This window comes from Schaedlerella sp., assembly GCF_056796775.1.
In genome coordinates, this window is sequence record NZ_JBQIKP010000006.1 from 57672 (window position 1) to 115342 (window position 57671).

Annotated in this window: 44 protein-coding genes (2 of these 44 cut by a window edge); 36 read left to right on the forward strand and 8 right to left on the reverse strand. The window is 50.3% G+C overall.

Annotated elements, in window-relative coordinates:
* The 13 genes from tilS to ACTOY7_RS04850 all read left to right on the forward strand — a co-directional run.
* Positions 1–282 carry the 3' end of a tRNA lysidine(34) synthetase TilS gene (gene tilS, locus ACTOY7_RS04790; RefSeq protein WP_394683919.1) on the forward strand. It extends 1203 nt beyond the left edge of the window, so 282 of the gene's 1485 nt are visible here — the last part of the coding sequence; the start codon falls outside the window, past its left edge; it ends in the stop codon at positions 280–282.
* Between the two features lie 80 nt (positions 283–362).
* Complete coding sequence (hpt, locus tag ACTOY7_RS04795; protein WP_160281369.1) at positions 363–887, forward strand: hypoxanthine phosphoribosyltransferase; 525 nt, start codon at positions 363–365, stop codon at positions 885–887.
* A 49-nt stretch (positions 888–936) separates the two neighbouring features.
* The gene (gene ftsH / locus ACTOY7_RS04800; RefSeq protein ID WP_482670385.1) at positions 937–2808 is read left to right on the forward strand and encodes an ATP-dependent zinc metalloprotease FtsH; all 1872 of its coding nucleotides are present in this window, start codon (positions 937–939) and stop codon (positions 2806–2808) included.
* A gap of 336 nt (positions 2809–3144) precedes the next feature.
* Positions 3145–5193: a glycoside hydrolase family 13 protein gene (locus ACTOY7_RS04805; RefSeq protein WP_160281420.1), complete on the forward strand. Its 2049-nt coding sequence runs from the start codon at positions 3145–3147 to the stop codon at positions 5191–5193.
* 126 nt (positions 5194–5319) lie between these two features.
* The gene (locus ACTOY7_RS04810) at positions 5320–7266 is read left to right on the forward strand and encodes a glycoside hydrolase family 2 protein (protein WP_482670377.1); all 1947 of its coding nucleotides are present in this window, start codon (positions 5320–5322) and stop codon (positions 7264–7266) included.
* Between the two features lie 122 nt (positions 7267–7388).
* On the forward strand, positions 7389–9359 hold the full coding sequence (metG, locus tag ACTOY7_RS04815; RefSeq protein ID WP_482670378.1) for a methionine--tRNA ligase: 1971 nt from the start codon (positions 7389–7391) through the stop codon (positions 9357–9359).
* 1060 nt (positions 9360–10419) lie between these two features.
* Positions 10420–14433, forward strand: coding sequence for a hypothetical protein (locus ACTOY7_RS04820; protein ID WP_482670379.1), 4014 nt, complete (start codon positions 10420–10422; stop codon positions 14431–14433).
* A 204-nt stretch (positions 14434–14637) separates the two neighbouring features.
* The gene (ispE, locus tag ACTOY7_RS04825) at positions 14638–15513 is read left to right on the forward strand and encodes a 4-(cytidine 5'-diphospho)-2-C-methyl-D-erythritol kinase (RefSeq protein WP_160281373.1); all 876 of its coding nucleotides are present in this window, start codon (positions 14638–14640) and stop codon (positions 15511–15513) included.
* Between the two features lie 3 nt (positions 15514–15516).
* Positions 15517–16191: a GntR family transcriptional regulator gene (locus tag ACTOY7_RS04830; RefSeq protein WP_160281374.1), complete on the forward strand. Its 675-nt coding sequence runs from the start codon at positions 15517–15519 to the stop codon at positions 16189–16191.
* A gap of 141 nt (positions 16192–16332) precedes the next feature.
* Positions 16333–16956, forward strand: a complete 624-nt coding sequence (gene spoIIR, locus ACTOY7_RS04835) for a stage II sporulation protein R (protein WP_482670380.1) — start codon at positions 16333–16335, stop codon at positions 16954–16956.
* 5 nt (positions 16957–16961) lie between these two features.
* The gene (locus ACTOY7_RS04840; RefSeq protein ID WP_300884528.1) at positions 16962–17666 is read left to right on the forward strand and encodes an acyl-[acyl-carrier-protein] thioesterase; all 705 of its coding nucleotides are present in this window, start codon (positions 16962–16964) and stop codon (positions 17664–17666) included.
* A gap of 87 nt (positions 17667–17753) precedes the next feature.
* Entirely contained in the window at positions 17754–19136 is a 1383-nt protein-coding gene (locus ACTOY7_RS04845; protein ID WP_160281377.1) for an NAD(P)/FAD-dependent oxidoreductase, read from the forward strand.
* Between the two features lie 108 nt (positions 19137–19244).
* On the forward strand, positions 19245–20066 hold the full coding sequence (locus tag ACTOY7_RS04850) for a CvfB family protein (protein WP_160281378.1): 822 nt from the start codon (positions 19245–19247) through the stop codon (positions 20064–20066).
* A gap of 63 nt (positions 20067–20129) precedes the next feature.
* On the opposite strand, the gene ACTOY7_RS04855 is transcribed toward ACTOY7_RS04850, so the two are convergent.
* Positions 20130–20444, reverse strand: coding sequence for an AraC family transcriptional regulator (locus tag ACTOY7_RS04855; RefSeq protein WP_482670381.1), 315 nt, complete (start codon positions 20442–20444; stop codon positions 20130–20132).
* 22 nt (positions 20445–20466) lie between these two features.
* On the opposite strand from ACTOY7_RS04855, the gene ACTOY7_RS04860 reads away from it, so the two are divergent.
* A complete protein-coding gene (locus ACTOY7_RS04860) occupies positions 20467–22734 on the forward strand; it encodes a glycoside hydrolase family 2 protein (protein WP_482670382.1) in 2268 nt (755 codons plus the stop codon).
* A 133-nt stretch (positions 22735–22867) separates the two neighbouring features.
* On the forward strand, positions 22868–23062 hold the full coding sequence (locus ACTOY7_RS04865; RefSeq protein WP_160281381.1) for a hypothetical protein: 195 nt from the start codon (positions 22868–22870) through the stop codon (positions 23060–23062).
* 191 nt (positions 23063–23253) lie between these two features.
* Here the strand turns inward: ACTOY7_RS04865 and ACTOY7_RS04870 are convergent, their stop codons facing one another.
* From ACTOY7_RS04870 to ACTOY7_RS04880, 3 genes are all read right to left on the reverse strand, one after another.
* Positions 23254–24567, reverse strand: coding sequence for a Na+/H+ antiporter NhaC family protein (locus tag ACTOY7_RS04870; protein ID WP_160281382.1), 1314 nt, complete (start codon positions 24565–24567; stop codon positions 23254–23256).
* Between the two features lie 299 nt (positions 24568–24866).
* Positions 24867–25469: a hypothetical protein gene (locus ACTOY7_RS04875; protein WP_160281383.1), complete on the reverse strand. Its 603-nt coding sequence runs from the start codon at positions 25467–25469 to the stop codon at positions 24867–24869.
* A 102-nt stretch (positions 25470–25571) separates the two neighbouring features.
* The gene (locus tag ACTOY7_RS04880) at positions 25572–26921 is read right to left on the reverse strand and encodes a hypothetical protein (RefSeq protein ID WP_160281384.1); all 1350 of its coding nucleotides are present in this window, start codon (positions 26919–26921) and stop codon (positions 25572–25574) included.
* A gap of 245 nt (positions 26922–27166) precedes the next feature.
* On the opposite strand from ACTOY7_RS04880, the gene ACTOY7_RS04885 reads away from it, so the two are divergent.
* The 4 genes from ACTOY7_RS04885 (at position 27167) to ACTOY7_RS04900 (ending at position 30702) form a co-directional block, all read left to right on the forward strand.
* Entirely contained in the window at positions 27167–27877 is a 711-nt protein-coding gene (locus tag ACTOY7_RS04885; protein ID WP_160281385.1) for a LytR/AlgR family response regulator transcription factor, read from the forward strand.
* A complete protein-coding gene (locus ACTOY7_RS04890) occupies positions 27874–29133 on the forward strand; it encodes a sensor histidine kinase (protein ID WP_160281386.1) in 1260 nt (419 codons plus the stop codon). Before ACTOY7_RS04885 ends, ACTOY7_RS04890 begins: the two co-directional genes overlap by 4 nt.
* A gap of 98 nt (positions 29134–29231) precedes the next feature.
* The gene (locus tag ACTOY7_RS04895) at positions 29232–29696 is read left to right on the forward strand and encodes a DUF3887 domain-containing protein (RefSeq protein ID WP_160281387.1); all 465 of its coding nucleotides are present in this window, start codon (positions 29232–29234) and stop codon (positions 29694–29696) included.
* Positions 29697–29715: 19 nt separating this feature from the next.
* On the forward strand, positions 29716–30702 hold the full coding sequence (locus ACTOY7_RS04900; RefSeq protein WP_160281388.1) for a CPBP family intramembrane glutamic endopeptidase: 987 nt from the start codon (positions 29716–29718) through the stop codon (positions 30700–30702).
* 155 nt (positions 30703–30857) lie between these two features.
* Here ACTOY7_RS04900 and ACTOY7_RS04905 read toward each other — a convergent pair whose 3' ends face one another.
* The gene (locus tag ACTOY7_RS04905) at positions 30858–31109 is read right to left on the reverse strand and encodes a hypothetical protein (RefSeq protein ID WP_160281389.1); all 252 of its coding nucleotides are present in this window, start codon (positions 31107–31109) and stop codon (positions 30858–30860) included.
* A 373-nt stretch (positions 31110–31482) separates the two neighbouring features.
* On the opposite strand from ACTOY7_RS04905, the gene ACTOY7_RS04910 reads away from it, so the two are divergent.
* The 12 genes from ACTOY7_RS04910 (at position 31483) to ACTOY7_RS04965 (ending at position 46515) form a co-directional block, all read left to right on the forward strand.
* Complete coding sequence (locus tag ACTOY7_RS04910; RefSeq protein ID WP_160281390.1) at positions 31483–32559, forward strand: zinc-binding dehydrogenase; 1077 nt, start codon at positions 31483–31485, stop codon at positions 32557–32559.
* Between the two features lie 102 nt (positions 32560–32661).
* Entirely contained in the window at positions 32662–33357 is a 696-nt protein-coding gene (locus ACTOY7_RS04915; RefSeq protein WP_160281391.1) for a beta/alpha barrel domain-containing protein, read from the forward strand.
* Between the two features lie 114 nt (positions 33358–33471).
* Complete coding sequence (locus ACTOY7_RS04920) at positions 33472–34854, forward strand: MFS transporter (protein ID WP_004075148.1); 1383 nt, start codon at positions 33472–33474, stop codon at positions 34852–34854.
* A gap of 110 nt (positions 34855–34964) precedes the next feature.
* Positions 34965–36014 (forward strand): NAD(P)-dependent alcohol dehydrogenase, encoded by a 1050-nt coding sequence (locus ACTOY7_RS04925; protein ID WP_004075151.1) that lies wholly within the window; start codon positions 34965–34967, stop codon positions 36012–36014.
* 168 nt (positions 36015–36182) lie between these two features.
* Positions 36183–37019, forward strand: coding sequence for a class II fructose-bisphosphate aldolase (locus ACTOY7_RS04930; RefSeq protein WP_004075153.1), 837 nt, complete (start codon positions 36183–36185; stop codon positions 37017–37019).
* Between the two features lie 2 nt (positions 37020–37021).
* Positions 37022–37984, forward strand: a complete 963-nt coding sequence (locus ACTOY7_RS04935; protein WP_394683531.1) for a carbohydrate kinase family protein — start codon at positions 37022–37024, stop codon at positions 37982–37984.
* A gap of 23 nt (positions 37985–38007) precedes the next feature.
* Entirely contained in the window at positions 38008–38991 is a 984-nt protein-coding gene (gene ydjG, locus ACTOY7_RS04940; RefSeq protein ID WP_482670930.1) for an NADH-dependent methylglyoxal reductase, read from the forward strand.
* Positions 38992–39158: 167 nt separating this feature from the next.
* Positions 39159–40016, forward strand: coding sequence for a DeoR/GlpR family DNA-binding transcription regulator (locus tag ACTOY7_RS04945; protein ID WP_160281394.1), 858 nt, complete (start codon positions 39159–39161; stop codon positions 40014–40016).
* A gap of 553 nt (positions 40017–40569) precedes the next feature.
* Complete coding sequence (locus tag ACTOY7_RS04950) at positions 40570–41916, forward strand: dicarboxylate/amino acid:cation symporter (protein ID WP_482670931.1); 1347 nt, start codon at positions 40570–40572, stop codon at positions 41914–41916.
* A gap of 82 nt (positions 41917–41998) precedes the next feature.
* Complete coding sequence (gene eno, locus ACTOY7_RS04955; protein ID WP_160281396.1) at positions 41999–43276, forward strand: phosphopyruvate hydratase; 1278 nt, start codon at positions 41999–42001, stop codon at positions 43274–43276.
* A gap of 481 nt (positions 43277–43757) precedes the next feature.
* Positions 43758–45530 carry a hypothetical protein gene (locus ACTOY7_RS04960; RefSeq protein ID WP_482672482.1) on the forward strand — a complete coding sequence of 591 codons (1773 nt, stop codon included), beginning with the start codon at positions 43758–43760 and terminating at the stop codon, positions 45528–45530.
* 37 nt (positions 45531–45567) lie between these two features.
* On the forward strand, positions 45568–46515 hold the full coding sequence (locus ACTOY7_RS04965) for a helix-turn-helix domain-containing protein (protein ID WP_300884202.1): 948 nt from the start codon (positions 45568–45570) through the stop codon (positions 46513–46515).
* 157 nt (positions 46516–46672) lie between these two features.
* Here ACTOY7_RS04965 and lacZ read toward each other — a convergent pair whose 3' ends face one another.
* The gene (lacZ, locus tag ACTOY7_RS04970; protein WP_482670934.1) at positions 46673–49756 is read right to left on the reverse strand and encodes a beta-galactosidase, LacZ type; all 3084 of its coding nucleotides are present in this window, start codon (positions 49754–49756) and stop codon (positions 46673–46675) included.
* 216 nt (positions 49757–49972) lie between these two features.
* On the opposite strand from lacZ, the gene ACTOY7_RS04975 reads away from it, so the two are divergent.
* Entirely contained in the window at positions 49973–50824 is an 852-nt protein-coding gene (locus tag ACTOY7_RS04975) for an AraC family transcriptional regulator (RefSeq protein WP_160281400.1), read from the forward strand.
* Between the two features lie 92 nt (positions 50825–50916).
* On the forward strand, positions 50917–51429 hold the full coding sequence (locus ACTOY7_RS04980; protein WP_160281401.1) for a DUF6106 family protein: 513 nt from the start codon (positions 50917–50919) through the stop codon (positions 51427–51429).
* A 78-nt stretch (positions 51430–51507) separates the two neighbouring features.
* On the opposite strand, the gene ACTOY7_RS04985 is transcribed toward ACTOY7_RS04980, so the two are convergent.
* Both ACTOY7_RS04985 and ACTOY7_RS04990 read right to left on the reverse strand, forming a co-directional pair.
* Positions 51508–52485 (reverse strand): PucR family transcriptional regulator, encoded by a 978-nt coding sequence (locus ACTOY7_RS04985; protein ID WP_394683026.1) that lies wholly within the window; start codon positions 52483–52485, stop codon positions 51508–51510.
* The gene (locus tag ACTOY7_RS04990; protein ID WP_300884208.1) at positions 52446–52727 is read right to left on the reverse strand and encodes a hypothetical protein; all 282 of its coding nucleotides are present in this window, start codon (positions 52725–52727) and stop codon (positions 52446–52448) included. Before ACTOY7_RS04990 ends, ACTOY7_RS04985 begins: the two co-directional genes overlap by 40 nt.
* A 396-nt stretch (positions 52728–53123) precedes the next feature.
* Between ACTOY7_RS04990 and ACTOY7_RS04995 the strand changes: the two genes are divergently transcribed.
* The 3 genes from ACTOY7_RS04995 to ACTOY7_RS05005 form a co-directional block, all read left to right on the forward strand.
* Positions 53124–53879, forward strand: a complete 756-nt coding sequence (locus ACTOY7_RS04995; RefSeq protein WP_300884210.1) for an SDR family NAD(P)-dependent oxidoreductase — start codon at positions 53124–53126, stop codon at positions 53877–53879.
* Positions 53880–53900: 21 nt separating this feature from the next.
* The gene (locus ACTOY7_RS05000; RefSeq protein WP_482670935.1) at positions 53901–55841 is read left to right on the forward strand and encodes an oxidoreductase; all 1941 of its coding nucleotides are present in this window, start codon (positions 53901–53903) and stop codon (positions 55839–55841) included.
* A 480-nt stretch (positions 55842–56321) separates the two neighbouring features.
* Positions 56322–57671, forward strand: partial view of an extracellular solute-binding protein gene (locus ACTOY7_RS05005; protein WP_300884215.1) — the 5' portion only. It continues 6 nt past the right edge of the window; 1350 of the gene's 1356 nt are visible here — the first part of the coding sequence; the start codon lies at positions 56322–56324; the stop codon falls past the right edge of the window.

The following is a 57671-nucleotide window of genomic DNA, read 5'->3' on the forward strand; positions in this document are numbered from 1 at the left end:
GAGTACACGAAATGGTTTGATTATGATATAATAGAAACAGCGCTCTGTATCAGGACGAGACAGGGCGGCGATCAGATTACCATTGATCGGGCGGGACACCGCCAGAAATTAAAATCCTGGTTCATCAATGAGAAGATACCTGCGGGAGAGAGGGACACCATTCCCTGCATCGCGTCCGGCAGTCAGATCCTGTGGATCCTGGGGCACCGCATGAGCAGTGCGTACCAGGTCACGGGCCGGACAGAGCGGATCCTGCAGATCGAGGTTGTGAAAGAGGATTAAAAAGAAGTATGAGAGTAAATGAAGCTTAAGGAGTAAAAAATAAGTACTCAAAAGAGAACATGCATTACGGAGGAAAAAAGATGGCGGAGACAATTCGGGAACTGATATCAGAGCAGGACGTAGACAAGAGGATCGAAGAATTAGGCCAGGAGATCAGCAGGGATTATGCGGGCAAGAGTATTCATCTGATCTGCATATTAAAGGGCGGCGCGTTTTTCATGTGCGAGCTGGCGAAGCGGATCACGCTTCCGGTGTCGATTGATTTTATGTACGTGAGCAGCTATGGAGACGCAACTTCCTCCAGCGGCAATATTAAGATCAAAAAGGATCTGGATGAATCCGTGGAAGGCAAGGATGTGCTGATCGTAGAAGACATCATTGATTCGGGGCGGACCCTGTTTTTCCTGACGAGAGAACTGGAAAAGCGGGGAGCGAAGAGCATCCGTCTGTGCACGCTGCTGGATAAGCCGGACCGCAGGGTCGTGGAAGTCAGGACCGATTATGTCGGTTTTCAGATCCCGGACGAATTTGTTGTAGGCTACGGTCTCGATTATGCGCAGAAATACCGTACGCTGCCGTACATCGGTGTGGTAGAGGGAGTATAAAGTTGGGAAGGAGCAGAAACCATTGAATAACAATAACAAGTACAGGACAATGAGCGGTGCCAGTGTCGTCATGTTTATTGCCATCGTGTTTTTTGCGCTTTGGTTTACAGGACAGATGCAGCAGCGCGACCAGGAGATGACGTATGCGCGTTTTGAACAGGAATTGAAAGACGGCAACGTGGCGGGAGCCATTATCAACCAGAGCAGGTCCGTGCCCACCGGAACCGTGACCGTGACGCTGAACAATCCCCGGTCATCCAGGATCGTATACGTGTCGGACGTGAATGAAGTCCAAGAACTTCTGAAAAAGTATAATGTGAAGGATTATCAGATTCTGAAGGTGCAGGAGGACACCATGTTCACCACGGTCGTGGTGCCGGTTCTGATCACCATGGCAGGCGTACTTTTGATCTTTATGCTGATGAACCGGCAGGGAGGCGGGGGCGCCAACGCCAAGGCGATGAACTTCGGCAAAAGCCGCGCGCGTCTGAACAGCCCGGCGGACAAGCAGGTGACATTTGCCGAGGTGGCAGGACTGAAGGAAGAAAAGGAAGAACTGGAAGAGATCGTAGACTTTCTGAAGGCTCCGAAGAAATATATCCAGGTAGGGGCCAGGATCCCGAAGGGAGTCCTTTTGGAGGGACCTCCGGGAACCGGCAAGACGCTGCTCGCCAAGGCCATCGCCGGAGAGGCCGGAGTGCCGTTTTTCAGTATTTCCGGTTCCGATTTTGTGGAAATGTTCGTGGGCGTAGGCGCGTCCCGTGTACGCGACCTGTTCCAGGATGCTAAGAAAAACGCTCCCTGCATTATCTTTATCGATGAGATCGACGCCGTGGCAAGGCGCCGCGGGAGCGGGCTAGGCGGCGGACATGACGAGAGAGAGCAGACATTGAACCAGCTCCTGGTGGAGATGGACGGATTCGGGGTCAATGAAGGGATCATCGTGATGGCGGCGACCAACCGCAAGGATATCCTGGATCCCGCGATCCTTCGGCCGGGACGTTTCGACCGGAACGTGATCGTAGGCCGTCCGGATGTGGGCGGTCGGGAAGAGATCCTGAAGGTCCATGCGAAAAACAAGCCTCTGGGCGATGATGTGGACCTCAAGCAGATCGCGCAGACCACTGCGGGATTTACCGGGGCGGACCTGGAAAACCTGCTGAATGAAGCTGCGATACTTGCGGCCAGGGACAACCGGATCTTTCTGCAGCAGAAGGATATCCGCCATGCATTTGTAAAGGTCGGGATCGGACCGGAGAAGAAGAGCCGTATCGTATCGGAGAAGGAGAGAAGGATCACAGCCTATCATGAGGCGGGACATGCGATCTTGTTTCATGTACTGCCGGATGTAGGGCCGGTCTACAGTGTGTCAATCGTACCCACCGGGGCGGCAGGAGGCTATACGATGCCCCTTCCGGAGCGGGACGACATGTTCAATACAAAAGGGCATATGCTGCAGCAGATCACCGTATCACTGGGCGGACGCGTGGCAGAGGAAGAGATCTTCGATGACATTACCACCGGGGCATCTCAGGATATCCGCCAGGCGACAGCGATCGCAAAGTCCATGATCACCAAGTTCGGCATGTCCGAGCGCCTCGGCCTGATCAACTACGACAATGACAGCGACGAGGTATTTATCGGAAGGGACTTCGGCCATACATCCAGAGGGTATGGAGAGAAGATCGCAGGCACCATTGATGAAGAGGTGAAGAGGATCATTGATGAGTGCTATAACCGGGCAAGGGGGCTTTTGCAGGAGTATCATTCCGTATTGGACGCATGCGCGAAGCTGCTTCTTGAGAAGGAAAAGATATCACGGAAAGAATTTGAAGCGCTTTTTGACAAACCTTCCGCGGAGAATATGAACGTCCTGGATATGGACGGGATCCATTCTGACGTATATCCTGCGGGAATCTGAAAAAAGTAACAGATCAGGCTATTTGGATGTAGTTCCTAAATTTGGGGAGGGAATGACAGACATACCGGATGTGAGTGCATAGGCAACAATTGGAGAAGGCAGGCACAGTGTTATTTAAGGGGGTAGAAAATGCAATCACAGTTTTTTAAATCTTGGAAAAAAAGTATGCGATGGCCAAAGGGTGACTTCAGACAGGAAAAGCATGAAATTGGAGAGGAGCATCAGAATCAGGAAGCAGACATAGAACGAAAAGAAGAAAAGCCAGAGGCCGTTATCAAAACAGAGGAAAATACGGAAGAGGTCTGTGAATCGATCAAACAAAAAGGAGATTTCAGGATGTGCAGAGACGCATTGTTCTGTGATGGGACTTCTTCCTATGTGATACCGCCCGAACCTGCGGAAGGGCAGAGGATCAGGCTGCGTTTCCGCACGGCCCGGAATAATGTCAGTACGGTCCTTTTGGTGGCGGACTCCGGAATCTATCAGATGGAACGGGTACTCACACGCGGCGTATTTGATTATTACGAGATCAGCTGGAAGCTTGGCAGTGAAACTTTTTCTTACTATTTTGAGATCCACTGCGGAGATGAGGTCTGTTATTATGACCGTACCGGTGTATCGGACGAGATCAAGCCGCATTATTCGTTCCGGATCGTACCGGGATTTTCCACACCGAACTGGGCAAAAGGCGCCGTCATGTATCAGATTTTTGTGGACCGCTTTTATAATGGAAATCCGGAAAATGACGTCAGGGACCGGGAATATATCTATATCGGCGAGCCTGTCAGAAAGGTGGACGACTGGAACGAACTGCCCCACGCCATGGATGTGCGCAGATTTTACGGAGGCGACCTCCAGGGCGTGATGGAAAAGCTGGATTATCTGCAGGAGCTGGGTGTGGAGGTGATCTACTTCAACCCGCTGTTTGTATCGCCTTCCAACCATAAATATGATATCCAGGATTACGATTATATTGACCCGCATCTTGGACTCATCATTCAGGACGGAGGCCAGGCGCTGCCGGACGGAGCCGAGGATAATACGAACGCGGAATTGTATAAAAAGCGTGTCGGAGACCTGGAAAATCTGAAAGCAAGCAACGAACTGTTTATCCGGCTGGTAGAAGAGATCCACCGCCGGGGTATGCGGGTGATCCTTGACGGAGTATTTAACCACTGCGGTTCCTTCAATAAATGGATGGACCGGGAGAGGATCTATGAGAATCAGGAAGGCTATGAGAAGGGCGCGTTTATCAGCAAGGACAGCCCATACCGGAGCTTTTTCCATTTTCATGATAATGCAGATGACGCATGGCCGTACAATGCCAGCTACGACGGATGGTGGGGGAATGATACCCTGCCGAAGATGAACTATGAGGATTCCCGGAAGCTGGAAGATTATATTATGGCGATCGGCAGGAAATGGGTGTCTCCGCCTTATAACGTAGACGGATGGCGGCTGGATGTGGCGGCGGACTTAGGCCATACCAATGAGTATAACCATGCCTTCTGGAAACGGTTCCGCAAAGAGATCAAAGGGGTTCGGCCGGATGCGCTCATCCTGGCGGAGCATTACGGCGATCCTGCGGAATGGCTGCAGGGGGATGAGTGGGACAGCATCATGAATTATGATGCCTTTATGGAACCGCTGACCTGGTTCCTGACCGGGATGGAAAAGCACAGCGACGAATACAGGCCGGATTTATTAGGAAACGCGGATTATTTTGTTAATACGATGAATCATTTTATGTCCTGTATGCAGACGTCGTCCCTGCAGACGGCGATGAACGAGCTTTCCAATCATGACCACTCCCGTTTTCTTACACGGACCAACCAGGTGGCAGGCCGTCTGGGCAGCATGGATCACAGAGCCGCCGAGGAGGGTGTCAGCCTTGCGGTCATGTCGGAAGCGGTTGCGGTGCAGATGACCTGGATCGGAGCGCCTACGGTATATTATGGAGATGAGGCAGGTCTGTGCGGATTTACGGATCCGGACAGCAGGAGGCCGTACCCATGGGGAAAAGAGAACCGGCGGATGATAGAGTTCCATCGGGAAATGATCAAGATACATAAGAATGAGCGGCCGCTTCGTACAGGATCCTTACGGATGCTGTACTGGGAGAAGGATGTGCTGGCGTACGGAAGGTTTCAGGGTGATGAGCAGGTAGTTGTGATCCTGAACAACAGTGAGAGCCTTCGGGAGGTCACTGTCCCGGTATGGATGGCGGAAGTGCCTGTTACCGGAAGGATGAAACGGCTGATTTATTCCTATGAAGATGGTTTTACAACAAAAAAGGATGAATACATTATTCATAAAGGAGAAATCGTAGTGAATATGGGGCGCCACTCCGTACTTATTGCGAAAACAAAACGGGCAGACGGATGATCTGCCCATTTTCATATCAATGTATGCGGAAAGACTGCCGGTGGCAGGGGTTCAGTATACGAATGTATGCGGGCTGCCGGCGGCAGGCTTTCTGTATTGGCGCATTTATGGAGAGGAGGAAAGTCTATGGAGCGGTTATATACACGGTGGGGAAAGGTGCTTGACGCAAATGACATTTTACAGGAATACCCGCGCCCTCTGCTGAGACGGGACAGTTATGTCAATCTGAACGGGTATTGGGATTATGCATTTACGAAGGAATTCAAAAAACCGGAAAGATATGACGGCAGGATCCTGGTGCCGTTTTCGCCCGAAACCGTACTTTCCGGGGTGGAACGGCAGCTTAAGCCGGATGAGTATCTGTGGTACCGCCGGCAGTTTGACTGCGCAATGCAGAATGCGGGTATGCGCCTTATCCTTCACTTCGGCGCCGTGGACCAGGCATGCAGGGTATATGTAAATGGAAAAGAGGCCGCCAGGCATGCGGGAGGATATCTCCCCTTTTCCGCAGACATCACGAAGTACCTACGCTGCGGAAGGCTTCCGTCAATGCCGGAGGAAACCGCTCCAAGGACAGGAGCAGGACCGTCCGGCGTCTGCCCTGGAGCAGAGGAGACTGACAGATCTGAAATGCAGAATGAGATCGTGGTTGCGGTCAAGGATCTGAGCGATACTTCTTACCACGCAAAGGGGAAACAGAAGCTGAAAAAGGGCGGCATGTTCTATACTGCCCAGAGCGGCATCTGGCAGACCGTCTGGATGGAGTACGTGCCGGAGAACTATATAGAGGAGCTGATCACAGAGCCGGAGCTGGATCAAAAACGGGTCCGGATTTTTGTCAGGTCACAGAATACGGCGCCTGTCACGATCCGGATCCAGGCGCCGCGCATCCATGCATCGGCCGATGAGAAGGCATGGGAGCCATCCAAACGGACGGAAGAGCCGCACACGGAAGCAGCGCGTATCCGTCATCCGGAACCAATGCAGACGCAGGCATCCGGACAGCTCACGGCTTCGGACGGTCCGGAGCGGCCTTCGATGACAGCGGAAATTTCCGGCATGTCCAATGCGTATCTTGCAATTCCGATTCCGGAGGTCTGTCCGTGGACCTGCGAGGAACCCTGGCTCTACGATTTTACTGTAACCATGGGGGAGGATCAGGTACGAAGCTACTTTGCTCTCCGTACATTTACTGTGGAACCGGATGCGGAAGGGATTCCCCGCATCTGCCTGAATGGAAGGGTTCAGTTCCAGAACGGCGTTCTTGACCAGGGCTACTGGCCGGACGGGCTGTATACCGCGCCCTCGGATGATGCGCTGATCTTTGATATTCTGGAGATGAAGAAGATGGGCTTCAACATGATCCGAAAGCATATCAAGATTGAACCCCAGAGATGGTATTATCACTGCGACCGCCTGGGAATGGTGGTGTGGCAGGACATGGTGAACGGGGGAACCTACTACAGGCATTGGTTTGTGACCTACGCCGCGACGTTGATCTCCTGGAAAAAATGGAAGATGGCAGATATCTATCCCCATCTGCTGTCGCGCGCCCATAAGGAGGGCCGGCTGGAATTTGTCCGGGAGATGAAGGAGACGATCCGGATCCTGAAAGGACATCCGTCCATTGCGGTATGGGTGATCTTCAACGAAGGCTGGGGGCAGTTCCAGACAGAAGATATGACGAGGATCGCAAGGCTCTGCGACAGCACCCGGCTGATCGACCAGGCAAGCGGATGGTTTGACCAGAAGGGCGGGGACCTGCAGAGCATGCACAATTATTTCTTTAAGCTGGAATTTGCGGCAGAAAAGGAGCGCGCTACCGTATTGTCGGAATTTGGAGGATATTCCCTGCGGGTTGCGGGACACAGTGCCTGCAGCAAGCTCTATGGCTATGGAACGCATAAAACATTGGACAGCCTGAATGCCGCGTTTCAGGCGCAGATGGCAAAGGTAAAGGAGCAGATCCCAAAAGGATTGTGTGCCAGTGTTTATACACAGCTGAGCGATGTGGAAGAAGAGATGAACGGGATTTTCACCTATGACCGGGAAATACGGAAGATAATCCCTTGACATTTTTGGGACCGTATGCTAACATTTCAAAGCAGGCACTTGCGGAGGTTCTGTCTGTGAGGGCAGGGCGAATTAGAAGTGGTAACACGGCATACAGCCGTCTTCTTATGAATCATCAGAATATGATTTTTGAGAAGGCGGTTTTTACTTTTAAGAAAGAAGGAGAGATAAAAATGTCAGAGAGACCAAAGTATTACATCACAACTGCGATTGCCTATACATCTGGCAAACCGCATATCGGCAACACCTATGAGATTGTTCTTGCGGACGCGATCGCTCGGTACAAGAGGATTCAGGGATACGACGTATTTTTCCAGACCGGGACGGATGAGCACGGGCAGAAGATCGAGCTGAAAGCAGCAGAGGCAGGGGTATCGCCGAAGGAGTTTGTAGACGGTGTATCTACCGAGATCAAACGGATCTGGGATCTGATGGACACCTCTTATGACAAGTTCATCCGCACAACGGACGGATACCATGAGAAGCAGGTGCAGAAGATATTCAAGAAGCTGTACGACAAGGGGGACATTTACAAGGGATATTATGAAGGAATGTACTGTACGCCCTGCGAATCCTTCTTTACCGAGTCCCAGCTGGTGGACGGAAAATGTCCGGACTGCGGGCGCGAGGTGCAGCCGGCCAGGGAGGAGGCATATTTCTTCAAAATGAGCAAATATGCCGACAGGCTGATCAAACATATCAACACCCATCCGGAATTTATCCAGCCCGTATCCCGGAAAAACGAGATGATGAACAATTTCCTGCTTCCGGGCCTGCAGGATCTGTGCGTGTCCAGAACCTCCTTCAAATGGGGGATTCCGGTAGATTTTGATCCGAAGCATGTAGTCTATGTATGGCTGGACGCACTGACCAACTACATCACCGGGATCGGATACGAGTGCGACGGGGAAAGCACGGAACAGTTTGAGCATGACTGGCCGGCTGACCTGCATCTGATCGGAAAGGACATCATCCGTTTCCATACCATTTACTGGCCCATTTTCCTGATGGCGCTGGATCTCCCACTCCCGAAGCAGATCTTCGGCCATCCGTGGCTGCTCCAGGGGGACGGCAAGATGAGCAAATCACGGGGAAATGTACTGTATGCGGACGAACTGGTGGATTTCTTCGGCGTAGACGCAGTCCGCTACTTCGTACTCCACGAGATGCCGTTTGAAAATGACGGCGTCATTTCCTGGGAGCTGATGGTGGAACGGCTTAACTCCGATCTGGCCAACACGCTGGGCAACCTGGTCAACCGTACCGTATCCATGACCAACAAGTATTTCGGCGGCGCGGTGACGGACAAAGGCGCGGCGGAAGAGGTGGATGCCGACCTGAAGGCTGTAATGGAGCATGCGGCGAAAGCGGTAGAAGCGAAGATGAACGAGCTCCGTGTGGCGGACGCGATGACAGAGATCTTCAATCTGTTCAAGCGCTGCAACAAATATATTGATGAGACAATGCCCTGGGTGCTTGCAAAGGAGGAGGCGAAAAAGGACCGTCTGGAGACCGTGCTGTGGAATCTGATCCAGGGGATCTCCGCAGGCGGAAGGCTTCTGGAGGCATTTATGCCTTCCACCAGCCAGAAGATTCTGGCGCAGCTCAATGAAGGCCATGTGACAGACAAGCCGGAGATTCTGTTCCAGCGTCTGGATCTGGAGGAAGTGATGAAAAAGGTGGAAGAGCAGCATCCTCCGGTGGAGGAAGAGGCGGATCAGGGTTCCGCGGAGAAGGAAGAGAGCGTGATCGACATGGAGGCAAAGCCGGAGATTACGTTTGAACAGTTCGGCGCCCTGCAGTTCCAGGTGGGCGAGATCATTGCCTGCGAGGAGGTGCCGAAGTCCCGGAAGCTCCTCTGCTCCAAGGTGAAGATCGGAAGCCAGGTGAAACAGATCGTATCCGGGATCAAGGCCCATTACACCCCGGAAGAGATGGTCGGCAAAAAGGTCATGGTGCTGGTGAACTTAAAGCCAGCCAAGCTGGCAGGAGTTCTCTCGGAAGGAATGCTGCTCTGCGCGGAGGACGCGGACGGTGTTCTGTCCCTCATGGTTCCGGAAAAGGAGATGCCTGCGGGAGCGGAGATCTGTTAGGAGCCGTAGAAAAATAACGGATGCGGATTGCGCGGCGTCATGCAGTCCGTATGCTTCGAAGACAGTATAGATATATTTTGAAAGCCCTGCTTGAGCGCGGGGCTTTTGCTTTTGTTACGGATATATAAATAAGCGATCTATTTGTCAGAATCTAATTAAATTTCAGAAAATTACATTCAAAACAAACAATTATAAATTTATTGGAAAAATATTCAAAAAATGTGTTGACAAATAAGAAGCCCTGTGGTATTATAAATTCAATCCAAAAGAGATACAACCATCGAAGCAATCGACAGGATATCTCACATAGGAGCCATTTTCCGGGGGAGACATAACTTATATAATCATCAGATTCTGGTCCGGAGGGTGGTTGGAATATTAAGAAAAGGAGGTAAAGGTCCCGTGGACAGTATAGAACTCATTACAATTCAATATGTCAGTGGTACGGCAGATGTACATTCCTGTGAAGAAGAGACCTTTACTTATTTGAGATAAAGGAATCCGGTAAAATAGTATGAAAAGGATGAACAATCGGAGAGTATGAGGATGCCGGATGATAATCAAGAGACTCAGCATTTGCAGACATATTGAATACAGGTGCCACAGATAGCAGGATTTCCGGGATGTGTAAAGAAACATCGGAGAGATTCCATTTTTTATAAAAGTATTCCAGGTTATAGGAAGAATAATTTAGTAGATTGTTGGAATATTGATGAACAATACTGCAGCAGGCAAACGATTATAGATGGAATAACTAAAGGTGATACTTTAAAGAGATGAATATATGGAGAGGAGCGGAGAAAGCGAACGTACATATACCTGCTAAAGTATTTATATAAAAAGTAAAGGTCTTACAGGAGTGGGAGTCGAGAGGTTCCTCCGATTTTTAAAATAAAAAGAATGAAAAAACTAAATAAATCATAAAAAATGCATCTTCAACAAGATTTGGGGATGCATTTTTTTGACATTATTCGATAGTTATGGTACACTATGGGGAAGAATGGTTACAGGGTGCTCATAGTAACGAAAAATACACACAATAATAACGAGGTGATCGGCAGTGGACAAATATGAGTATAAGCTGAAGACAGGACAGATGCTTGAACTTATGGAGGACGGTGCATTTAATAAGGCTGCGGAGATCGCAGACAGTATTGACTGGAAAAGAGTGCGCAATACGAAGATGCTGACAGACGTCAGTGATATCTATGAAAAGAACGGGGACTATCAGAAAAGCTACGAAGTTTTGAACATTGCTTATCACCGTGCGGAGGGGAGCAGGAAGATCGTATATCGTCTCTGTACGCTTGCGCTGAAAACGAAGAATGTAGATGAAGCGATTGACTATTATGATGATTTTCAGCAGATCGCGCCGAAGGATCCCAACAAGTTCATACTCAGGTATCAGATCCTGCGTGCTCAGAGAGCGCCCATTGAGCAGCAGATCGAAGCTCTGGAGTCGTTTAAGAAAGCGGAGTATATCGAAGAGTGGGCATATGAACTGGCAAAGCGTTATCAGGAAGCGGGAATGACAGCGGAATGTCTGGAAGAATGCGATGACCTGATCCTTTGGTTCAATGAAGGAAAGTATGTCTATCAGGCTATGGAGCTGAAGATGCAGTATAAGCCGCTGACGCCGTCACAGCAGGAAAAGTATGACAATCGGTATGCCAGGATGTCCAATGAGACGATGGAGATGCCGAACGTGGTGGAATATAGCAGCCAAAAGGGTGAAGCCGCAAAGGAAGAGTCCGTAGAGGAGATGCTCGCAGAGGCAGATGGTGTACAGGCAGAGAAGGATGAGCAGCCTGCGCAGGAGACGAAGAAGCGGGAGATAACAGGAAGAAAGATCGGCAGTACCATGAAGCTTGATGAAGCACTGAAAAGCCTGCTGAATCTGGGCATGGGAGAAGAGGACAAAGTCAGGGACTCTTCCAGCGATCCGGTCAGTACAGACGTGGTATTTGAAGAAGATAAGTTCATGGGGGCCATTGAAGAAATTGAATCTGTTGCGGATCTGAAGCTGGTGGATGAGATCTCCGGCCAGAAGGGGCTGCGGGAGCTGAAGGTGGATCCGGACCTGGAGGAACTGATTCCGGATGCATTTCCGGATGACGCGCCGGAAGCAGGCGGAAGCGGCCATATTGAACCTGTTACGACCATTATGCAGCCTATACATTCCGAGACGGCGGAGCCGGCTGAGAAGCCTGAACCGGCTGTCAGCGAAGAGAAGACTCTGGAAGAGCTGTATGCGGAAGCGGGAGAGTCTCCGGATACTCTGGGGATTCATATCGTTGAGACGAAGACGGGACTCAGCGGAGATACCAGGGAATTTGGAACTGTCTTGTCCGGTGATACCAGGATATTAGATAAAGGTACTCTGGATATGATCACAGGACTTGGCGTGGAGGCCGGCGGCGCTTCTGCGGAATCCGAAGAAGCCGCGGCAGTCTCTGCGGAGCCGGAAACAGACCAGGTGACCGCCGGGACGGATGAAAAGGCCGGAGAAGTGATTGCGGAACTGGATGAGGAAGCCAGAAAGATCTTTGAAGAGCTGGATGAGGAAGCCAGAAGAACCATAGAAGAGCTGGAAGAGGAAGAAGAGCAGCCTTTTGAGAACATGAATGCGTTGACGGCAAAGGCTTCTTCTGCTGAAGGCAGAGATCAGGTGGAGGGGCAGATGAACCTTCTGGATATGATGTCTGATCTGGGGGAGGAAGCGGCGGACAGCCAGGCTAAATCGGCGGAGAGAAAGCCGGGAGAACCTATTCTGCCGCTGGATATTCAGAGAATGATCGACGAGATTGAAGGCGTCATTCCGATGGAAGAGCCGGCGGAAAGGGAAGAGCAGGAGGAAAAACCTGCCGTACAGCCGGATCAGGAGCCTGCGGAGAATATGGGAGCGGTGGCGGAAAATCTCCGTGTGGATGAGTCCTCCGAGTGGTTTGAGGATTATGACGATGTTCTGGACGAGGAAGAATATCCGGATGAGCTGCCCGCGGATGATGAAGGACCGGAGAACGAGGCATATCCGGAGGATATAGAGATCAGCTTCGGCGGAGAGGATGAGGAAGAGACAGAAGGATATGAGGAAGAAGCTGAGTACGGAGAGATCAGCGACGGAGCCGGAGAACGGTTTACGATAGAGTACCAGGAAGACGAGGAGTTCGAATATGAGGATGAATATCCGAATGAGGAACCGGAGTATGAAGAGCCGGAACTGGAAGAAATAGAACCTGCTTATAATGAAGCAGGGCAGGGATATGAAGTCTCCGAACCTGGATATGCGGAGGAAGAGACCGGATATGAGGCCTCCGAGCCGGAGTATGAAAGTATAGAACCGGGATATGAAGAAACCGAACCTGAATATGGGGAGGAAGAGACCGAATATGAAGCTTCCGGGCCGGAGTATGAGGAAGCCGAAGCGGAATACGAAGGGATAGAAACGGGGTATGAAGAAGCTCAACCTGAATATGGGGAGGAAGAGAACGGATATGAAGCTTCCGAGCCGGAGTATGAGGAAGCCGAAGCGGGATATGAAGGTATAGAAGCGGAATATGACGGCGCCGAGCCGGAATACGGGGAGATCGAGTCCGGATACGAGGATGAACCGGAATATGAAGAACTGGAACCCGGATATGAGGCTGCGGAGCCGGAGTATGAAGACACCGGAGAAGAATATGAGGACGGCGGATATGAGACCGGGGAACCCGAGTATGCTGAAATCTACGAAGACGAAGAGCCGGAATACGAAGAGGAATATGAGGAGTATGATCCGGAATATACAGCTGAATATACAGCTGAATATGAGGATGAGGAAGCTGTATATGAGGGAGAATACGAGGATGGACAGTATGACGAGGAAGCGGAATACGAGGGTGGACAGTATGACGAGGAAGCGGAATACGAGGATGACTATGAGCTAGATTACGACGAAGGGTATGCCGAAGAGGATGACTACGAAGGGAACTATGAGGAAGAGGAGTATTACGAAGAGGATGCGTATTATGAGGAAGAGGACGCAGAGTATGATGCTGCTTCCGCGGAAGTAGATCTGGAACATGAGTTCCGGCCCCAGAGATCTTTCGGGAGACGGTATGACGAGCGTGAGGTTCCGGATGAAGAAGAGGAGATTGATATCCTTTCCAAGTCTACTCCGCTCAGCCGAAAGGAGACTGCGAAGCTGATCGCCACCGGAAAGACTTCGCCTCTGCCGATGGATGAGATCTCTGATGCCCTTTCCCTGTCAGACACGGGATTTGTCGTACATGGAAGATATGACCTGAAAACGCAGAGCGGAATCGGCACAAGGGCAGGACTGACGGAAGAACAAAAGAAGCTGTTTTCCTACTTTGTACCGGTCCGGGGCATGAGCGAACAGCTCGTGGATGTGCTGGAGCAGGATAAAAACTGTACCAACCGGAGAGGAACTTCCAATACCGGCAACCTTCTGATCATTGGAAACAAAGGAAATGGAAAAACCGTACTTGCCGTGGACGTGGTAAAAGCAATTCAGAAACAGCGGAATATCCGACAGGGAAGGGTTGCGATCGTGACCGGAGATTCGCTGAATAAAAAGAAGATCAGCGACATTTTCAGCAAGCTGTACGGCGGCGCGCTGATCATTGAAAAAGCCGGCAAGATGAATGAAAAAACAGTAGCACGTGTGAACAAGGCCATGGAAAGGGACACCGGAGAGCTTTTGATCGTACTGGAGGACCAGCGAAAACCCCTTGACCGTCTGCTGACGTCCAACAGGGAGTTCCGGAGAAAGTTTACAAGCCGCCTGGAGGTTCCGATCCTGATCAATGATGAGCTTGTTACATTCGGCCAGACCTATGCGCAGGAAAATGGATACCAGATTGATGAGATGGGGATCCTTGCCCTATACAGCCGGATTGATATGCTGCAGAGGGAAGACCATGCCGTGACCATTGCGGAGGTCAAGGAAGTGATGGACGAGGCAATGGAGCATTCACAGAAAGCATCTGCGAAAAAGCTGGTGAAGCGTGTGCTGGGGAAAAACAGGGATGATTCAGATCGGATCATATTGACGGAAAAAGATTTTAATTGATCAACCTCCTGGCCAATCAGCGCGGTGATTGGCCAGGGTGTGATATGGAACTGATGACCTCCTCATTAGAATGCGGCTTCATGGCGGACTTTGCTAATGAGGAGTTTTTTTATCATTTACCTTATGAAACGGCCGAATGACCATAATGGGGATGCCCTTTGGATATTTGCGTAAAGCCGGCTGCAAAACAGAGAGGACAGAAGGATGAGACAGATGGATTTAAAGGCGCTTGCCAAAATAAACTTGGGACTGGACGTACTTGGGAGAAGGGAAAATGGATATCACGATGTACGTATGGTCATGCAGTCTGTTTATCTGTATGATAATGTAAGGCTGGAAGCCAGGGAAGAACCGGGGATTGAGCTTTCGTCCAACCTGTACTATCTCCCGGATGATTCGGGGAATATCGCATATAAGGCAGCACAGATGATGATAGAGGAATTTCATCTGGAAGGAGGGGTGCGCATTACATTGGATAAGCACATCCCTGTGGCAGCAGGCATGGCGGGAGGAAGCTCCAATGCGGCGGCGGTGCTGTTCGGAATGAACCGTCTGTTCGGGCTGGAGCTTACCCGTCAGGAGCTGATGGAGCGTGGGGTTCAGCTGGGAGCGGACGTACCCTACTGCATTCTGCGGGGAACCGTGCTGGCAGAGGGCATCGGCGAAAAGCTGACGGTTCTGCCTTCCATTCCCAAGTGCGCGGTGCTGATCGCCAAACCGCCAGTCAGCGTGTCTACGCGGGTGGTCTATGAAGCGCTGGATTCGAAAGAGATCGTGAAGCATCCGGATATTGATGGACTGATCCGGGCGCTGGAGGAGGGGAGTCTGAAACATGCGGCGGCATGCATGGGAAATGTGCTTGAGGATGTGACGATCCCCAAATATCCTGTAATCCGGGAAATTAAGCAGGAAATGATGGAGGCTGGAGCTCTGAATGCGATGATGAGCGGAAGCGGGCCGACCGTATTCGGACTGTTTGAAAATAAAATAAAGGCAAGAAATGCCCAGGAAAGGATCAGAAGAAAAGCTCTGGCAAAACAGGTCTATGTGACCAACGTACATAATGCAAGGAGGGAATGAGGGATGGAGCCTGGATTTGAAGTAAATATGAATGATTTTCTGCCTCTCCGAGACGTGGTGTTCAATACGCTGCGGCAGGCAATCCTGCGGGGCGAATTAAAGCCCGGAGAACGGCTTATGGAAATCAAGCTTGCCAATAAGCTGGGCGTCAGCCGGACTCCGATCCGCGAGGCCATCCGGAAGCTGGAGCTGGAAGGCCTGGTACTTATCATTCCCCGGCGGGGCGCAGAGGTTGCGCAGATCACGGAAAAAAGTCTCCGGGACGTGCTGGAGGTGCGGCGCTCACTGGAAGCGCTGGCAGTTCGGCTTGCATGCGAGCGGATGCAGGCACAGGGGCTGCAGGATTTGAAAAATGCGGAAGAGGATTTTGAGAAGGTCCTGGGAAACGACGATATTACGGTTGTAGCCGAAGCAGATGTCGCATTCCATGACATCATCTATATGGCAACGGACAACCAGAGGCTGATTCAGCTCCTGAGCAATTTCCGGGAGCAGATGTACCGTTATCGGGTAGAGTATCTGAAGCGGAAGGAATGTCATCCAAAGCTTTTGGAGGAGCATCAGGGGATCATCCGCGCTATTGAAAACGGCGAAGTGGAGACAGCGACGCAGATCACCTGTCAGCATATTGACAACCAGGTAGAATGGGTCAGTGATATCCTGCGCGGACAGGAATAATGACAGGGCGCGGCGTCCTTGGAATTTTTCGGCATACGGTATATTTGCGGGTAAACAGGCAATACTTTCGATATCAAAAATGTTTTCGGAATGCTTATGCAGTGAAGCATTTGGGGACAAGAGGATGGAGGAAGTATACATATGAAACAAAATCGTATGATTCTGATACTCTCATTGCTTCTCGCGGCAATGGTCACATGGTTTCTGATGTGGAGGACCGGCATGGAGGCCAGAGAGAGGATGCAGGAGCGTCTGGCCGGAGAGGTCCTGCGGTTCCATATCCTTGCCAACAGCGATAGCGAAGAAGATCAGACACTGAAAATCACAGTGAGGGACCGGATCCTGGATTATCTGAAAGAAGAGATGCCGGAGACAAAGAACGCCCAGGAGACTGCCCGCTGGATCCGCAGACATGTGGACGAGCTGGAAGAGGTGGGACGCGGGACCATGGAGGAACAGGGGTATGATTATCCGGTCAATGCCGCGGTCACGACATGCTGGTTCCCGGACCGGACCTACGGGGATATGACATTTCCGTCGGGAAATTATGAGGCGCTTCGGGTCGAGCTCGGAGACGCGGACGGGCATAACTGGTGGTGCGTGCTGTACCCCAGCCTCTGCTTCCAGGATGCGTCGAATGCAGTAGTCCCTGAGGAGGGAAAGCAGCAGCTTAAGAATGTGCTGACAGAGGAAGAATATGCCCATATGACCACAGAGGCCGATTTTCAGATCAAGTGGTATTTTTGGGAGCGGTGGAAAGGATAAGAAAAATGAGATATACATTTGACAGCAGAGTAAGATACAGCGAGGTGGATCATCAGGGGACACTGACTCTGCCGGCGCTGATGAACTACCTGCAGGACTGCAGCACCTTCCAGTCAGAGGACATCGGGGTAGGACTGTCCGTCCTGCGGGAGAGAAAACGGGCGTGGCTTCTCTCCTACTGGCAGGTGGAAGTCAGACGATACCCGAAGCTGGGAGAAAGAATCACGGTGGGTACGCTGGCTACCGGATTTAAAGGCTTTTTCGGAAACCGGAATTTTTACATAGATGACGAAAATGGAAACCGCCTGGCCTGCGCCAATTCCATATGGGTATTCATGGACGCGGAGGCAGGCAGACCCGTAAAGCCCGGGGAAGAGGAGATTGCGCCCTACGGTCTGGAAGAGCCGCTGGAAATGGATTACGAAGGCAGGAAGATCCGGCTTCCGGAGGCTGCGCAGGCGCTGGAGCCGTTCCCGGTGAGAAGGGCGCATATTGATACTAACGAACACGTGAATAACAGCCAGTATATCCAGATGGTCATGGACTTGCTTCCGGGGGACTTTCCTGTTCACAGGCTGCGGGTGGATTATAAAAAATCTGCCGTTATGGGGGACAGCATTTTCCCGAAGCTTTCCCGGGAAGAGGGAAGGACAGTCGCAGAGCTGTGTGATGACACGGGCCGCGCCTATGTGGTGGCGGAACTGAAATGAAAAGCCGGCCTGCTGCCGGGAAATCAGATGTGACAATAGGTAAAGAGAATAGGATGACAGGATAAAAAAATAAAGGAGCAAAAAAAGATGAAGTATGATGTGATCATTATCGGCGCAGGCCCGGGAGGGATCTTTTCTGCGTATGAGCTGGTGAAAGGAAACAAGGATCTGAAGATTGCTGTGTTTGAAGCCGGCAGTCCGCTGGAAAAGCGGAACTGCCCGATCGACGGGAAGAAGATTAAAAGCTGTGTGAACTGCAAGACTTGCGCGATCATGAGCGGCTTTGGCGGCGCAGGCGCATTTTCCGACGGGAAATATAATATCACCAACGATTTCGGCGGGACCCTGCATGAGCATATTGGGAAAAATGAGGCGATCTCCCTCATGGAATATGTGGATGAGATCAATATGTCCCACGGCGGCGAGGGCACAAAGATGTATACCACCGCAGGCTCCAAATTCCGCAAGCTCTGTCTGCAGAATAAGCTGAATCTTCTGAACGCGTCCGTGCGTCATCTGGGAACGGACATCAATTATGTGGTCCTTGAAAACCTGTATGCGGAACTCAAGGACAAGGTAGAGTTCCGTTTCCACCATCAGGTGGACCATATTGAACTGCTGGAACAGGGCTATCGTGTGTTCTGCGGAGAACAGTCGGACGACTGTGACAAGTGTATCGTTTCTGTGGGCAGGAGCGGCAGCAAATGGATGGAAGAGGTCTGTCAGGAACTGAATATCCCGACCAGCTCCAACCGGGTAGATATCGGCGTGCGTGTGGAGCTTCCGGCGGAGATCTTCTCTCACCTGACGGATGAGCTGTATGAAAGCAAGATCGTATACCGGACGGAAAAATTTGAGGACAATGTGCGGACCTTCTGCATGAATCCGTATGGGATCGTAGTCAATGAAAATACGAAGGGAATCGTGACTGTAAACGGGCACAGCTACGAGGATCCCAAAAAGCAGACGGAGAATACCAACTTCGCCCTTCTGGTTGCGAAGCATTTTTCGGAGCCGTTCAAGGACAGCAACGGATATGGGGAAAGTATTGCAAGATTGTCCAATATGCTGGGCGGCGGAGTGATCGTGCAGCGCTTCGGAGATCTGATCCGGGGGCGCAGAAGCAACTGGAAGCGAATTGAGGAAGGGCTGGTGCGCCCGACGCTGGCAGCGACACCGGGAGACTTAAGCCTTGTCCTGCCCAAGCGGATCTTGGACGGCCTGGTCGAGATGATCTATGCCCTGGATAAGATCGCGCAGGGGACAGCCAATGATGATACGCTTCTGTACGGCGTAGAGGTCAAATTTTATAATATGGAAGTTAATATAGACGAGAACCTGGAAACACCGTATAAGGGGCTGTATGTGATCGGAGACGGCAGCGGCGTGACCCATTCCCTGTCCCATGCGTCGGCCAGCGGTGTGCATGTAGCACGGCATATCCTGAGTGGCGCGTGTTCTGCGGATTGATGCCGTGGGCATCCGGATTGGAGAGAGCCGGGCCGTACTGCGAGTGGAAACAGGAAGAGCAGCCGTTTGCAGGTGCGGTTCGGTTATAAATATAGAAAGGAACGAGAGATGAAATTAGGAGAAAAGCAGGTACTGACCGTGGTAAAGAAAGTCTCCTTCGGCGTATATCTGGGAAATGATGAGCAGAGGGTACTTCTGCCGAAAAAGCAGGTGCCGGCGGGGATCGAACCGGGAGACCCGGTGGAAGTATTTTTGTATAAGGATTCAGATGACAGGCTGATCGCCACCACCCGGGAACCCAAGTTGACGCTGGGGAAGCTGGCGGTGCTTCGGGTGGCGGATACCAACAGGATGGGGGCATTTCTGGACTGGGGACTGGATAAGGACTTGTTTCTGCCCTTTAAGCAGCAGACCGCGAAGGTGCAGAAAGGGGATCAGTGCCTGGTGTCTCTGTATATTGACAAGAGCGAAAGACTGTGCGCCACGATGAAGGTATACCACCTTCTCCAGACAGATTCCCCTTATCAAAAGGATGATAAGGTCACAGGCATCATTTACGATACCAGTGATAATTTTGGAATCTTTGTGGCAGTGGATGACAGGTATTCCGCCCTGATCCCCAGGAAGGACGCGGTGGGCGCTCTTCGTGTGGGCGAACGTGTGGAAGCCAGGGTCACTGCAGTAAAGGAGGACGGCAAGCTGGACTTAAATCTGCGGGACAAGATCCCGGAGCAGATGGACAAGGATGCGGAAATGATCCTGGAAGTGATCCGGGGATACGGCGGGGAGCTGCCCTTTAACGACAAGGCAGATCCGGAAAGGATCCGCCAGGAATTTGGCATAAGCAAGGCAGCCTTCAAGCGCGGGGTCGGAAGACTTTTGAAGGAAAGAAAAATAGAGATTCTGGATCAGGGGATCCGGATGAAATGAAATATGCGGACAGGCGCCTGATTTTCAGGCGCCTGTCCGCATTGTTGGGGAGGTTACAGCACCTTATTGCTTTTTGCGGGCCGGAAGGTCAGAATGTACTTCATGGGGCACATTCTGGCGGAATATCTTTGGCGTTGTACCCATAATGCGCTTAAACAGTCGCGCAAAATAATAGATATCTGGAATACCGCACTTCTGGACAATGGATTTAATGGGCAGATTCGTGTATAACAATATCCAAAAATAATACAAAGAATCCAAAAAATTCTCTCTATAAATGAATAATGTAGAAAAATATAATGAAAAATAATACAAAGCAATGTAGATAAACAGAAGGATTTTTATATGAAATGCCCAAATATAACTGGATATATACATTGCGGAAAGAAGGAGGAACAATATGCGGAATATTGTCAATTTAAACAGGGACTGGAGATTTATACAGGAGGACGCGGGGCTGCCGGAGGAGTTCCCGTCGCACTGGAAGCAGATCGATCTGCCGCATACATGGAATGCGGTGGACGGCCATGACGGGAACGGGAGTTATGCCCGCGGCAGATTCTGGTATGCAAAGAGCTTCCGGAAGCCTGTCCAGCCGCTGGAGGGAGGAAGGGTCTATGTGGAGATCCCGGCGGCGGGGCAGCAGGCCGAGGTCTTTGTAAACGGAACCAGGGTGATCTATCATGAAGGCGGATATTCCACATTCCGCGCGGATATTACGGATCTGTGCAGAGAGGATGAGGACAATCTTCTGGTGATCGCATGCAGCAATGAAAATAAAAGCAGTGTGTATCCCCAGTCAGCAGACTTTACATTTTACGGCGGGCTCTACAGGGGCGTAAACCTGATTAGTGTGCCGAAGACACACTTTGAACTGGAATACTACGGAGGACCGGGTATCCAGATCACGCCAAGGCCGTGTGAGGACGGCGGAGCGGTGTTTGAGATGGAATCCTGGATAGCAGGAGGGGATGAAAATTTTACCGTAATGTATTCCGTCCTGGATGCCCGGGGAAAGGAAGTGGCTGCGGGAGTCCGGCCGGCGGATGATACAAAGCTTACACTGTATGTTCCCGACGTCCATCTGTGGGAGATCGACAGTCCTTATCTGTATACGGTGACAGCCACCCTGCAGCGGCGCAATGAGGCATATGACGAAGTAACCGCGCGTACGGGCGTGAGAAGCTTTTCCTGTGATCCGGAGAAGGGATTTATCATCAACGGCAAGGAGATCCCCTTGCGCGGCGTGAGCCGTCATCAGGATCAGCTTTATAAAGGAAATGCGCTGAACAGGGAAGACCATTATGAGGATGCCAGGCTCATCAAAGAGCTGGGTGCGAATACCATCCGGCTTGCGCATTATCAGCATTCTCAGGAGTTTTACGATGTCTGTGATGAGATGGGATTTGTCGTATGGGCGGAGATCCCGTTTATCAGTGTGATGAATCCGGATCCGGATGCGCATCAGAACTGTATCAACCAAATGAAGGAGCTGATCATCCAGAATTACAACCATCCGTCGATCTGCTTCTGGGGAATTTCTAATGAGATCCTGATTGGCGGGATCTCGAATCAGCTGGTGGAAAACCATAAAGAATTGAATGCATTATGCAAGGAACTGGATCCCACCCGCCTGACAACGATCGCGCATGTGACTATGACCCCTGTGGACAGCCCGATACATGATATTACCGATGTAGAGAGCTATAACCACTACTTCGGCTGGTACGGCGGAAGGATGGAGGATAACGGCCCCTGGATGGATCATTTCCATGAAGTACATCCGAAGATCTGTCTTGGCCTGTCCGAATACGGCTGTGAAGGGATCATTACCTACCACGGCCCGAATCCGGCCTGCAAGGATTACAGTGAGGAATACCAGGCACTGTACCATGAACATATGGCGAAGATGCTGGACGAGCGTCCCTGGATCTGGTCCAGCCATGTGTGGAATATGTTCGATTTCGGCTGCGCGGCGCGTGACGAGGGCGGGGTGGCAGGACGGAACAACAAAGGCCTGATGACCATGGACCGGAAGACAAAAAAGGACAGCTATTATATCTACCAGGCATATTGGAGCAAGGAGCCTGTGCTTCATCTCTGCGGCAGACGCTATGCGCAGAGGGCCGGCGACTCGACGGAGATCCGGGTGTACTCCAACCAGTCCTCAGTGGCCTTGTATCTGAACGGGAAGCTTTTGGAAGAGAAATCTGCGGACAAGGTATTCGTATTCCGGGCAGCCTTGGAAGAGGGACAGAATTTTGTGACGGCGGTCTCCGGAGACTTAAAGGACAGTATGACGCTGGAAAAGGTAGAGAAGGAGCCGGCAATCTATGTGCTTCCGGAAGTCAATGAGAGAGCGGAAGGCGTGGCGAACTGGTTTAAGCTGGCCGGCGATCTGGATTTGAAAGCGCCTATGGAATTTCCGGAAGGAAAGTACAGCATCAAGGATACGATGGAAGAGATAGCCAAATGTCCGGAGGCCTTTGCAATTGTGGAGGAGGCCGTAAAGCTGGCTATGAATATGAAGGTGACTCCCGGTGAGGGAATGTGGGACATGTTCAAATCCATGAACCTGGAAAAGATCGGAGAAACGGCAGGCTCCATGATGCCGGAGGGGTTTGTGGAAAGTCTGAACGGCAAGCTGAACAGATTCGATAAAGTCTGATCCTGGCGGCAAAAAAGGGGAAGCTTCAATCACTCACGGGTCTGATTCCCCGCAGCTTGCTGCGTTTTACAAAAATGCCGAGCGAAGCGAGGTCCAGGCTAATACCCCGCAGCTTGCTGCGGGGAAGTTTATTTTGGTCCGTGAACGTATCCCGGTAGAGGCAAATAACCAAAAGCTGGAAGTGGGGAAACTGATCAAGAGCCTTGTAACAAACCGCACGCTGCTCGGTATTATCGCGGCGGCAATCCTGCTCCTGCTGTTCATCTATCCGCTGAACAAAAAGCGAGTGGAGGAGAACTGTGCGGAGCTTGCGGCAAGGCGCGGATAGCGCGGTAATTTCATGTGATAGAAAAGCGGCTATCGGATGCAGCCTCTCGTTTGCGCCGGTCGGGCAATGTTGAATATGGGAATATCCTGTGTGTGAAAGCTGGTATGATAAAAAAATAAAAAGAAAGCCGGGTCTGCCTGAAAAGCTGACCGGGCTTTCTTTTGCCAAATATTGTCTGAGATTTTAAGCGGTTACTGTGCTTCCCTGGACGGTATCACAAAGATAAACAGCAGGGAGCTGATAAGGAGCATATAGGGATAGAGCAGGTTCGGGATGATATCAAAGGCTGATACCTCAAAGCCAAGCTCTGTTGCCGCCGAGATCGCTACCAGCATCTGCGCGCCGTAGGGGATCACCCCCTGAAAGACGCAGGAAAAGGTATCCAGGATCGAAGCGGTCTTCTGCGGGGAAATTTCATATTCTTCCGCCATTTCCTTTGCGATCGGATTGGCCATGACGATGGCAACCGTATTGTTGGCAGTAGCAATATCCATGGCGCCGACCAGAAGGCCGATCCCAAGCTGTCCTCCTTTTTTTCCCTTGAAGATCTGCTTGATAAATGCCAGCAGCGCGGCAAAGCCGCCGTATTCGTGGATCAGTGCGCAGATGGCGGATACCAGGATGGCCACCATGGTCGTCTCAAACATGCCGGACGCGCCGGAGCCCATATTGCCGAGCAGTTCCGTCGCCTGTGTCGCCCCGGTCACAAGCATGATAAAGGAACCAGAGACGATGCCGATCAGCAGGACGACAAATACATTGATCCCAAGGATCCCGCCGAACAGAACAAGCACATAGGGGATGATCTGGATCAGGTTGTATTCTTTTACGATGGCATCCCCCACTTCCGCATTCAATGTCTTTAAGAAAAAGATGACCAGTGTCACAAGCGCCGCCGGCAGCGCGATCCCGAAGTTCTGCCGGAACTTGTCCTTCATCTGGCAGCCCTGTCCGTTGCATGCGGCAATGGTGGTATCGGAAATAAACGAAAGGTTGTCTCCGAACATGGCTCCGCTCATGACAACGCCGATACAGAGCGCGGTCCCGAATCCGGAGCCGCTTGCCACGGATACCGCAATGGGGGTGATCAGCGTGATCGTGCCCACAGAGGTTCCCATCGCGAGGGATACAAAGCAGCTTACCACGAAAAGCACCAGAACGGAGAACCGTGCCGGGATGATGGAGAGCAGGAAATAAGCCACACTTTCCGCGCTGCTCCGACCCACTACGCCTACAAAGATACCGGCAGTCAGAAAGATCAGGATCATGGTCATGATGTTCTTGTCCCCCACGCCCTTTGCCATGACCTCCAGCTTGTCGTCAAATTTTAACTCCGGATTCTGGATACAGGCCACCAGAAGCGCAGTCAGAAACGATACCACGATCGGGATATTGTAGAATCCCATAGGGATTTTCAAAACATATTCAAATAAGATCCCCAATCCCAGATAAAGTACGAGAAATACTCCGATAGGCAGCAATGCCTTTCCATTTCTTTTTTGCATGATCATTCCTCCAAGATTTGATAATGGTTACTGTTCACACCCTTTGGGTGCCTCAGTAACAGTATCCAGCCTATTTTAAGTCGCCTTCGGCGAGAGGCTGGATCTTATGGCAAATGTTACTTTATTTTGCCGGACGCCGTGCAGCAGGGTGCACGGCGCCGTGTGAACAGTAACTGATAATGTACTACGGGAAGCTTACTGCGCTGAATGCCGTAGATTCCCGAAAAATACATGATAGAATGATTGTATCATTAAATGAAGAAAATCTCCACAAGAAAAAGAAGAATGATGAGATTAAATTACGTTTCGTTGGTGTTCACCTCTGGACCGTACATCTCTCTGAGCAGCCAGGCAGGCGTACAGCTCCAGGCATGACAGTAACTGTTGATGCATGCAGAACCGTAAGGGCTTTCTTCTTCATTTTCCGGATTATAAAGTTCCCAGAAGGTATCTGCTCCTGCACAGATCATTCCTCCCCAGTAGCATTTCAAATGCTGCATTGCTTTTTGGAGTTCACCTGATAAAAGAAGAGCCTGTACATAAAAGTGATGCATATAAGGAGTTACCATGAGGATAGGGCAATCGGATACCCTGTCCAGCAGTTCTGCGGCCTCTTGTCCCTGGATTACCTCTGCCAGGATCATCCATATCTGGCTGGAGGTGGATACCTGACGTGTCTGGCCGCTGGTAAAGACCTGCCGGCTGCTGTCCCAAAATGTTTTTTTCGCAGCAGAAAACATTCTTTCTTTTCTTTCTGAACACACTGCTTCCAGATTCTTATTGCGGATCAGCATACATAATTTTTTGCCATATTCCAGGCAGGATACAGGAGTCTCTTTTACATAATACAGGCTTGGAATCAATGCCTGAGCTTTTCGGATATAGTTTTCATTTTTGATCATTTTTGCCTGTTCTAGGGTTCAATTTGCTGCCATAAGATATCCTCATCTTTCTTCCAAAGATTATTTATGTGAAGCTGCCTACACATTTATACTTACCTGAAATTATTCAAGCATCTGCAGAAGATGTGCAATTTCCTGTTCTGTCATTGTGGGATCAGTCCGCTTCAGCGTTTCAAGTGTCATCAAAGATCCCATCGAAATTGCTTTCAGAGGATCGGCCTCCTTTGTCATTTCCAGAAAGCGGAGAGAGACTGGATGATTTTTAAATGCTTTCTCCAGCTTTTCATACATTCCTTCGATGCGGATCAGGTCTCCGATATTATGTTCTTTTCCAATATCTAAAAGGATTTCCTGCAATTCTGCAGTCTCCCGAAGCCGGATATCCTGCATGGAGCTTCCGATCGTGATCTCGTATGCTCCGCTTTCCGGCTGCCATTGCCGGGAATCGGCATGATAGCGCATAAATGCTTTCGGATCCAGGAAGATCTCATATTGCAGCATTCCCTGTTCAATGATCTTCAGATTTTTCTGCAGAAAATGATATAAAAAGCAGCCGACCAGCAGGCCTGCACCTAGAAGAAGGAGGGCGGCAGCAGCAATACGGGGGATGACCTGATCTGCCTCTTTTAAGATCACGGAATAGGGAATCATGCACAAAATGTTCCAGCCTAACCGGTGCGTTCGGACAGTGACTGTCAGATATTCCTCATTATTGATTTTACGCATGGCTGAATAAATATAGTATCTGCCGTCTTTATAAGACAGGTAGGGTTTGAGCGCCTGTTCCGTCATCTGCAGATGGTTATTCTTATAAATCTCTCCTTCCTTTCCGCAAATCATGGTATTTTGATTGGATACATAAATATTTTTATCCTCACGCAGATCAAAGAATGCATCGGCAATCACAAAGACTGCTGTTCCGACCGACCGGGAACCAGGCTTCTGTTTGGTATCAGCCACCTGGCGCACAAAATATACCCGTCCGTCCTTTTTGACCCATTTGATCGGAACAGCGGATGTCACCTGACTGCGGAGTTCGGCCATGATATCTCTGACCTGGCCGGCTGTGATTTTTTGATCGGCCGGCGCCTGGTCGTAGTAATAGATTTCTTTTTCTCCAGTTTCCAGGATTACTATGTCCGCATACTTATATAAGGCAGTCATCGACAGAAAACTGCCGGAAAGGTCTAACTGATCGCGGGAATATTTCCAGGGACTTTTTTCAGGTTCCTTTTTTCTGGTCAGCAGATTTTGGATTTCCGGTCTGCTGACAAAGGAATAGGTGCTGTCCTGAAAATCCTGGATGCTTTCTTCCACCCGCACACTCACTTGTTTCAGCAGGCTGGGGGCGGAATCTTCCGCAATATGTATCAGTGACTCGCGCATGGTCATATAGCTCATGTATCCGATGCCCCCGCTGCAGATGACTGCGACCAGGATCAGATAAACCATGAGTTTTGTACGGATTTTGGAATCTCTGCTCTTTTTCCAAAAAAAGAGCAGATAAAGAGGACACCTACTACTGATTTTTTCTATATTCTAACATACAAATCTGCATTTTGACAGCAGATGTGTAAACAGTCATTTAATACATCATTTTCGGCGATCAGGTAAACTGCATTTACAATTTTCCTTTATGTGCTAAAATTAGGATAATGATTTTGGGAGAGCGATCTCGGAAGAAGGAGGGGAAGCGAATGTTCAGAGCCGCGGTCTGCGACGACGATCCATGCGTGAGGGAGGAAGTCAGCCGTATCATAAAAGAATGGAAACCGGAGGTTCGGGTGGACTGCTTTGAGTCCGGCGAAAGCCTGGCAGAGGGATATACGCCTTATCATGCCGTCTTTCTCGACATTGACATGAAGGGGATGAACGGCATTGAGACCGGGAAATGGATTCGTGGGCGGGATAAGGAAACGAAGATCGTATACCTGACCGCATATCAGGATTATGTATCCGGGGCGTTCGGCGTCCATGCCTTCCAATATCTCTTGAAGCCGGTGAAGGAGGCTGAAATCTGCAAAGTGCTGGAGGAGATATTTTCTTATATACACACACCCGAAAACAAACCCATCCTGGATTTCCAGACTGTGAACGGACTTTTATGCCTGCCGGCGGAGAAAATCTATTATTTTGAATATGTGAACCGACGGGTGGAGATCGTGACGTCGGATGGAGTGTACGCTATGACAGAAAAAATAGGAAAGGTGGCGAAACGGATGGAAATCTATGGCTTTTCCATGCCTCATCAGAGCTTTGCGGTGAATATGCTGCATGTGCAAAATGTTTTGGCCGGCAGGATCCTTCTGGACAACGGCATGGAGATCCCGCTGGCGCAGAAGCGGCAGAAAGCATGGAAACAGGAGCTGATCGTGTATCTTTCAGGAAGAATGGGAGGGACGTCATGACAAGTATGATACAGATATTTTTCGGACTGGCCGATCTGGCGTCACTGGTGGGCTGTGCCTGGATCATAGTACGTTCCATTCCCTCCGACCGGGAAGAAAGCCGCTGGAAAAAGATTCTTGGCTGGATGGGCTATGCAGCAGTCACGGTTTTTGTCCCCATGTTCTGGCGGAATGACACGCTGACTATGGGAGCAGTCTGCCTTTACTATGTTGTGATGGCTAGGCTGCTGTATTTTCGGGGCAGGCAGGGGATCGCATATCAGATCATCTTCTGCGTTATTCTGCTGGCTACCGAGCTTACAGGCACCTTTGCGGCACGCTATGTCTGGCTGGTAATGCAGCTGGAAGGGATCGTGGTATACAGTGTCCTGGTGGTGTCACGGGTATTTCTGCTTCTTGTGGGAACTTTGATACTGCGTATGATCATACACAGAAGGCTGGCGGACGTACAGTATATCAAAATCCACGGGATGGTCATCGTCCCCGTGGCCAGTATGGTACTTTTATTCCTGTATCTAGTGGCAAGCGATATCTTTCTTGTCAGATACGGATATTACTGGATTGTGATCTATGCCGCACTTTTGCTGGTCATTAATCTGTACTGCCTGTATTTCTGGTATGATGTGGCAAAAAGCGGAGAATTGAAGCATTCGCTTTTGATGATGCAGCAGCAGAGGGAGCTGACGCTGCAGTATTATGAAGAACTGGAGGAGAATTATAACCGTTCCAGGAAGATCATCCACGATATCCGGAACCATCTGCATGTGATCGAGCAAAGCAGCAGGATCGAAGACAGACCTTATATCGAGGATGTGCATGCAATGCTTAATTCTATGGGAATGAAATTTTATACGGAAAATCGGATGCTCAATATTGTGCTGAATGATAAGCTGAAAATCTTTTCCCAGGATCAGGTACAGTGCAGCTTAGGTGGCGTGGGACTGGACTTTATCTCAGATCTGGATATCACCACGATCTTTGCCAATCTCCTGGATAATGCGGCGGAGGAAGGCAGAGGAAAACCAGAGTTCTGGCTTAGGATCCGTGCAGAACAGATTCAGGATTTTATCCTCGTTAAAATGGAAAATCCCTATGCAGAATGTCCGGCAAATGGAAGATCATCCAAACCAGGACATGAAGGGCTGGGGCTGCAGAATGTCCGGCAGGCACTGGAAAAATACCAGGGGGATATGGAGATACGGAAGGCAGAAGGTTTTTTTTCGGTGACGCTTCTGTTTGCGGTGCAGGAGGAGTAGTGCATTGCTGCATTTATATCCGGGCTGACATTGTGCGATATTTCGGAATGCAGAATGTATGGATCACTGTATTTTAGCTTATACGGGGAGGTCAAAACATGATGAGCGGTATCATAGAAAGAATGATAGATCTGGCAGGACTGCTGGAGCGGTTGGCAGGGCTGCTGACGGGTCTGTTCATGGTGATCTGTTTGCTGACAGGCTGTCAGTCTTTGGGAACGGAGCTGCCGGATTCCTTTGATAAAGAAGGGATGGAGGAGAAAGTGCTGTGCGCCATTGGCTGCTTTAACGAGAAGGATTATCAGAGCATCCTGGATATGGGCTGTACGGAATTTCAGGAGTTTCTGACGGCCGAGGAATTTGCGGAACAATGTGATCCGATGCTGGACAAACGAGGGGAGTTCCGGGAGATCGTAAAGACCGTTTCCATGGGCTGCAAGAATGAGGAGGGGGAAGCGGAATACGCAGGGTTCATACTGGTTGCGGATTATGAGGGTGGAAGGATCTGCTTCAATATTACGATCAATCAAAACATGGAACTGATGGAATTTTTAGTTCGATAGAATCGGGAGGAAAATGAGAATGAAATTATCACAGATTGAAAAGAAACAGTTAGGTATTTATGTGCTTATAGCATACGGCATCACATTTTTGATGGGGCTGCCGATGGGGTTGGGCTGCGATCGGGGACTGGATGTCAGTGTATTCCCCAATGCACAGATGCTGTATCCGGCAGCAGGAGTCATGCTGGCGTATCTGATAACGGAAAAAGGAAAAGCTGAGCTGCCGAAACGGTTTTTTGTTACATATCTTGCAGTTACGGTACTGATGCTGGCCAGTGCTGTCGGAAGTGTGTTCCTGCCGGATATCGCCTGGATGGCAGTCTGCAATCTGATCCTGGTCGGCGGAAGTGTACTGGCGTGGATCATGCTGCTTACGGAAAAGAAGGAAAAGCGGATCGCTTATGGCTTGAAGGGGAAGGATATAAAAGCATCTGTATTCTGTGTACTGTTGTTCATAGGTCTCTACCTGCTTCGGGCGATTCTTTCCTATGCGGTATCCGGGCAGATATCCGCAGTGGGAGAGATCGCGGGGAATCCCATGACCTGGATTATGGCAGGATCTCTGATCATCAATTTCTTCCTGGTATTTATCGCCTTTTTCGGGGAGGAATATGGATGGCGGTATTATCTGCAGCCGCTGCTGCAGTCCCGCTTTGGAAAGCGATGGGGCGTGATCCTTCTGGGCGTGGCTTGGGGGCTCTGGCATCTGCCGGTGAACTTCTTCTACTACAGCCCGGGAACCGGTCTGATCAGTGCGGTGGGACAGCAGATCACCTGTATTACGCTGGGGATTTTTTTCGCCTACGCCTATATGAAAACGGAAAATATCTGGGTGCCGGTGGTTCTGCATTTCCTGAATAATAACCTGGTGCCGATCATAACCGGGACGTACAGCGCAGACATCATCCAGGGACAGACCATGAACTGGACGGATCTGATACCGATGCTTGTGGTGAATGGGATTTTATTCGGCGGCTTCCTGGCGGCGAAGGAATACCGGGAGTGAAATTTGTCCAACCGCACTGCTGGGAATTTGTTTGTTTCGCAGATTTACAGATCCATATGCAATTTATGTGGAAACTGCCTTTATGATTTTGGGAAATGCTGTATGTCCGCAGTATATTGCGGGTATACAGCTATTTCCCATATGTCCGTTCTGTTTTACTTTAATAGCCATTGATATTTCCTGCACTGCTGTAAGAGTATATCATAGACTCTATGCCTGATATCCTCCGGATATATCTGCTCCTGATTCAGCAAGTCCTGGATTTCTTTTTCACCGAAGGAGAAAAAGAGGGCTTCCCCATACAATTTTTCGGCAGTATCCAATTGCTCTTCAAAAGAACTGCAAAATGTCTTTGCGGCCGCATGGGGAATCAGTTCGATGATATCCTGCCCCAAAGGATAATCCATGGCTGTATCGGCCAGCAGAGACGCTCCCTGGTCGAAAAACGGGCAATAATCATATCCGAACGGCTGGGAGATTTCCCCGTCGTTTTTTTATTCTTATCCAAAACTGTCAAAAATTTTGAAACACAGAAAATATGTGAAAAATAAACAAAAATAGATCTTGAAAGTAAAGAATACACGATTAAACACAGAAAAGAAATTGTAATATATGCTGAAAATCTTTGAAACGCAGAAAACAAATTGACAAAAACAAAGATTAGGAGTACTATATAGGTACATCAAGTAACAACGTTTCCGGCCGGAAAACGGAAGATGCGAGAAGCAAATAAAAAGCGAAAGTGGAACTTATTTTTTCAGGAAAGAAAAGGAGAAGAACATGAAAGCATTAGCAAGATTTGGAAAAGAATTTGGAGGCTATCGGATGATCGACGTACCGGAACCAACATGCGGCCCCGAGGACATTATCATTGAGATCAAGGCGGCAGCGATCTGCGGAGCCGATATGAAGCACTACAAGGTGGACAATGGCTCTGACGAATTCAATTCCATCCGCGGCCATGAATTTGCCGGAGAGATCGTAAAGGTAGGCGAGCTGGTGAAGGACTGGAAGGTAGGACAACGTGTCGTATCGGACAACAGTGCTCATGTATGCGGTGTCTGCCCGGCCTGCGAACAGGGAGATTTCCTCTGCTGCGAGAACAAGGTAAACCTTGGACTGGACAACAACACATGGGGCGGCGGTTTTTCCAAATACTGCAAGGTTCCAGGCGAGATCCTGAGAATCCACAAGCACGCAATCTGGGAAATCCCGGAAAATGTAAAATACGAGGAAGCCGCAGTGCTTGACCCGATCTGCAACTCCTACAAGGCAATCGCACAGCAGGCGCATCTCCTTCCGGGACAGGACGTAGTCGTATTTGGAACAGGCCCCTTAGGACTCTTCGCAGTACAGGTGGCAAGGATCATGGGCGCTGTGAACATCGTGATGGTCGGTCTGGAAGAAGACACAAAGGTTCGTTTCGGTGTGGCTAAGGAACTGGGCGCTACCCATGTAGTAAACGGCTCCAAGGAAGATGTGGTAAAGAGATGTACCGAGATCTGCGGAAGAGACAATCTTGGCCTGGTTGTAGAGTGCTCCGGCGCAAACATCGCCCTGAAGCAGGCCATTGAGATGCTCCGTCCGAACGGAGAAGTGGTCCGCGTAGGTATGGGCTTCAAGCCGCTGGAATTTTCCATCAACGACATTACTTCCTGGAACAAGAGCATCATCGGACATATGGCATATGATTCCACTTCCTGGAGAAACGCGATCCGCCTTCTGGAAGCCGGCCAGATCAAGGTACAGCCGATGATCACACACAGGCTCGGGCTGTCAGAGTGGGAAAAAGGATTTGAACTGATGGCAAATAAAGAAGCGATCAAGGTCATCTTCCACTATGATTTTGAAGACTGATCCCTGAGAACCGATATACATAGACATGGCCGCAGGTAAGCCGGTATTTGGCTCCCTCCTCTCAAATACTTTATCTGCGGCCGCCAAAAGAGGAATACAAAAATGGAAAAAAAGCTATTGCTGGCGCCATCCATGGGATGCTGCGACCTGTACGATTTTGAGAACCAGGTACGGTTCATTGATGAACATGCGGATTTTCTCCACATTGACATCAAGGACGGCAATTATGTAAAAACCTTCGGCGTAGGCCCGGACTTCATGACAGTCCTGAAAAAGGTCGTGAAAACGCCTATGGATGCACATCTGATGATCCGGCATCCCCAGGAATACATCGAAGCCTGTGCCGAGGCCGGCGCGGAGTATATCACACCTCATACGGACTGCATCGAGAGCGATGCCTTTGTCACACTGAACAAGATCATTTCCCTTGGATGTAAGGCAGGCATCGCCATGAATCCGGCTGCGTCCCTGGAAGGGATACGCCATTACCTGCCGCTGCTGTCCAAAGTAACGATCATGATCGTGGACGCTGGTTATGCAGGACAAAAAGTGATCACTCAGATGTACGACAAGATCCGTACCCTGGTGCAGTGGAGAGAAGAAATGGGACTGGATTTCCTGATTGAAGCGGACGGCTCCATGAATGCAGGCGTATACCGCCCCCTGTATGAGGCCGGGGCAGACGTGGTCGTGTTAGGCCCGCCGGCGCTGTGGAACAAGGACAAGGATATCCGGAAAGCGTGGGAAATCATGGAAAAGGAAGTGGAAGCGGAGCTTTCCTCCTGTACCAGATCCTGAAAAATAGAGTGCTTACGCGGAAGCTTGGGAAGCAGGCTTCGGGTATGCAGGCTGTAAAAATACCATCTGAGAATACAGTTATAAAAAGGATGAGAAAGAAAGGAAAAAAGAATTATGGCATCTAAAACAAATTCAAAGAGCGTGAATATCGGTGCAAGACTTGACCGACTTCCAAATTCAGGCTGGCATATAAAAATGTGGCTGGTATCCGCTTTTGCGCTTCTGGTATGCTGGTCAAACGGAATCGGCGGCGCGGTACAGAATATCCTTCTGAATGAGCTTCACTGGCTGGAGGAAGGCAGCGCGCTTCTGGCAATGTGGGGAACGACTTATACAGCGGGACAGTTGTTCGGCGCGCTGGTAGGCGGGCCCATCGGCGACAAGATCGGCCGGAAAAAAAGTATCTTATTATATGAGATTATACATATCATCGCCATGATCGGCGGCGCGGTCTCACCGAATGTCACCGTACTGTATGTATTCAGGCTTGTACAGGGCTTCGGGCTGGGCGCGCTTCTGGTCGTACTGTTCGCGGGATTTACAGAATATGTTCCGGGCCGGAACCGCGGGGTATGGTCCAGCCGGAACTCCTTCATCGGCAACTGGGCACACCCGGTCTGCAACGGAATCGCATTTGTGATCGCGTTGACCGGAATCAGCTATAACATGAACTGGAGAGTTCAGTATATGATCCCGTCCATCCTTTCCATCGTCGCATCCGTCCTGATCGCGAAGAAATTCCCGGAATCTCCGAGATGGCTGGAAGCACAGGGAAGACTTGACGAAGCAGACGAGATCATGACAAGGATTGAAAAAGAGATCGAAGCCTCCACAGGCAAACCGCTCCCGGCGGTAACAGAAGCTCCGAAGGAAGTAAAGCAGCTTCCATACTCCGCACTGTTCCGCGGAAAGCTGTTAAAGAGAACGATCGTCGGCTCCCTGGTACTGATCGGTATGAATACGATCCAGTATACATTGATGAACTGGATGCCTTCCCTGCTGAGATCACTGGGATATGATACCTCACAGTCACAGTTCATGACCATGTTCGGACTGTTCGGCGCACCCTTCGGAATCTTCATTGCATCCCTGATCATGGATAAGATCCCGCGCCGTGTCATGGGCGTGATCCTGCTGGCAGGCATGGCGGTGCTGGGAATCATTACAGGTCAGCAGACAGAGATGACCCCGCTGATCGTTTCCACCTTCTGCCTGAATACGATCATTTACATGTATGTATGCTATGCGTCCGCAGTGTATGTTCCGGAGATGTGGCCTACATCGGCAAAGCTTTCCGGTTCCGGATTCTGTAACGCGATGGGCCGTGTCAGCAATATCTTCTTCCCGTTCCTTGTAACATCTGTTGCAAGCTCCATGGGAAGCGGCGGAGTGTTCGTCCTGATCACCATCGTAGCTGTGATTATTGCGGTATGCGTATTCATCTTCGGTGTTGAGACAAGAGGAGAGTCCGTTGAGGATATCGGAAACGTGGAATAAAAAAGTGCGTTTCGCAGTCACATAAAAATCAACAGTCAGATGTGTCAGGAACAGATTGTGAGGAGATGACATTGACTGCGAATATCAAAAATAGAAAGGAAGTATCGGATATGAAAAATACAGAGGCAATCCTGGTTGTTCCCGGAACAATGGAAATCAAAGACGCACCCGTGCCGGTGCCGAAGGACGATGAGATCATGCTGAAAGTGGAGTACGTAGGAATCTGCGGCTCCGATGTCCACGGATTTGAGTCAGGCCCCTTCATTCCGCCGAAAGACCCAAACCAGAAGATCGGTCTAGGCCATGAATGTGCGGGAACCGTCGTACAGGTAGGCAGCAAGGTGACAAAGTTCAAACCGGGCGACCGTGTCAATATTGAGCCCGGCGTACCCTGCGGAAAATGCAAATATTGTCTGGAAGGGCATTACAACATCTGCCCGGACGTAGACTTTATGGCAACCCAGCCAAACTATAGAGGCGCGTTGACAAACTATCTGTGCCACCCGGAGAACTTTACCTATAAGCTTCCGGAAAACATGAGCACTATGGAGGGCGCTCTGGTAGAGCCGGCTGCGGTCGGAATGCATGCGGCGATGGAAGGCGGCGCGAGACTGGGCAAGAAGATCGTTATCCTGGGCGCAGGCTGCATCGGCCTGATGACCTTGCAGGGCTGCAAGAGCCTTGGCGCTACGGACATCGTAGTGGTGGACGTGATGCCCAAGCGACTGGAGATGGCAAAGGAGCTTGGCGCTTCCTCGGTCATCAACGGAATGGAAGAGGATACCATCAACAGATGTAAAGAGCTGGTTGGAGAACTGGGCGCGGATATCGTATTTGAGACCGCAGGTTCCCAGATCACTGCAAAACAGGCTCCGCAGATTGTCGCAAGGGGCGGCAGGATCATGATCGTAGGAACGATTCCGGGCGAAGTGCCGATTGATTTCTTAAAGATCAACCGTGAAGTGACGATTCAGACTGTATTCCGCTACGCAAACAACTATCCGATGACCATCGACGCCATCGCATCCGGAAAATTCGATGTGAAATCTATGGTAACACACGTTTATGATTACCAGGACGTGCAGAAGGCATTTGAAGAATCCGTACACTGCAAGAAGGACATCATCAAAGGTGTTATTAAGATTGAAGATGCAGAATGACCGGACGTGCTGTAAAAACACAGAAGTAAAATACAGGTTTGACATTTTATAGGAAGGATCATTTTCAAAGCCGGGAAAATGATTGAAAAGAAACGTATCAGGGGTTTTGCTCACGGCATGCCCCTGATACGGCAGACATAAAGTCAGATAAGATCAGGAGGAATAAGAATGTTAGCAGATATCAGATATTGGGAAAAGAAAGCAACAGAAGGAAGATATGCCATCCCGCACTTCAACGTGTGGAACGCGGAGATGCTCATGGGAGTGATGGACGCGGCGGAAGAGACCAAAGCGCCGGTGATCATTTCCTTCGGAACCGGATTTGTAGGAAATACTTCTTTCGAAGATTTCTGCCATATGATGGTTTCCATGGCAAAGAAGGCAGCTGTACCGGTCATCACACATTGGGATCACGGTCGCAGCATGGAGATCGTGCAGAATGCGTACAACCATGGGATGAACTCCGTGATGAGAGATGCTTCCGCATTCGAATTAGAAGAGAACATCCGCCTTACAAAAGAAGTGGTAGATTATTTCCATCCATTGGGAATCCCGGTAGAGGCAGAGCTTGGCCATGTAGGAAATGAAACCGTTTACGAGGAAGCGCTGGCAAGCTATCAGTACACAGATCCGTCTCAGGCAGCGGAGTTCGTAGAGCGTACAGGCTGTGATTCTCTGGCAGTTGCGATCGGAAACCAGCACGGTGTCTACACATCCGAGCCGAAGCTGAACTTCGAAGTGGTAGAGAAGGTCAGAGACGCCGTGACCGTACCGCTGGTACTTCACGGAGCATCCGGAATCGGTGATGAGGATATTAAGAAGGCAATCTCTCTTGGAATTGCTAAGATCAACATCCATACAGAGCTTTGCCAGGCGGCAATGACCGCAGTTGCGGCAAATGTGGACAAGCCGTTCCTGGAACTGGAAAGAGCCGTAAGGGCAGCAGTAAAGCAGCGTGCGATTGAAAAGATCGTTTTATTCGGAGATGACGGAAAGGCGGAATAATTGTGGAGAAAAAATTAGACGCAATCTGTGTCGGCGCTGCGATCGTGGATATTCCTCTGCAGCCTGTCAACCGGGATATGTTTGAAATTGAGTCCTTTCCTCTGCAGCAGATTTCCATGACCATCGGCGGGGACGCCATCAACGAGGCAACGATCATGTCCCGGCTGGGCCATAAGATCGGGCTGATGAGTATGGTCGGCAGGGATGCAGTAGGCAATTTTATCATCGAACACTGTGAAAAGAACGGGATTGACTATTCAGGCATCCGGGTGAGGGAAGGTATCGATACTTCCATCAACGTGGGACTTGTTACTGCGGACGGGGAGCGGACCTTCGTTACCAACCGCAACGGAAGTCTCTGGAAAATGACCATCGACGATGTGGATCTGTCCAGGCTCAAAGAGGCAAGGCTTTTATCCCTGGCGAGCATTTTCAACAATCCGCTTCTGGACTGCCCGGCGCTGGTGAAGATATTTAAAGAAGCAAAGGCGCAGGATATGATCATCTGTGCGGATATGATCAAGGCAAGACTGGGTGAGACTCTGGACGATATCGAAGAGGCGCTTGGATATGTAGACTATTTCTTCCCCAATTACGACGAAGCCTGCCTCATGACAGAGGAAACGGAGCTGGAGAAGATTGCCGACAGGTTCCTGGATTGCGGGATACAGCATGTGGTGATCAAGACCGGAAAGAAAGGCTGCTATATCAAGAGTCAGGATGGGAGCGTACTGGAGGTTCCGGCTATGAAGGGCATCATTGCGATCGATACCATCGGTGCGGGCGACAACTTCGCATCGGGCTTCATCACCGCGATCCTGGAAGGAAAGTCTTTGAAGGAATGTGCGGAATTTGCAAATGTGACCGCCTCCATCAGTGTACAGAGTATCGGGGCGACCACAGGAGTGCAGAAGAGAGAGCAGGTTGACGAGAGAATGAAAGAGTACTATGCACAACAGTCGTGAAAAAAGAAAGGAAAATATAGATTATGAAAAAGATGAAACTTGGCAGCACAGGTACGGATATCTCAAGAATGGGCCTTGGTACATGGTCCATCGGCGGCGGCCCGGCATGGGGCGGCGACCATGATCTGAAGGTGGTTGTGGATCTGATCCGGGAATGCCCGAAGTTAGGCGTCAATCTGATCGATACCGCGCCTGGATACAACTTTGGAAACAGCGAGAAGATCGTAGGAAAAGCGCTGGAAGGGATGAAACGCGAGGATGTTGTGATCATCACGAAGTGCGGGATCATCTGGAACGACAGGAAGGGAAGCCTGTTCAACAAAGTAGGAGACACACAGCTTTACAAAAACCTTTCCAGGGAGTCCATCCTGGAAGAGATCGACCAGAGCCTGGAGCGTCTCGGCACAGACTACATTGATGTATATATGACTCACTGGCAGGCAGTGGAGCCGTATTTCACACCGATCTCAGAGACCATGGAGGTACTCAACGAGCTGAAAGCACAGGGTAAGATCCGGGCCATCGGCGCTGCCAATGTAGATGTAAACCATATCAAAGAATACTTAAAGTATGGCTCGCTGGATATCGTACAGGCAAAATACAGCATTCTGGACCGTGCAATTGAAGAAGACCTGCTTCCGGTCTGCAAGGAAAACAATGTTACGATCCAGGCGTACTCTCCGCTGGAAATGGGACTCTTAAGCGGCGCGCTTCCGAGAGATTACAAGCCGGTAGGGGCACAGATCCCGAAGAAATGGTTCCAGCCGGACAACATGCAGAAGGCAATGGATATGGTGGATCAGTGGAAACCGCTCTGCGAGAAATACGACTGCGCCATCGCAAACCTGGCGCTTGCATGGATTCTTGCGCAGGGAGAATTTATCAATCTGCTCAGCGGATCTACGACAACAGAGCAGATTGCGGAAAACATCAAATCCGCGGAGCTCGAATTAGAGCCGGAAGATGTTGCATACATGCGCAAGCTGGCAGAGGATATTGATAAATAAATGTTGAGATACTTACGGTCTGGCCTTCTGGCCAGGCCGATTTTAAAAAGCGGGCCGTTGTGTTGGATACACAGGCAAACAGGCGGCGCACCGCTTCTTGTCTGTCTTTCAAAGACGAAAAAATGCACATTTTCGAGCAGGGGATGTGAATTTTGAAGGAGGTAAAAATGCTTTCAAAGGAAAAAAACCTTGCAAATACTAAAGAGGCTGGTATATTATTAGATAGAGAGGCCTTGGGTATTGAGGACGAGGAAAGGGAAGAAAGCATGTCGAGTAAAGAAAGGCTGATGGTGATCAGACAGAGTATCCAGAATATGAAGAAGGTATCGGTCGCGGAGCTGAGCAAGCAGTGCGCCGTGACTGAGGAGACGATACGGCGGGATCTGGATAAGCTGGAGCTGGAAGGAGTTGTGACCAGGATTCACGGCGGCGCGATCTGGAACGCGGATGTTCAGAAGGAAAATGTGCATTTTTATAAGCGTTTGACAAAGCATCTGAAGGAAAAGCAGAACATTGCGCGCAAGACCGCCGCATTGCTGGAAGGCAAGAATACGATCATTGCAGACTCCAGTACAACTGTCGTGGAAGCGCTGAAGCTGATACCGGATAACCGTGATGTGACGATCGTGACCAATTCCACGGAGGTATTCCGGGAATTTCAGCAGTCTTCTTTTAATATTATTTCGACAGGCGGAGAATTTAATAAAAAATCTTTGTCGCTGCAGGGGCAGCTGGCAAAAACAAATATAACCAAGTATAACGTGAGCATCGCTCTGATCAGCTGCAAGAGCCTGAACATTGAAAAGGGTGTCCTGGACTCCAATGAGAGCGAGGCGGAGATCAAAAAGCTGATGCTGGAGCAGGCGGAGGAGGTTGCGCTCCTCGCCGACCATTCCAAATTCGACCAGACCGCGTTTGTGTGCCTGACAGATCTGGAAAGTGTGAATTATATCATCACGGACAGACGTCCGGGCGACACATGGATCCGATACTGCGAAGAAAACGGAATCCGGTTGATCTACTGATAGATGGAATCGCTCCTGAACGGGGCCGCTGTAAACAGAGTATTCTGTGAGCAGCGGCCCCTTTTTTCTTTTTCATTTTTAAATCACACACCCGCTCTTTCTGTTTCGAAGTGAAATCTGTAATTGATTTTTGTTTGTCTTTACAAAATACTTTAAAACAAAGATATAAATAGTAAAACAAAAAAATATTACATAAAAATCTGCGTATAAAATTAGATAAAACAACCAAAAATCTTTGAAATAAAGAAAACGGATTGACAATTATCAAATGATAATGTAAAATGAAATACATAAAATTAGTGCGTTATTTACAATAAAGAGCTAAAAATAAGTGTTGAAAGGGGGAAAGAGCACAAAATATTCGAATCCCAAATTATTTGAGTTTACAAGAAGGGTTCTGTATGCGATTGGGTGCAGAAACAAAAAAACAAAGAAAATCAGCAATTGAGAAGGGGAAGGCAGATGGGAAGCAATGTTCCGGCCTTCCGATGATGAGACGCCGAAACAAATGTGAGGGGCACAGCCTTAAGAAAACCAGGAGGATAGAAACACTATGGAAAATAAAAAGAAAGAAACATCAATCGTAAAGAAGATGATACTTGCAGTGGCAGGCGGTTTTATTGCCGGATTTCTGTGCCTGCTCTTGAGAGAAGTATTGAATGGGAGCGGCAATGACGGTGTCTGGAAGGTGATCGACGCGATCCTGTTCCAGGACATCACCGCAACTCAGGGAATTGAAGGCCTGGGACTCTTTTTCATCATCGGACAGCTGTTCATGCGGGGGCTGCAGATGGCGATCGTGCCGCTGGTCATCACATCCCTGACCCTTGCTTTGTGCAGTCTTGCGAATCCGGAGAAGCTGGGGCGGATCGCGGGAAAGACATTTATTACATATCTCTGCTTTTATGTGGTTGCCGCGACGCTTGCGGGAGCTGCGGCATATTTTGTAAAATCCATGGGATGGTTTGATGTCAACCTGCCCAGCGAGATGGCTACGGAGGCGGTTACCATGGACGGCTACAATCCTCTTGTAACCGTTGTAAATGCGGTGCCCTCCAATATCGTTTCCGCATGCTCCACCAACAACACGATACTTTCGGTTGTCGTGATCGCGATCATCCTGGGATTATGCATGACCGCAATGGGAGCAAAGGCAGATCCGCTGAAAAAGGTGATTGAAAATCTGAATGACGTGGTACAGATGTTTTTGAACTTTCTTATTAACAAGATCGCGCCGGTGGCAATCTTCTGCATGATCACAAGGACTCTGGCCGTATACGGAGTGGAATATATCGGATCGACCCTGGTATGGATCGTGACGACGATTGTGGTAAGCCTTGCGCTGGTGGCTACGATCTATCCGATCGGTATCTTCCTTACTACACGGCTGAACCCGATTCCGTTTTTAAAAAAGTCCTTCAAGATCGGATTGTTTGCGGCGGCGACCAACTCATCCGCAGCGACACTTCCGCTGAATACCAGGACATGTACGGAAGAGCTTGGCTGCTCGGAGGAGATCAGCAGCTTCGTCCTGCCGACCGGTATGACCATTAACATGAACGGAACGACAGCCATGCACATGATTGCGGTCAGCTTTATCGCTACGGCCGCGGGGATTAATGTGACGCCAGCCACCCTGGCGACAGCTGCCTTCCTGTCCATCTGTACGGCGGTAGGAACCCCGGCTATCCCGGTAGCGGGAACGACCATGGTGTATGTAGTCATGTCCGGTCTGGGAATGAACTCAGAGCTGTGTATGATCGGATATTCCCTTGTGCTTGCGATGAATTATCTGCCCGGTATGGCCGTGATCACCCTGAACGTGATCGGAGACGCGGCGACCAATGTGATCGTAAACTTTAAAGAGGGTGTGCTGAATAAAGACATCTACAACAAATAGAAAACGCATAATTAATTTCTTTGCATTTTCTTCTCACATTTGGCACATAATACTTCTCATGAAGGTGAGGAGGAATCAGAATATGTATCAATATTTACCAATACGTGATGTTTACGCCAGAGAAATTCTGGATTCGCGGGGGAATCCGACGATTGAGGTGGAAGTACTTGCGGGAGAAAGCGTGGTAGGACGCGCGTCGGTCCCGTCCGGTGCTTCCACGGGAAAATACGAAGCAGTGGAGCTGCGGGACAAAGAAGCGCGCTACGGCGGCAAGGGTGTCCAGCGTGCCGTGGAGCATGTCAACGACCAGCTTGCGGGCGCGGTGATCGGGATCAATGTATTTGACCAGACGGAGATCGACCGGACGTTGATCAAGACAGACGGCAGCACAAACAAATCGAATCTGGGGGCAAATGCTCTTCTCGGCGTATCTCTGGCAGCAGCCCACGCGGCAGCAAGAGCGCTGCGCATTCCTTTATACAAATACCTGGGCGGTGTCAATGCGAAAAAACTTCCTGTACCTATGATGAATATTTTAAACGGAGGCGCTCATGCGGACAATACACTGGATATCCAGGAATTTATGATCATGCCCGTGGGCGCGGAAAATTTTAAGGAGGGCCTGCGGATGTGCGCGGAGATCTACCAGTCTCTGAAATCCCTTCTGAAGGATAAAGGATTGAGCACCGCAGTCGGCGACGAGGGCGGCTTCGCGCCGGATCTGCCGGATACCAGAGCCGCACTGAACTGTCTGAGGGAAGCGGTGGAAAAAGCCGGATACCGGATGGGAAGAGATCAGGACATTGCGATTGCGATGGATGTGGCATCCTCCGAATTATATAACCGGGATTATAAAAAATACGAATTCCCAGGAGAAAGCCGGATGCGCGGGCAGAAGGTGGTGCGCTCGGCGGAGGAGCTGATAGACTATTATGCGGAGCTGACGAGAGAATTTCCCATCTGTTCCATTGAAGACCCGCTGGATGAAGAGGACTGGGAAGGCTGGGAAAAGCTGACAGCACGCCTGGGAAAGGAAATCCAGCTAGTGGGTGACGACCTGTTTGTGACCAATGTGGAACGGCTGAAAAAAGGGATTGAAAAAAAGGCAGCAAATGCCATCCTGGTAAAGGTGAACCAGATCGGGACGCTGACCGAAGCAATCGAGGCCATCCAGCTTGCGCAAAAATCCGGCTATAACGCGATCGTGTCCCACCGCTCCGGTGAGACCGAGGATACCACCATTGCAGATATCGCGGTGGCATTCAATACCGGACAGATCAAGACCGGGGCGCCCTGCCGGACAGAGCGGGTGGCCAAGTATAACCGGCTGCTGCGGATCGAAGAGCAGATTGAGAAGTAAGGAACTGAAAAAAGAAGCCATGCATACAATCGGCCGGGAATCAGTTCTGTAGATACAAATATAGATGAGAGCTGTCGGAAAATGACTGTATATCTGCTGTCTATTGCCGGGATTTACAAAATCTCGCAGCAATAGGCGGCGGGCAAACAGCGTGTTTCGACAGTTCTTTTTTACATGTGGAAATTGTTGTTACATGTCACACCCCGACCAATCACCACGCTGATTGGTCGGGAGGATGCACATAAAAGCTGCTATTCAGGCCGTCCATTGCCGTAGGCAATTTTAAATGACGGCCTGAGTTACAGGGCACGCCTGGTCAAGGTGTGACCTGTAACAAATTGTTTTCTATTACGCTGTTACGGCGATCTTATAATTGAAAGCCCGCAGATCATATGATAAAATGGATTCTATGAGAATACATGGCAGATAAAAATCACATGACATTGGTACTGCGCCATGTGATACAAAAGGAGCTAAAGAGATGAACCTTACGGAATTTATGAAGAAAGTGGATCAGATATCCGGGAGTATGCCGGCAGAGAATATTTCCGCATTCCTGCACGATTATGCGCGCGGTATCCCGGAGTACAAAAGGGATGAATTTCTCGAACGGCTGTCCTTTTTCAAAGGGGAGAATGTGAATCCGGATTATGCAGAGAAGCAGGATAACCTGAACAAAGAGCAATTAAAGCAGGAAGTGAAAAAGATCCGGAAGCAGCTGGAGATGATCGACAGCGGTGAGCTGATGCTGATCGAAGTGCTGAATGAACAGTACAATGAATGGTATGACAGCTCCGATGAAGAATATTTTTATAAGGATCCGGACTATATTGGGGAGGCGATCCAGAAAGCCTGCGGCCTTTTGCATGCCTGTGTGGACAGCGAGCTGTATGAGGAGGGGTATGGGTTGGCGGACCTTCTGCTGCTGATGCATGTAGAAGTGAACGGAGAGTTCGGCGGGGAAGACTTCAGGCTGCGGGATCTGGAATATCACAGCATCATTACGCTGGATTATGAAAAATTTGTCTTAGAAGCGCTGCTGGCCGCCTACTGGGGAAACGCGCCGGAGGAGAGGCCCAACGAGCTCTATTGGATGCTGGTCAATGCCGCTTCGAGGGAAGTGACTCTGGAAAAGCTGATGCAGCAGAGCAAAAAGGAGCTGGACCAGTTCCAGGAATTTTTGAAATTATGGATTGACTATCTGGGACAGAGGGGGGACCGGGTGGCAGAGCGGTTCCTGGAGGAAGCGGTTTCCCTGGCGGATGATCCGGGAGCGCTGCTGTGCGCAGCCAGAAAATATACGGATCTGCATCCGGGCTTATACGTGCAGGCTCTGGAAAAATATAAAGCGGCCGGACAGCCGGAGGAAGGGCTGACGATCGGAAAAGAGGCTTTGGAGCGGATCCGGCCCTGCTATCAGATCCGGAGCAGAGCGGCGCTTTTGACAGCAGAAGCCGCCCTGACGCAAAATGACCGGGAGAGTGCGGAGCAATGCTGGCTTGAGGCATTTCGTTCGGACAGCAGCATCGAAAATTATCTGCGGCTGGTCCTGGAATGCGAGGAGGCCGATCGTTACAGGAACGAGGCGGAACAGATCTATACAAAGCTGCTTTCCAACCCGGCAAAAATAAAGGACGGGCAGTACCAGTCCGGGGAGAGAAAGGAGAACCGGCCGGAACGAAGGACCTGCGGTTCCCTGCTGTTTTTTGACGGGAAATTCCGGCAGGTGATCGAAACATGTATGGATGATAAATATGCGCTGGGATGGACGGGGACATTCATGAAGGAAGGCATGGCGCTGTTCTTCCTGTACCTCTATGACGGAGAGGAGCTGCCGGAGGGCTGCAGGGAAATGCTCCGCAAATATGTTTCATCCGTGGAATTCAGGGCGGAAGCATATCTGAATGGCACAGGACGCGGCACAAAAGAGGACGATCAGACATTTTTCTGGGAGCGCTTCCGGAAATGGCGGACGAATATCCATGCTTCGGAGGAGGAGATTGAAGCCATCCTGGAGCGGCTGGAAAAATGGACCCAGATGCGGGTGGAAGGGATCATGGAGAAGAGTCACAGGAACTATTACGGCGAATGCGCGGCTTTTGCGGCCGCATTGGGGGAAGTCCGGGAGTCCAGGGGCGAGCTGTGGGCAAAGGCAAAGGTCATGGAAGAATATCGGAGCCAATATTCCAGACGGACCGCATTTCACCAGGAGCTTCGGGCATACGGGATGGCAGATACCAGAAAAAGCAGATGAAGTTCTGCTGCGGATGAAAAAAGGAAAGGGATATCCTATGAGCAAAAGGAAAAAACCCAAAATGGAGTTTCGGTACTATAAGATGCCGGAAGGGAGCCCGATTCTGGCCTTGCTGGGCGAGAAGTGGCTGCAGTCCTATGGCCGGGATGTAGATTTTCTACATTTTCATAATTTTCTGGAGATTGGGTACTGCTACGGCGGGCAGGGAGATATGGTGCTTGGGGAGCAGAACCTGAGATTTAAGGCCAGCCAGTTTACCGTGATACCGAAGAATTATCCCCATACGACCAACAGTGACCCGGGCACGTTCAGCCAGTGGGAGTATCTGTTTGTGGATGTGGAAGGTTTCCTGCGGGAACACAATGGGGGGGGCACCCCCATGAGAACAGAACGTATGATCCAGAAGATCAATTCCCGTGCCTTTCTTGTAAACGTAAAAGAATTTCCTGGGATTGCAAAGCTGATTCGACAGCTCCTGGAGATTATGCGGGAGACAAAGGAGTACTATCTGGAAGAGGCAAAAGGGATCCTGACTGCGCTTCTGATCAACATTGCCCGGGAAAACCATATCGAAGAACCGGAATATGAGGAAAATGAGGAATTGGAGGGGAATGTGACAATTCCCATCTCGCGTGCCCTGGATTACATCACCCTCCACTATATGGAGCCGCTTAAGATAGGAGAGCTGGCGGACTGGAGCCATATGAGCGAGACGCATTTCCGGAGGATTTTTTCTGCGTATATGAAAATGAGTCCTCTGGAATATATCAATCTGGTACGTGTGCGGACGGCCTGCGAGTATTTGAAAAAAACAGACGTTCCGGTATCCGATATCGCGCATAAATGCGGTTTTAACACCCTGTCCACGTTTAACCGGAATTTTAAGCAGATCATGGGCTACGCGCCCTATGAATGGCGGAAGCGCCCGGAAAATTTCGAGCAGCAGCTTTTGAAGTTCCAGATTCATTCGGAGGCTGGCTGGTAAAGCTGACAGATCAGTCTGTATCGGAGGAGATTGCGGAATATGAAAAAAATAGAAAAGGGGCCGTCGGGTTAGTTCCCGGCAGCCCCTTTTTCAGGACTCCTGATTTATAGTTGTCTTAAAGCAGCGTTTTCCGGAAGAAAGGACCACTTCCTATCGGTCAGATTCCCCGGAACCGGAAGGTAAAGGTCATCTTTTTGCTGATATCCAGCAGATATTCCGGAAGCGGACGCGCTCCCCAGCTGTCGTCCCCGGCAATACCGATCTGCTGCATGGCTGCCCGGACGACGGTGTAGTGCGCCTCCGGCAGCTCGTAGGGATGCCGCGCGTTTTCCATCTCATGGGGCGTCCAGGGAAGTGCGGAGAAGCTCATGGAATCTCCCTCGAACATGAGTCCGCGGCCCCGCCTGTCGGTCACCTTCGCCCAGCGGACGCCGACCTTGTTTCCACATTCCTGGGGAACCATGTAGCGGGCTACATTGTCCATCACTTGATTCCTGTAGATCCCCAGCTTCGCGCCTTCGCAGCGGTCCGTGTAGGTCTCGGCAGGACCCATTCCATACCATTCCACATGGTCATAGTCGGCATTCATTTTCAGAATCATGCCGAATTCCGGCATATCGCCCAGCTCCTTCACCGGATCATAGGACAGTGTGGTCTCGACCGTGCCGTCCCCGAATACCGTATAGGCAACCGTACAGGAGGTTACCGGCTTGGTGGGGAGATGATAGAGGAAGGTCACAGTCACGGAGCCTTCGTGTTCTTCCACAACCACATCCTCGAACTGATTGGTCTCCAGGTTCTTGTGAGTGACATAGAGACTTGCCAGCTTCCATTGCCCGTACTGCGCCATCAGCTGGCTGCCCTCGTCATTGTCTACCGGCGCCCGCCAAAAATTCGGCTTCGGAATGGTCTCCAGCATTTCCACGCCGCCCCAGCGGTAGGAGGACAGTCCGCCGAATAACTCGGAGAACAGCACTTCAAAATTCTCGCCCCGGACGCCCACGTTGTGGGTTCCCCTTACGACGGTGATCGGTTTGGTACATGCTCTGCGGGCAGCGGAAGCGTCTGCGGTATAGAAGGTCTGTCCAAACGCAACCTCATGGCCTGCCTTTGCCCAGAGGGTATCCTCCTTCAAACGGAACGAAACGGTGGCGGTATACTCACCCGGCTGGTCCGCCCGGCGGACCGGAAGGGCATATTCCTGTTCGGACAGCGGCGCAACGGCAGTGTCCATCGGAGCTTCATAGACCGGGACCCCGTCTTTCGCAAGCGTGACCACGCAGTCAAAGGCGCTGGTATTTGTGAACAGGTGCTTATTGCGGATCATTACTTTATCTGCTGATACTTCCGCGGAAATGTTCTGGTAATTGTATTTGATCTCCTGCATCTTCGGGGAAGGAGTGCGGTCTCCGCCGTATACGATCCCGTTTCCGCTGAAATTATAATCGGTGGGACGTTCTCCGAAATCTCCGCCGTATGCCTGAAATTCCTTTCCGTAACGGTCTTTTTTATAGATGGACTGGTCTACATAATCCCAGATAAAGCCGCCTTGGTACAGGGGTTCCGTATCGGTCAGGTCCGTGTATTTGTGCATTCCGCCGCAGGAATTGCCCATGGCATGGGTATATTCGCAGCAGATAAAGGGCTTGTCACGGTGCTCGGACAGAAATTCCTGGATTTTGGCTGCCGATGTGTACATCTGGCTCTCCATATCGCTCGTCTCATTGTAGCGGCGGTCGCAGAAAATCCCTTCATAATGTACAAGCCGGGTATTGTCAAGCTCCCGGAATCTGTCTGCCATATCCCGGATCACGGTGCCGCCGAAGGATTCATTTCCGCAGGACCAGATCAGGATGGACGGGTGGTTTTTGTCCCTCTGGTAAGTGGAATTTACCCGGTCCAGCATCATGGCCTTCCATTCCTCCCGGTCGCAGGGCACGATCCGGCTCATATCCCTGTCCCTGCCTCGTGCGTAGCTGTCCCAGGAACCGTGGGACTCCAGATTGTTTTCATCGATCAGATACAGGCCGTAGCGGTCGCACAGCCGGTAGATCCGGGAATCGTCGGGATAGTGGCAGGTACGGATGGCGTTGATGTTGTGCAGCTTCATGGTGGTGATGTCCTGCAGGATCTCATCCTCCTGGGGAACTCGGCCGGCTTTGGAGCTGAACTCGTGGCGGTTGACGCCCTTAAATACGATCCGTTTTCCGTTGAGGCACATGATATGATCGATCATCTCAAATCGGCGGAAGCCCACATATTCGGAAAGAACCTCCGCAAGCTGTCCGTTCTCATCATAGACCTGCAGGAACAACTCATAGAGATTGGGCTCCTCCGCGCTCCACAGGTCGAAGCCGGATACCGGAAGTGAAAGGTGCGCTTCCCCCTCCCTCATGTCAAATGCGGCGGAGGCGAATAATGGTGCCTCTTCTGGCGCGTTGGCTGCATAGAGGGAAGCCGGCGCGTCAGCGGCCGGAAGCTTCCGGAGCTCTGCCTCAATCCGGCCGTTTCCGCAGCTGAGCGCGTCGATCACAAGCCGACCTGCCTGATAGCTGTCGTCCAGTAGGGTACGGACGCTCAGATCCCAGATGTGCGTCTTTGGCCGTGTAAAGAGATACACATCCCGGTAAATGCCGGAGAACCGGTAGAAATCCTGATCCTCGGTCCAGCTGCTGCTTGTCCACTTGAAGACCTGCGCGGCCAGCTTGTTTTCGCCGTCCCGGACATAGGGGGTCAGGTCAAATTCCGAAGGGGTGAAGCTGTCCTCGCTGTAGCCCACATACTGTCCGTTCAGCCAGAGCGCCATGCCGCTCTCCACACCCTGGAAGGAAATGTATACGGGCATGCCCTTCATGGATTCCGGAAGGGTAAAATACTTTACATAGCTTGCCGTCGGGTTGAACCGGGTGGGAATCTCCCCGGGCAGGATCTCCTCCCGGCCGTCCCATGGATACTGCACGTTCAGATAAGCGGGGACATCGTAGCCCTCCATCTGGATATGGGCAGGCACCCGGATCTCTCCCCAGTTTCTGCAGTTATAGTCATCCGCCTCAAAGCCCTGGACCGTGTCGTCCAGATTTCTTCCGTAAGAAAACTTCCAGATGCCGTTCAGGGAAAAGCGGAAAGGATTCTCACCCCTGTCCAGGTGGTCCCTGTCCGGATAGCAGACATGGTCCGAATGAGCGGGGACCACGTTTTCCTTAAAAAATTCGGGATCTTTGATTTTGCTGTAGTCAAACATGATGTATACCTCCTGATTACGTTCTTTGCGCGCTGCGGGGTTCCGAGCTTTTGCCGGCCTGCAGCTGCTCTGCCGATGATAGTAACACGATATGTTCTCCATTATGCTGGAAAGTAAACCGAAATACAATATAAAATCATTGCAAATGCATGGAAAAATGTTGCCTGACAGAGCGGATAGAGTTATACTGTAACAGACAAAAGGAGGAGAGGACAGATGACAAATCCAACGGAAGATGAGGTTCGTTCTTATTATGCGGAGGACAGACTGTTAAGCTCCCTTTCGGTATACAATGTGGGAAGCCAGAAATGTACGCCCGGATTTCAGTGGGGGCCGGGGGTGCGCGACCATTATCTGCTCCACCATGTGCTGAGCGGCAAAGGGCATTTTGAGATCAGGGGAAAGACCTATGATCTGAAAAAAGGAGATACATTTCTGATCTATCCAAATATGGAAGCATGTTACCGGGCCGACGAGGAAGAGCCCTGGGTCTATACCTGGGTAGGCTTTGCCGGGACCGACGCGTTTTACCTTCTGAACCATACGGATTTTTCGGAGGAGTCCCCTGTGCTCGAGCAGGCGGAAATCAGCGGTGAGATCGAGCGGAAGATCCGGCAGGTGTATGAGGCAAAGGGCAATACCTTTTATGATGCGGTTTCCATGACCGGAGCGCTGTATTCCATGATCGCCATGCTGATGGAAAATTCTTCGGCGGAGGCGAAACAGAAGAACCTGCAGACAGGCCGTGTCGAGCAGGCGGTCCGCTATATCGAAGAGCACTATTCCTATCCCATTACGATCGAGGATATTGCGGGATATACCGGGGTCTGCCGCAGTTATTTGTATCGGATGTTCCAAAAGATCCTGAAGATATCGCCCAAGGATTATGTGGAGGAATACCGGATCCGGCAGGCGTGCAGGCTTCTCCGGGAGACGGATATGCCGATCACGGCCATCGCGCATTCCGTAGGATACGAGGACAACCTGTATTTTTCCAAGGCATTTAAGAAATGCAAGGGACAGACCCCGAGCCGGTACAGAAAGGCGGAGAGCGGGAAAAAACTGTGACAGCGGAAAAACGTCTGTCTGCGCGCGGCTGACAGATGGGGCTTCCGCCGTGTGAGCGTTATAGGAAGATACGACAGGGAGGATGAAAAGAGATGTATGATTATGCGATTGTGAAACAGGTAAAAAGAAAGCCAAAAGCGATGACAGGAATCCTGCGGAAGGTAATGATCATTTTTGCGGTGGTCATCCTGCTGCTGGGGGTAACGATCTCCCAGGGGTTCATGCTTCCGGGATTTCTTCTGGTGGCGCTGTATTTCGGGTATGATGTCTACAGCCAGAAGGAATACGAATACCGGCTGGAGAGCGGAAGGCTGACCATTGATGTCATTCTGGGGAAGCGCTACCGCAAGACCGCTCATATCCTGGAGCTGTCGGAGATGGAGGTGACCGCGCCGAACCGCCACGAGGCTGTGGCAAAGTACCGCAGGGACGCAGGCGGGGTGAAACTTCCCAAGTATGATTATACGTCCTATGAGGAGGATACGCCTTATTTTACGATGATCGCCATAGAAAACCGAACAAAAATCAAGCTTCTGCTGGACCTGGACGAGGAGATGCTCCAGACGCTGAAAAGGCTGTATCCGGAGCGGGTGTTTCTGGTGTGACGGAATATACGATATCAAAGAAAAAAACACAGGTTTCCTTACCTGGGAAATCTGTGTTTTTTCTGATACCGCTTTTTATCATCGGCCCTCCAATTCGCTCATGTAAAAACTGATCATCAGATGCATAAATGTATGAGGATCTTCGAGAGAGACACCGGTCAGCTCTTCAATCTTATTGAGCCGGTACAGAAGCGTATTGCGGTGGATATGAAGGCTTTCCGCAGTTTCCGCCGTGCTGCGCAGGCTGTTGATATAGACCTGCAGGGTAGGCAGAAAGTCCGTGGAATGGGCTTTGTCATATGCCTGTACGTTTGCGATGACCGGAGACAGGTAATTGCTCCGGGGCATCTGCTCCGTGCGGGGAAGCAGGATCGCGGGCAGATAATAATCTTCGTAGTAGGCAATCCGATATCGTGGATTTAACCGGCTTCCCAGTCTCATCGCATCCTCGGCCTGCATCTGAAAGCTTGCCAGCTCCAGCAGATTATCAAACGTATTGCTCACTCCGCAGTGGGCGTTGAATTTCTCCAAAATGGTATGGAACTGCTTTTCGGATGCTTCGGTATTTTTTGCGATATTCATATTGTACTGCAGGATCAGCAGAACATTGTGCTGGATTAAAGCAAGCTGGCAGGGGAAAAACTGCCGAATGGACTTTCGGATGTAGGAAAGCACATTTTTTTCATTGGTTTCATCCGTGCTGACCGCAACGACTTGATAGGGCGGCTCCAGACGGATGCCGGTGTCTTTAAACCACAGTTCCAGCTGCTTTTTGGAATGGATCCGATGATGAAAGAGTTCCCCGGTCAGTGTTTTCAGATAGGTATAGCGCATGCTGCTTTCCGACTCCCGGTCCTTAAAGAAAAAAGCACAGGTGTTCTGGATGATCTCCATGGCTTTCATTTTGTCGGATGTGATCGGCGCGTCTTTGCAGTTCATGGTCACATAGCCTTCAATGATATCATTGACCCGGATGATACCCTGGATCTTGGGGGCGCCCTTGCAGGAGCCCCAGTCTACGATGTAAGGGGCTTCATTTTCATTGACGGACTGCATTCCTCATAAAGCTGTACGATCATATCCGTCTCATACCCCCGGTTTTCCAGAAGATAATCCCATTGATAATCCCCGGTTTTTGTCTGAGGGGAGATTCCCAGCACATTATACATAATATCCACCGCCAGGATCGGAACGCCTATGATCTCCCAGCAGATATCCAGTAATTCCTGGATATCGCCGGATGGCAGCGTCTTGAACATTTCTTCATATAACCGTAAAAAATCAACTGTATTTTCCATCGTTTAACCCTCTGTTTTCATAATTGCAGATTTTTATTCCCATGAAGCAATGAGCTGAGTTGTGAGAAATAACATAAATGCAAAATTATTATATAATAAACTTTATGATAATTCATTATTATTTTATGGGAATTTTTTAGAATTATTTTGTCTGAGCTTCATGGATGATGCATATTGAATAAAAAATGGATTTGAAACATTAAAAAAATATCGTAATCTACAAAAATGGAAAAGGCAGTAAATTGTGCAGACGCACAAAATGAGGGCGTTTTTTTCGGAATAGTACCCGATGAAAAACGGGTGATATTGTCATATAATGCATTTAACAAAGAAAAAGCGCTTTTGTGGTTGAACAGTAGATCTACGGGAGCGGACGGATAGAAGGAGGATAAGAATATGTTTGATCTGAGTGGAAATGTAGCTGTAGTAACAGGAGCATCGGCTGGTTTGGGACGGCAGTTTGCTTTGGCGCTGGCACGCCAGGGGGCAGACCTTGCAATCCTTGCAAGAAGAAAAGAAAAACTGGATGCGGTGGCGGAAGAGATAAAAGCATTAGGAGTCAGATGCCTCTCCGTAGCATGCGATGTAACGGATACGGCGCAGATTGAAAATGCGGTGAAGGAAGTGGTGGCGGAATATGGAACGGTAGATATCCTTGTCAACAATGCGGGCGGCGGCAGCTGCATCCCGTTGGAGGAGCTTCCGGATGAAGAGTGGAGGAAAGTCCTTTCACTTGATCTGGACGGAACTTTCTACTGCATGAAGTATTTCGGAAAAATCATGCTGGAAAAAGGCTATGGACGTGTGATCAATATTGCGTCCATTCTTGGAAAAGGCGGATTGAAGGAGCTTCCGGTTATTGCGTATGCATCGGCAAAGGGCGGTGTGATCAATATGACCCGCCAGGCGGCTACGGAATGGGCGACGAAAGGTGTGACGGTCAATGCGCTTTGCCCGGGATTCTTTGCGTCGGAAGCAAACGGACCGGAAGCAATGGAGGCGATGGACGAGTTTATCGGTATTCGGACTCCGATGTGCCGGCCCGGAAAAGAAGGGGAGCTGGATTCCTCCATTGTGTTCCTTGCGGCGAAAGAATCTACATATGTGACAGGTACCATTTTGACATGCGACGGCGGATGGACAGCAATCTAAGAACAGAGGGGAGAACGAGAAATGAGCTGCGATTATACGAAATTATTACAGCCGATCAAGATCAACAATATGCGGCTGAAAAACAGGATCATGCTTTCGGCAATGGGGACCTTTACGCCCATGCAGGACGGAACAGACAGCGAGGAAGGGATCCGCTACTATGAAGAACGCGCAAAGGGCGGCGCAGGCCTGATCATGACCGGCGCCATGTTCCTGAATGAAAAAACAGCGCAGGGCGGCCCGACACTTGCTCTGCACAATACAAGAGCGATCCCGAAGGCTACGGTTATGACGGAAAGAATCCACAGATGGGGCGGGAAGATCGGCCTGCAGCTAAGCTGCGGTACCGGACGGAACGGAATGCCGGATATCGGAGAGCGTGTGCCGATTTCTTCCTCTGCGAACCCATCCTTCTATAATCCGGAGATGATCTGCAGACCCCTGGAAACTGAGGAGATCAAGGACATCATGAAGGATTTTGCGGCAGGTGCTCAGTTTGCGCTGAATGCGGGCTTTGACGCAGTGGAGATTCACGGCCATGCGGGTTACCTGATCGACCAGTTTATCTCTCCGCAGTGGAACACAAGAACGGATGAATACGGCGGCTCCTGGGAGAACAGGACCTGTTTTGCAAAAGAAATCGTAGAATCAATCCGCGGCGTAGTGGGGCAGGATTTCCCGATTCTGTTCCGGATTTCCCTGGACCATATGTACGAAGGCGGACGCACGCTGAAGGATTCCATGCCGATACTGGAACTGCTGGAAAAGGCAGGAGTAGATGCATTTGACATTGATTCCGGATGCTATGAGACGATGGACTATATTTTCCCGACAAGATATACGGGGGAGGGCTGTATGGCATATGTCTGTGAAGAGGCCAGAAAGCATGTGAAAGTGCCGATCATCAATGCAGGGAATCATTCCATGGAGACGGCAGCCGCTCTTCTGGAATCAGGAAATGCGGATATCATCAGCTTTGGACGTCAGCTGATCGCAGATCCGTTTTTCCCGAAAAAGCTGAAAGAAGGACGGCGCGAGGACATCCGTCCCTGCCTGATCTGCAATGAGGAATGTATCGGACGTATTTTCGGAAGGCTGACCCAGCTGTCCTGTACCGTGAATATCCAGGTATGCCAGGAAGGCACGACACAGATTGAAAAACTGCCGGAGAGCAAGAATATTGCCGTTATCGGAGCCGGCCCGGGCGGTCTGGAGGCGGCAAGGGTAGCGGCGCTCCGCGGTTGTAAGGTTACTGTATATGAAGCAGCTGACCGGATCGGAGGAACCTTCGGCGCGATTGCCACTGCGCCTTTTAAGAAGAGGATCCGTGAACTGATCACATGGTATGGTGTCCAGCTTGACAAGCTTGGTGTGGAGATCAGGCTTAATACGAAGATCACGCCGGAAAGTCCGGAGCTTGCCGCGGCAGATGAAATCTTTGTGGCAGCAGGTTCGGTGCCGTTTGTCCCAAATATCAGCGGAATGGATGATCCGCGGGTCGCTGACGTGACAGATGCGCACAGGAAAGGGGTAGAGGCGCAGAAGGTGGTAGTATGCGGCGGCGGACTATCCGGCTGTGACGCGGCTCTGGAGCTTGCGATGGACGGAAAAGAAGTGACGATCCTGGAAATGATGGATGCCTGTGCGAGAGACGTGATGATGATCAATAAGATCAGTCTCGACCGGATGTTGGCAGAATATAAGGTGAAGATCCTGACCAATACGAAGGCAGTGGGGATTGAAGCAGACGGCGTAAAAGTGGAAAAAGCGGATAAAACGACGGAGGTGATTCCTGCGGAAGCAATCATTACCGCTTTTGGACAGAAGCCAAATTCTGCTGTAGCAGAAGCAATCGCGGACAGATATCCGCTGAAAACGACTCTGATCGGGGACTGCCAGAAGGTGGCAAAAGCCGGCAATGCGATCAGGGAAGGCTTTTATGCGGCAATGGCGCTTCAGTAAAAACAGATACCGTCAGTTCTCGGCCTGTTATGGAACGGTGGGAATGGGATGTGAGGAACCATTCCCACAAGTAAAATAGAAGCCAGCGTCTTGAGGCGCAGCCAAGTAGTGCGGGCTTATAGCCTGCGTCCGAGCCACCCGCTTTACGGGTGGGGGCGACTACGATTATTTCAGCATTTCTGTGCATATATTCAAAGTTCTTTATATATGGAAATCAGAAGAAAACGGAGAATTTCAGGGAAATATAACCAGTTTATGTCCGCTTGATTCCACTTTTTAACCTTCTATATTGTGATATTCCACAAAAAAGACTCTTGACAAAATTCGCAGTAGTGCATAAATAACAAATGCAGTTGAAAATGCACAGTTTTAGGGCGAATTTGCATACTATGAGAAAAATGCATTTGGTACAATCTTATCATAACAAACCGGACAAAGAGTGAGAGCTTTTTAGATGGTGAAAAAAGGAGGACAATGTATATGAAGAAAAAGTTACTTTCAGTATTGCTCGCAGGTGTGATGGTAGTATCTCTGGCAGCATGCGGAGGCGGCGACAGCGGAAGCGGCAGTGACAGCGGCAGCGGCTCCGAGAGCACGGCAGAGTCAGATGAGAGTTCAGGCGGCGGTTCCGAGGGCGGACATAAGCTGACCGTATGGACCTGGGATCCTGCGTTCAACATCCCTGCGATCAAAGAAGCTGGAGAGATCTATAAGGCAGAAGTTGATCCGGATTTTGAGCTTGAAGTAATTGAGACTCTGTCCGATGACTGCGAGACCAAGCTTCAGACATGCGCGGAGTCCGGCGACTTCGGCACGATGGCAGATATTATCCTGATGCAGGACAATTCTTACCAGAAGTTTGTATCCTTCTATCCGGAAGCATTTACAGATCTGACAGACAGCGGAATCGACTTTTCCGGGTTTGCAGAAGGTAAGCTTGCATATTCAACTGTAGAAGGCAAGAACTACGGAGTTCCGTTTGATAACGGCGCCGTGATTTCCTGCTACCGTACAGACATTCTTGACGAAGCCGGATATACGATTGATGATCTGACAGATATCGACTGGGATAAGTTTATCGAGATCGGTAAGGCTGTAAAGGAAAAGACCGGTAAGTACATGCTCTCCGGACAGGCGAACAGCCAGGATATCATCATGATGATGCTTCAGTCAGCAGGCGCTTCTCTGTTCAACGAAGACGGAACTCCGAACCTGGTTGGCAACGATGCGCTGAATGAATGTATCGACATCTACCAGGAAATGGTAAAAGAAGGCATCTTTTACGAAGTAAATGAGTGGGATGAGTACGTATCCTCCATTACAAACGAGCAGTGCGCAGGCACCATCAATGGTAACTGGATCATGGCAACCATCATGGGTATGGAAGATACGTCCGGTAACTGGGCGATCACAAATATGCCGAAGCTGATGAAAACAGAAGGCGCTACAAACTACTCCAACAACGGCGGATCTTCTTGGTATATCAGCTCTAACTGCCAGAATACAGACCTTGCATTTGACTTCATGGCAAAGACATTTGCAGGAAGCGTAACGCTGTATGAGAACATTCTTCCGACCACAGGCGCAATCAGTACATGGGGACCGGCAGGCGATTCCGAAGCTTATCAGGCTCCGCAGGAATTCTGGAGTGACCAGCCGATCTTTGCAACGGTTGTAGATTTTGCAGAGAAGACACCTTCCAACAATACAAGTGCTTACTACTATGACGTACGTGAAGTTGTCTCTACCGCAATTCAGGATATCATGTCCGGCGGAGGAGAGAAGGATGCAGTCTTAGAGCAGGCACAGGCAGACGCTGAATTCTACTAT

What these genes read in the sequence shown, in the direction of transcription:
- ACTOY7_RS04875 (WP_160281383.1), bottom strand. Translation starts at nt 25,469, where the DNA reads ATGATCAAAAATGAAAACTATATCCGAAAAGCTCAGGCATTGATTCCA.
- ACTOY7_RS04805 (WP_160281420.1), top strand. Translation starts at nt 3,145, where the DNA reads ATGTGCAGAGACGCATTGTTCTGTGATGGGACTTCTTCCTATGTGATA.
- ACTOY7_RS04980 (WP_160281401.1), top strand. Translation starts at nt 50,917, where the DNA reads ATGTATGATTATGCGATTGTGAAACAGGTAAAAAGAAAGCCAAAAGCG.
- eno (WP_160281396.1), top strand. Translation starts at nt 41,999, where the DNA reads ATGTATCAATATTTACCAATACGTGATGTTTACGCCAGAGAAATTCTG.
- ACTOY7_RS04900 (WP_160281388.1), top strand. Translation starts at nt 29,716, where the DNA reads ATGAAATTATCACAGATTGAAAAGAAACAGTTAGGTATTTATGTGCTT.
- ACTOY7_RS04930 (WP_004075153.1), top strand. Translation starts at nt 36,183, where the DNA reads ATGTTAGCAGATATCAGATATTGGGAAAAGAAAGCAACAGAAGGAAGA.
- ACTOY7_RS04850 (WP_160281378.1), top strand. Translation starts at nt 19,245, where the DNA reads ATGAAATTAGGAGAAAAGCAGGTACTGACCGTGGTAAAGAAAGTCTCC.
- ACTOY7_RS04880 (WP_160281384.1), bottom strand. Translation starts at nt 26,921, where the DNA reads ATGGTTTATCTGATCCTGGTCGCAGTCATCTGCAGCGGGGGCATCGGA.
- ACTOY7_RS04860 (WP_482670382.1), top strand. Translation starts at nt 20,467, where the DNA reads ATGCGGAATATTGTCAATTTAAACAGGGACTGGAGATTTATACAGGAG.
- ACTOY7_RS04905 (WP_160281389.1), bottom strand. Translation starts at nt 31,109, where the DNA reads ATGGATTATCCTTTGGGGCAGGATATCATCGAACTGATTCCCCATGCG.
- hpt (WP_160281369.1), top strand. Translation starts at nt 363, where the DNA reads ATGGCGGAGACAATTCGGGAACTGATATCAGAGCAGGACGTAGACAAG.
- ACTOY7_RS04895 (WP_160281387.1), top strand. Translation starts at nt 29,232, where the DNA reads ATGATGAGCGGTATCATAGAAAGAATGATAGATCTGGCAGGACTGCTG.
- ACTOY7_RS04810 (WP_482670377.1), top strand. Translation starts at nt 5,320, where the DNA reads ATGGAGCGGTTATATACACGGTGGGGAAAGGTGCTTGACGCAAATGAC.
- ACTOY7_RS04990 (WP_300884208.1), bottom strand. Translation starts at nt 52,727, where the DNA reads ATGGAAAATACAGTTGATTTTTTACGGTTATATGAAGAAATGTTCAAG.
- ftsH (WP_482670385.1), top strand. Translation starts at nt 937, where the DNA reads ATGAGCGGTGCCAGTGTCGTCATGTTTATTGCCATCGTGTTTTTTGCG.
- ydjG (WP_482670930.1), top strand. Translation starts at nt 38,008, where the DNA reads ATGAAAAAGATGAAACTTGGCAGCACAGGTACGGATATCTCAAGAATG.
- ACTOY7_RS04840 (WP_300884528.1), top strand. Translation starts at nt 16,962, where the DNA reads ATGAGATATACATTTGACAGCAGAGTAAGATACAGCGAGGTGGATCAT.
- ACTOY7_RS04890 (WP_160281386.1), top strand. Translation starts at nt 27,874, where the DNA reads ATGACAAGTATGATACAGATATTTTTCGGACTGGCCGATCTGGCGTCA.
- ACTOY7_RS04845 (WP_160281377.1), top strand. Translation starts at nt 17,754, where the DNA reads ATGAAGTATGATGTGATCATTATCGGCGCAGGCCCGGGAGGGATCTTT.
- ACTOY7_RS04870 (WP_160281382.1), bottom strand. Translation starts at nt 24,567, where the DNA reads ATGCAAAAAAGAAATGGAAAGGCATTGCTGCCTATCGGAGTATTTCTC.
- ACTOY7_RS04910 (WP_160281390.1), top strand. Translation starts at nt 31,483, where the DNA reads ATGAAAGCATTAGCAAGATTTGGAAAAGAATTTGGAGGCTATCGGATG.
- ACTOY7_RS04965 (WP_300884202.1), top strand. Translation starts at nt 45,568, where the DNA reads ATGAGCAAAAGGAAAAAACCCAAAATGGAGTTTCGGTACTATAAGATG.
- ACTOY7_RS04945 (WP_160281394.1), top strand. Translation starts at nt 39,159, where the DNA reads ATGCTTTCAAAGGAAAAAAACCTTGCAAATACTAAAGAGGCTGGTATA.
- spoIIR (WP_482670380.1), top strand. Translation starts at nt 16,333, where the DNA reads ATGAAACAAAATCGTATGATTCTGATACTCTCATTGCTTCTCGCGGCA.
- ACTOY7_RS04920 (WP_004075148.1), top strand. Translation starts at nt 33,472, where the DNA reads ATGGCATCTAAAACAAATTCAAAGAGCGTGAATATCGGTGCAAGACTT.
- ACTOY7_RS05000 (WP_482670935.1), top strand. Translation starts at nt 53,901, where the DNA reads ATGAGCTGCGATTATACGAAATTATTACAGCCGATCAAGATCAACAAT.
- metG (WP_482670378.1), top strand. Translation starts at nt 7,389, where the DNA reads ATGATTTTTGAGAAGGCGGTTTTTACTTTTAAGAAAGAAGGAGAGATA.
- ACTOY7_RS04925 (WP_004075151.1), top strand. Translation starts at nt 34,965, where the DNA reads ATGAAAAATACAGAGGCAATCCTGGTTGTTCCCGGAACAATGGAAATC.
- ACTOY7_RS04830 (WP_160281374.1), top strand. Translation starts at nt 15,517, where the DNA reads ATGGAGCCTGGATTTGAAGTAAATATGAATGATTTTCTGCCTCTCCGA.
- lacZ (WP_482670934.1), bottom strand. Translation starts at nt 49,756, where the DNA reads ATGTTTGACTACAGCAAAATCAAAGATCCCGAATTTTTTAAGGAAAAC.
- ACTOY7_RS04855 (WP_482670381.1), bottom strand. Translation starts at nt 20,444, where the DNA reads ATGTATATATCCAGTTATATTTGGGCATTTCATATAAAAATCCTTCTG.
- ACTOY7_RS04950 (WP_482670931.1), top strand. Translation starts at nt 40,570, where the DNA reads ATGGAAAATAAAAAGAAAGAAACATCAATCGTAAAGAAGATGATACTT.
- ACTOY7_RS04960 (WP_482672482.1), top strand. Translation starts at nt 43,758, where the DNA reads ATGAACCTTACGGAATTTATGAAGAAAGTGGATCAGATATCCGGGAGT.
- ACTOY7_RS04975 (WP_160281400.1), top strand. Translation starts at nt 49,973, where the DNA reads ATGACAAATCCAACGGAAGATGAGGTTCGTTCTTATTATGCGGAGGAC.
- ACTOY7_RS04995 (WP_300884210.1), top strand. Translation starts at nt 53,124, where the DNA reads ATGTTTGATCTGAGTGGAAATGTAGCTGTAGTAACAGGAGCATCGGCT.
- ACTOY7_RS04915 (WP_160281391.1), top strand. Translation starts at nt 32,662, where the DNA reads ATGGAAAAAAAGCTATTGCTGGCGCCATCCATGGGATGCTGCGACCTG.
- ispE (WP_160281373.1), top strand. Translation starts at nt 14,638, where the DNA reads ATGAGACAGATGGATTTAAAGGCGCTTGCCAAAATAAACTTGGGACTG.
- ACTOY7_RS04885 (WP_160281385.1), top strand. Translation starts at nt 27,167, where the DNA reads ATGTTCAGAGCCGCGGTCTGCGACGACGATCCATGCGTGAGGGAGGAA.
- ACTOY7_RS04985 (WP_394683026.1), bottom strand. Translation starts at nt 52,485, where the DNA reads ATGCAGTCCGTCAATGAAAATGAAGCCCCTTACATCGTAGACTGGGGC.